Raw genomic sequence first — 55,448 nt, 5'->3', positions numbered from 1 at the left:
ACCCGACCGAGCCCGGTCAACGCCCGGCCGAGGTCGATCAGCGTGAGCCCGACGCTGCGCCACGCGCCGAGTTCCCGGTGGGTCCCGACCAGTCGCTCGAACAGCTCGACCGCTTCGGCGAGCCGCCCGCCCGCCACGTGCAGCCGGGCCAAAGCCCCTTCCGCGTCGGCGACGCCCTGCTGGTCGCCGATCTCCTCCGCGACCGCGACCGAGGCCCGGAGGTGCTCCTCGGCCTCCTCCAACCGGCCCACGGTGGTGCAAACCATGCCGAGCCGTTTGAGCATGTCCGCCTCGGCGAACCGGTTCCTCCACCGGCGCGCCGCGTCGACGCCGCGGCGGTCGATCTCCAAGCGGTCTCGATAGTGCTTGTGGTGCAGGAGCAGGGGCCAGAGCGCATCGGACAGGTGCCAAGCCAGTTCCCACCAGCCGTGTTCCTCGGCGACCCGGCCACAGCTGATCAGGTTCTGCCGCTCCTCCTCCAACCACGCCAAGGCCGACTCGCGGTCCGGGAACTCCGGCACGCCCTCGGGTGGCGTCAGGAACCGGTAGATCTGCCTGCGCCGGTGTGGTGTAACCACGAGGTCCGCCGCCATCGCGCCGCTCAGGTACCACTCGACCATCCGCCGCACGGCGCACGCCCGCTCGTCGGCATCGTCCTCGGAGTTGGCCTTGTTCCGGGCGTGGAGCCGCAGAAGGTCGTGGAAGCGGTAGCGGGTCTCGCCCACGGACTCGACCAGGTTGCCGTCCACCAACTCCTCCAACAACGCATGAGTGGCGTCCTTCTCCAGCACGGACACCGCGACCGACGCACCGAACTCGCGACCCGGGTGCAGCGCGAGCCGGCGGTAGAGCGCGGCCGCGGTCGGCCGAAGCGCCCGGTAGGACAAGTCGAACGTGGTCTGCACGGACAACTCGGGCGCCGACAGCATCGACAGGCGGTTGCGCTCGTCGCTCAACTCGGTGACGACTTTCTGCACCGACCACTTGGGGCGGCTGGCCAACCGCGCGGCGGCCACCCGGACCGCGATCGGCAGGCCGCCGCACATCCCGACGAGCGCCGCAGCCCGTTCGGGGTCGTCGTCCACCCGGCGTTTCCCCACCACCTTGGCCAGCAGCCGCACCGCCGACACGTTGCCGAGCGGACCGACGTCGACCAGCCGGGCACCCTCGGCCACCAGACCGGTCAACCTGTTACGGCTGGTCACGAGGACCGCGCTGGACGGTGAGCTCGGCGACAGCGGACGTACCTGGGCGGCCGAGTACGCGTTGTCGAGCAGGACCAGCAACTTCTTGTCCGCGGTCAAGGAACGGTAAAGGGCCGCCTGTTCGGTGATCTCCACCGGCACTTCCCGGGACGGCACGCCGAGGCTGCGCAGAAACAGGCCCAGCGCGTCCTCCGGCTGCACCGGCTCGGACCCGCTGAACCCGGCGAGATCGACGTAGAGCTGCCCATCGGTGAACCGGTCCCGCGTGGTGTGCGCCCAGTGCAGCGCGAGCGCGGTTTTGCCGACCCCGCCCGGACCGCTCAGTACGGCGAACATGCGGGTTCCGTCCCGCCGGTGCTCGACCAAGGCTTCGTTCAGCTCGGCCAATTCGGCCACACGATCGGTGAAATGCACTGGCGCGCCCAATAATTGCCGCGGCACCGGGGGCGGAGTGGACGGTGCATTGTGGAACGTGACATCCCCGTGCACCACCCCTGCCTGCACCGCTCCACCGGAGACGGATCCGGACAAAATGTTGCCCGGCGACGCCCCGCCCCCTCGAACCTCATCTGATCGCGACATCCGCTACCCCCGTGGCGTGTCAATTCGACCAACAACACGACCGTACGGTGTGCATGTGCAGAAGACATTCACCTCATTAAGGGAATTCAGTGTCCGTTTGGACCAACGGTATACGTGACCGCCACCACTCTAATGCGCATATAGCGGTGATGGATTCGGAATCAGCCGAACGCGAGTGCGATCCGGCGGCCCGCCAGCAACCTCGTGCGCCGCACGTCCGCGTCGATGACGGCGTCGGCGTTGCGGTCCAGGCGGTGGTAGGACTTGGCCAGCAGCCAGTGCGCCGCCTCCGTCCCTATCGGGGTCAGCGGGCCTTGGTCGGACAGGCGGTCGCGCGCGGTGGTGACGTCACGGGTGACGAAGGCGGTGCGGACCTCGCCGCCGGCCAGCTCGTCGATCAGGAACACCATGGCGTGCTCGTCCGACGCGAACGTGTACGTGCAGATCAGGGCCAAGTAGCCGGCGTCGATCGAACGGTCGCAGATCCAGGCGCCGCCGACGGTCAGGGCGGGGCCCGCGGGGGTCACGGCGCTCGCCGCCCACTCGCGCGGACGGCCCGTGAGCACGGCGGCCAGGACGCGCAGCAGGGCGTGGTTGCGGCGGCTGGGCAGCGACACGGCGTGCTCGATCAGGCCCGCCCAGAACTCCTCGTCCGGCTGGAGGTCGGCGACCGCGCTGCTGACCGTCAGCTCCGCCTCCAGCGGGTCGAGCAGTTGCGGCAGGGCGCGGCAGCGGTGGACGACCCGCCGTTGCGCCACGGTCAGCGGCGTCCCCTGTGGACGGTGCACCACCACGATCGGCCGCCGCTTCGGGGCCTGCGTCTTCCGGCTCACCGCGCGAGGCTGGCACGTCGGGGCACGTGCCGGGACGCAACGCGCACCGGCTGCGGCGACACCACACCCGAAAGGGGACAATCGGCGGTCGTGGACTCCCTGCGCGAGGCGTTGTGGCGGGCCGCGGCGAACCGCCGGGCCCGGCTGCCGCGCACCTCCTCCCTCTCACCGGCCGAAGTGGACGACGCGGTGCAGGCGGTGTTGAGGCGCGCGTTCGACCACCTGTGGGAGCACGGCTGGCTGCCCTACGACGTGTACGAGGTCGTACGGCGCAACGAGGACGAGCGCGCGCTGTCGTTCCTGGTGGACTCACTGGCCCTCGAAGCGTCCCGCTACCCGGCGCTGCACCCGCGCTGGCAGGAGCAGTTGTCCGAGATCGAGGCGACGATCTGGTGGGACGTCCACCAGCCGCACCTCGACCAGTGGGCGAGCAGGCACATCGAGCTGCGCGACGACGCCGTGGCCGTCGCGGTGGCGGTGCTGTCGGTGCTGGTCACGTTGCCGGGGCTGCCGGTGATCGTGCCGAAGCCGGGCACGCCGCTGGCCGCGATCGACCACCACCACGTGGACCCGAAGATCCTCAACCGGGTGCGGGGGCTGCTGGCGAAGGCCGAGTCGACGGCGTTCCCGGACGAGGCCGAGGCGCTGTCGGCCAAGGCGCAGGAGCTGGTGACGCGGCACGCGCTGGAGCGGATGCCCGTCGAGGCGGCGACGACCACGTCCCGCCGGCTGTGGCTGGACAAGCGGTACTTCGACGGCAAGGCGCAGGTCGTGCACGTGGTCGCGGAGGCGAACCGCTGCCGGGCCGTGGTGTACGACCTGGGGTTCGTGGCGCTGGTCGGCGAGGAGCTCGACCTGGAGATCGTGGAGCTGCTGTCGGCGTCGTTGCTGGTCCAGGCGACGCGGGCGATGGTCGCGGCGGGTGAGAAGGCGCGCAAGGGCGACGAGGCGCGGTCGGCGGCGTTCCGCAAGTCGTTCCTGCTGGCCTACGCCCACCGGATCGGGGAACGGCTGCGTGCGGCGAACGAGGTGCCCGCCGACGACGACCGGCTGCTGCCCGTGCTGGCCGAGCGGAAGAAGGCGGTGGAGGAGTACTTCGGCGCGATGTTCTCCCGGACGGTCGCCAAGACGACCCCGGTGCGCAGCGCGGCCGGGTGGGACGCGGGCCGCTCGGCGGCCGACCGCGCCAACCTGTCGATCACCTGACCTGCGGTTTCCCGGAACTGTCGGTGCCCGTCCGTACCCTCTGCGTCATGACCACAGCGATGGACGTGCGCAGGTTGTTCAACGTCACGCAGGAGACCCGGTTCCACTTCAACCACTGGTACAGCAGGCGCAAGCACGTCGTGGCGCACGTGATGGCGCACGAGGCCGTGGCCGTGCACCGGATCACCGCCGACGAGGTCGAGGCCGCGTGCCGCGGCGCGCCGAGACCGGGCGCGACCGACGTACCGGAGATCCGCCAGTGGCGTCCGGATTTCGCCTTCGCGCACGTCGCGCACCACGTGGTGGAGGCGTTGGGTCGATTACCCGGCTGGCCGGAGTTCCGCGAGTTCTGCGAGGTCGACGAGCAGGCGCGGGGGATGTTGTGGACGCCGGCGCGTGAGGTGATCGCCGAGGTGGGGCCGCGGGGGCGGGAGGCGTTGCGCAACCGGGTGGTGTCGGACTTCGTGGGTTTCCTGCGGGACCTGTACGTGGTCGCGGTGCTGCGCGGGCACGGGCTGGACGTGCGGGTGCACCCGTTGGCGGACACCGTGTTCAAGGTGGACGCGTGGGTGGAGCGGTTGATCCTGAACCCGCGCGGCGGTCCCCAGCGGTCGGAGGAGCTGCTGGTGCACGCGATGCCGCCGTTCTTCTTCGCGGATTTGGGGGTGAGCGAGTACACGCAGGTGGGTGCGGCGGTGCTGCCCGTGCGGGCGCAACTGGACCGGGCGGCGCGGCGGCTGCGGGACGTGCTGCACCCGGCGTGAGCCATCATGGCCTGGTGCCGAACCTGGAGACGACGGAGGACGTCCGCGCCCGGATGAGCAAGCAGCGGTCGCGTGACACGGGGATCGAGGTGGCGTTGCGGCGCGAACTGCACCGGTTGGGGCTGCGCTACCGCGTGCACCAGCGGCCGGTGCGCGCGGTGCGGCGCGAGGCGGACGTGGTGTTCGGGCCGGCCAAGGTGGCGGTGTTCGTGGACGGGTGCTTCTGGCACGGCTGCCCGGAGCACGGCACGTGGCCCAAGCGCAACGGGGAGTTCTGGCGGACGAAGATCGAGACCAACCAGGCGCGTGACGCGAACACCGACCAGGTGCTGGCCGAGGCGGGGTGGCTCGCGGTGCGGGTGTGGGAGCACGAGGACCCGGCCGTCGCGGCGAGTCGGGTGCGGACCACGGTGTTGCAGCGGCGCGGTCGGCTAGCCTGAGCCTTGTGCTGTCCATGATCGACCTGTTCGCCGGCTGTGGCGGCATGACCTCCGGGTTCGCCGCGGCGGGCGGCTACCGGCCGGTCATGGCGGTCGAGTGGGACCTGCACGCGGCGGCCACGTACGCGGCGAACTTCGGCGAGGACCACATCCGCTGGTCCGACATCGCGGCCGTGCCGGACAGCGCGATCCCCGAGGTCGACGTGATCGTGGGCGGACCGCCGTGCCAGGGGTTCTCCAACCTGGGCTCGAAGGACGTCAACGACCCGCGCAACTCGCTGTGGCGCGAGTACCTGCGGTTCGTGCGGCGGGCGCGGCCGTCGGTGTTCGTGATCGAGAACGTCGACAGGTTCCTGGCCTCGACGGAGTTCGCGCTGTTGCAGGCGGAGACCGAGGGCTACGAGCTGAGCTACGGCATCCTGCTCGCGGCGGATTTCGGCGTGCCGCAACGACGTCGGCGCACGATCGTGATCGGCTCGCGGATCGGCCGCATCCCGCTGCCGGTCGCGACGCACCCGCGCGGGCGCTGGCACACGGTGGGTGACGTGCTGCGCGGGCTGCCGGAGCGGCCCGTGACGACGTCCTTGCCGAAGTCGGTGGTGGAGTTCTTCGGGCGGGAGCTGCCCGGCCCGTTCAAGAGCCCGGACCTGCACATCGGCCGCAACCCCACGCCGTTGTCGTTGGAGCGGTACCGGCACATCCCGCCGGGCGGCGGCCGGTTCGACCTGCCGCCGGAGCTGCTGCCCCGGTGCTGGCGGGAGAAGAAGACCGGCACGACGGACGTGATGGGCCGGATGCGGTGGGACGAGCCGTCGCTGACCATCCGCACCGAGTTCTACAAGCCGGAGAAGGGCCGCTACCTGCACCCGCAGTGGGAGCCGGGCGAGGACGGCCACCGGGTCGACCGGCCGATCACGCACCTGGAAGCGGCGCGCTTGCAGTCGTTCCCGGACTCGTTCGAGTGGTGCGGCTCGAAGATCGAGGTGGCGAGGCAGATCGGCAACGCCGTGCCGCCGTCGCTGGCGAGGGCCATCGCCGAGCACCTCAAGCCGTACCTGACGGGGGCCGAGCCGAGCGCCCCCGCGTGCCCTCTCTGCCGCTGACCACCCGCGGCTTCCCGAAATTGTCAGACCCCTCCGCTAGCGTCATCACCATGACGACAACCACGTACGAGAACGCGGTCCGCATCGGCTCCACGACCTACCAGGTGGTGGCGACGGCGGACCCACATCTGTCCGTTGACCTGGCCGGGGTGGACGGCTCGGGAGCGCTGGTGGCCGAGGGCACCCTCCGCCTGCCCGCCGACGCCGGCGCGAAGATCGGCAAGCTGCTCGCGCAGGTGCTGGAGGCGTTGGGCCGGCTGAGCGCCCCGTCCACCCCGCCGGCCCGCGACCGGCCGGCGAACGCCAACCAACCGTGGACGCCGGACCTGGACGAGGACCTGCGTGCCGACTGGCTGGCCGCTGCCGGCGACACCCCGACCACCGACCTGATCCGTTCGATCGCCAAACGCCTGGAACGCTCCCCCACCTCGATCAGGTCACGCCTGGTGAGGGTGGGCTGCGACCCGGACGTGCCGGGCCGGGCGCTGTCGGAGGAGGGCGCGGCGGTGCTCGGGGTTCAGGGTCGGGATCAGGGGAGGGTCAGGGGCAAACCCGATTCGGGGGGTGAGGCGGTCGAGTGATGCTCGTGGTGGACGCGCAGGGCGAGGAAAGGACCTCTCGTGGAGATCACCGGGCTCATCTCGGCGCTGGTCATCGGCGTGATCATCGGTGGCCTGGGTCGGCTGGTCGTGCCGGGCAGGCAGAAGATCTCGATGGTGATGACGCTTCTGGTCGGTATCGCGGCGGCCCTGGTGGGCACGTTCGCGGCATCGCTCATCGGCGTATCGGACACCTCGGGCATCGACTGGATCGAACTGGCCCTGCAAGTGGGCCTGGCCGGCCTGGGCGTCACCACCCTGGCCCGCAGGAGAACCCACCAACCACACTGACCGACCGGCCCTCACCCCGGCCGTTGGGTTGAGGTGGACCCGCACGGCTCCACCTCGGCTCCGCTCGATCCGGCGGGGCGGGCCGGGCTCAACTGAGCCGGCCCGCCGCCACCTCCAGCCGGCCCGACTCGGCTCCGCTGCGCTCGACTCGGCGAAGCCGGTCGGGATCCGCTGGCTCGACCACGGGTTGAGGTAGACCCGGATGGATCCCCTTCGGCATGGCTCCGCTCCATCACGCTGGGTGGGCCAGGCTGGACTGGGCCTGGGCTGAGCCCAGCCAGCGTGGTCCGCAGGGCGCGGCCGAGCCAGGTTGGGCTCGGTTCGGCTGGGCCGGGTTCGGCGCTGCTCCATCTGTTGGGGCGGCGCCGACTCGACTCGGCTTTGGCTCGGCCTCGGCCAGCTCCGGTCCGGCTGGATCGGGTTCGGCTGGCCAGGTCGGGCGAGTTGGGGCTGAGATCGCTCGGATTGGGCAGGGGCTGGCTGGGCTCAGTTTCCCGCTTCGCCTGGGCTGCGCTCGGCCGAGCGAGAGCGCTGGTTCGGCTAAGCCGGACTGGGCCCGACCCGACTGGGTTCGGCCCGAGTCGGCCCGACTCGGCCCGACTCGGCTCGGCTCGACTCGGCTCGACTCGGCTCGGCTCGGCCCAGCCCGACTGGGGTTCGGCTGGGGTTCGGCTCGGCTTGGCTTAGCAGGAGTTCGGCTCGGCCTGGCCCGACTCGGCCCGCCCCGACCCTGTTGGGCTGAGGTTCGGCCTAGCTCGGCTCGACCCGGCTCGGCCTGACTCGGTCCGGCCTGACTCGGCCCGGCTCGGCTCGGCTGGGGTTCGGCCCGGCCGGGCCCGGCTCGGGTGGACTGCACCAAACCCGGCCTGGCCCGGCTGGGGTCCGGCCTGACTCGGCTGGGCTGGGCCCGACCCGGCCCTGTTGGGCCGAGGTTTGGCCCGGCTGGACTAGGCCTGACTTGGCCCTGTTGGGCTGCTCGGCCCTGTTGGGCTGAGGTTCGGCTCGGCTGGGCTGGCTTGGGCTGGGTCTGACTGGTGTGAGCTGGGATCTTCGCGACGTGGCTGGCGGGAACCGGCTCGGCTGTGTCTTCGCTCTCCTCGGGCCTACTTCAGCTCCCCTGCCGCTCCGATTGGCGCGGCAGGCTGGGTTCGGCTCGCGGAGGTGGGCGGGGTGGGAGGAGTCCGGTTGAGGGGTTGGTGAGGGCGGATGGGGTGGGGTCGGTTGAGGGGTGGTGGTTGGTGGGGCGCATAGTGCTGGGGTGTTGGTGTTGCACGCGTTGGGCGTGAGTGGTGGGCGGGTTGGGGTTTGGGCTGAGGATTCTCGGTTGCCGGGGCGCGTTGGTGGGCGGTTGCCGCGGCGGGCGGTGAGGCACCCGTTTGCGGTTGGTGGGGAAGGGCTTCAGGAGTTGGTTGGTGGGGTGGTCGGGGAGGTTTCCGTTCGGTTGCCTTCTTCGGCTGGTGGGCCTGTCGCGTCGCCCGAGTTGGTTCGGGAGGGCGGTCGGCGTGGGGTGGTTCGGTGGCGGGAGTGGGTGGTGCCCGTCGTTTGGGTGGACGAGGTGGTGCTTGAGGGGTTGCCCGATTGTCGGGTTGGTGCGTCGGGGAAGTTCCTCGGTGATGTGTTGGGGTTCGCGGCCGAGCTGGTGCGGCGGGGGCGGGTCCTGCCGTCGGTTGACGGTGGTGGTTTCGGGCGGTGGCGCAGTGCGTCGTCCGGGGTGGACGCGTTGCGTTACGCGGCGTTGCGGGCCAGTGCGCCGCCGTCGTTCCGGGGGTCCGATGTGGGCGGTGACCTGGTCGAAGAAGTACTGGACCGGGCGGTGGACCGCGGGGTGAGGGCCGCGTTGCGGGGGCAGCGCCCCGGCAGCGAGGGCGTGGTCGGGCGGTGGTTGGGGTCGTTGGTCGGTGAGCCGCGGGTCATCGGGGACGCGGGGGCCTTGCGGTCCAAGGTGGCGGCGTGGCGGGCGAGCGGGTTGGGGCAGAGTCCTGTTCGGACGTGCTTCCGGCTCAGCACGCCCGACCAGGGCGGCATGGCGAAGGACGGGTGGCGGGTCGAGTTCCTGTTGCAGGCCGTGGACGAGCCCAGCGTGGTGGTGACGGCCGAGCAGTTGTGGCACAAGCAGGACGCGGTGCTGCGGCGGTGGGTCAGCCGGCCCGAGGACGTGCTGCTCGGCGACCTCGGGCGGGCGGGGCGGCTCTACCCGGCCCTGGACCGGGCGTTGTCCGCACGGCGGCCCGTGGAGTTGGAGCTGGACGTCGAGGGCGCGTACGACTTCCTCCAGCACGCGGCGGTGCTGGCGGAGGCGGGCTTCGGCGTGATGCTGCCCTCGTGGTGGCGGCAACCCCACCGGCTCGGGCTCCGGCTCACGGCCACCAGCCGCGGCACGGCCGGGCAGGTCGCCAAGGAGAGCGAGCTCGGGCTGAAAGTCCTGGTCGACTACCGGTGGGAACTGGCCGTCGGCGACGAGCGGCTGACCGAAGCCGAGTTGCAGTCCCTCGCCCAGGCCAAGGTGCCGTTGGTCCGGGTCCGCGGCCAGTGGGTGCACGTCGACCCGAAACGCCTCGCCGCCGGTCTCGCCTTCCTCAAGCGCGGCGGCGGGCAGATGACGGCCGCGCAGGTCCTCCTGCACTCCGGCCTGCACCCCGAGGACGCTGACCTGCCCCTCCCGCTCACCGGCGTCAGCGCCACCGGCTGGCTCGGCGACCTGCTGTCCGGCGAGGTCGAGCACCACCTAGAACCGGTCGGGCACCCGCCCGGCCTGGTCGCCGAACTGCGCCCCTACCAGCAACGCGGCCTGGCCTGGCTCGCGTTCCTCGACCGGCTGGGCCTGGGCGCGTGCCTGGCCGACGACATGGGCCTGGGCAAGACGGTCCAACTGCTCGCGCTGGAGGCGCACAACCGCGCGCACGGCAAGCGGCTGCCGACGTTGCTGGTCTGCCCCATGTCGGTGGTCGGCAACTGGCAGCGGGAGGCCGCCCGCTTCACGCCCGACCTCGACGTCCGCGTCTACCACGGCTCCGGCCGCGCCCTCGACACCGACTGCGACCTGGTCATCACCACCTACGCGGTCGTCGCCCGGGACGCCGGCAAGCTCGCCGAGGTCAGGTGGGACCGGGTCGTGCTGGACGAGGCGCAGAACGTCAAGAACAGCTCCACCCGGCAGTCCCAGGTGGTCCGCGCGCTGCCCGCACGGCACCGGGTCGCGCTGACCGGCACGCCGGTGGAGAACCGGTTGGCCGAGCTGTGGTCGATCATGGACTTCGTCAACCCCGGCGTCCTCGGCACGGTCAACACGTTCCGCGCCCGCTTCGCCGTCCCCATCGAACGCCACCACGACGAGGACGCCGCCGTCCGCCTGCGCCGCATCACCGGCCCGTTCGTGCTGCGCCGCCTCAAGACCGACCCGCGGATCATCACCGACCTGCCGGACAAGATCGAGGTCAAGCAGCTGTGCACGCTGACCCCCGAACAGGCCACGCTCTACCAGGCCGTGGTGGACGACATGCTGGCCAAGATCGCCGAAGCGGAGGGCGTCAAGCGCAAGGGCCTGGTCCTGGCCACGATGTCCCGGCTCAAGCAGGTGTGCAACCACCCGGCGCAGCTCCTCGGTGACGGTTCGCGCGTCGCCGGTCGTTCGGGCAAGCTCGCCCGGCTGGAGGAGGTGCTGGACGAGGCGCTGGCCGACGGTGACAAGGCGCTGTGCTTCACCCAGTTCACCGCCTTCGGCTCCCTGGTCGTGCCGCACCTGGCCGCCCGCTTCGACACCGAGGTCCTCTACCTGCACGGCGGCACGTCGAAGCGGCAGCGCGACGAGATGGTGCGGCGGTTCCAGGACCCGGACGGCCCGTCGATCTTCGTGCTGTCGCTGAAGGCGGGTGGCACGGGTTTGAACCTCACCGCCGCCAACCACGTCATCCACCTCGACCGCTGGTGGAACCCGGCGGTCGAGGACCAGGCCACGGACCGGGCGTTCCGCATCGGCCAGCGCCACCACGTGCAGGTGCGCAAGTTCGTCTGCGTCGGCACGCTGGAGGAGCGCATCGACCGGATGATCGAGGAGAAGCGCGGCTTGGCGCAGCTCGTGGTCGGCGCGGGCGAGGACTGGCTGACCGAGCTGTCCACCGGCGAGCTGCGCGAGCTGTTCGCCCTGTCCGGGGAGGCCGTCGGTGACTGACTGGCACGGCTACCGCCCGCCGTCGCGCCCGATCCGGGTCGAGGGCGGCCTCACGTTGCGCAGCAAGCGGGGCGACATCGCGCAGACCTGGTGGTCGCGCCGGTTCCTGGAGGTGCTGGAGTCGTTCGGCATGGCGGGCCGGCTCGCCCGCGGCCGCGCCTACGCCCGCACGGGCCAGGTGATGAGCCTGTCCCTGTCGACGAGCCTGGTGGTGGCCCTGGTGACCGGGACGCGGCCGGAGCCGTACCGGGCGCGGATCGGGGTGCGGAAGTTCAGCGACGACGACTGGCGGCGCATCGAGCACGCGTTGGCCGACCGGGCGATCTTCGCGGCCAAGCTGCTGGCCGGCGAGATGCCGCCGGAGATCGAGGACGTGTTCGCCGACCTGGGCCTGACCCTGTTCCCCGGCACGATGCGCGAGCTGCACATGGACTGCACGTGCCCGGACTGGGAGGTGCCGTGCAAGCACCTCGCCGCCACCTGCTACCTGCTCGCCGAGTCGTTCGACACCGACCCGTTCGAGATCCTGGCCTGGCGCGGGCGGTCCCGCGAGGACCTGCTGGACCGGTTGCGCGAGCTGCGCGCGCCCGTCCCGCCCGAGGAACCCGAGCCGCATCCGGAACCGAGTGAGGACTCGTTCGAGAGCTTCTGGGTACGGCCGAAGGTGGCCGAAGTCGTGCCGGACCTCCCCGAGACCGCGGCCGGCCGCCCGGACGCGCTGCTCGACCAGCTCGAACCGCTCGTCGTGGACGGCCGGTCGGTGACCGAGGCGCTGCGCCCGCTCTACCGGCGGCTGGCCGAGTAGCGCACCGCCCCGCGCCCGACCGCCACGTCGAGCGACCGAACCGCGCTCACCCACCCGCGACAGAAGGCAGGATCCGCACCTCCGCATCCGGGCCCAGCGAGGTGTCCGGGCCGGACAGGCGGCGGCACTCCTCGCCGTCCACGTAGAAGTTCACGTAACGGCGCAGGCCGGCCCGTTCGTCGCGCAACCGGCGGTCCAGCAGCGGGTAGCGCTCGGCCAGGTGGTCGAGCAGCGCGCCCAGCGTGGCGGGCTCCGGCAGGTCGACCTCCAGCTTCGCCTGGTTGCCCGCCGTCTGCCGCAGCGGCCCGGGGATCAGCACGAGCACCCGCACGTCACACCTCCGCCGCGCGCACGCACACCACGTCGGGCAGGTGCTCGGCGATCCGCTGCCAGCTCTCGCCCTCGTCCGCGCTGGCGTACACCTCACCCGAGCGCGACCCGAAGTAGACGCCGGCCGGTCGCGCCGCGTCCACGCACATCGCGTCACGCATCACGGCCGTCCAGAAGCCGTCCGGCAGGCCCTCGCGCAGCGCCTCCCACGACGCCCCGGCGTCCGCCGACCGGTACACCGCGCACCGGCCCCCAGGCGGGAAGCGCTCGCCGTCCGCGGTCAGCGGGAAGTTGTAGATCACGTCCGGGTCGTGCGGGTGGCTGACCATGGCGAAGCCGAAGTCGGCGGGCAGGCCGTCCGCGATCGACGTCCACGTGCCGCCCGCGTCGTCCGACCGGTACACGCCGTGGTGGTTCTGCAGGAACAGCCGCTCCGGCCGGGACGGGTGCCTGCTCACCTTGTGCACGCACTGGCCGAACTCCGGGTACGGGTCGGGCAGGAAGTACGCCTTGATCCCGGTGTTGCTCGCCTCCCACGACGACCCGCCGTCGAACGTCCGGTACACGCCGCCGGTGGACATGGCCACGGTCAGCTTCAGCGGGTCGACCGGGTCGGGCAGCACGGTGTGGACGGCCTGCCCGCCGAACCCCGCGCCCCACTGCTCGCGGTGCGGGTGCTTCCACAAGCCCTCCACCAGCGAGTACGTCCGGCCGCCGTCCTCCGAGCGGAACAGCGCGGACGGCTGCGTGCCCGCGTACACGACCTCCGGGTCGGGTGTCAGCGCGAGCTGCCACACCCGTTCCAGCGAGGTGTCGGCCGGGAACGCGATCGGCGCGTGGTCCGGCTCGTCCCACGTCACGCCGAGGTCGTCGCTGGTCACGACGGTCGGCCCGAAGTGGGAGCTGCTGGTGCCGACCAGCAGCCGCGGCCGGTCGCGGCGGTGGTCGATCGCGACCGCGTAGACCTCGGTCATCGGGTGGTGCGGTCCGCTGAGGCTCCACGACGCGCGGTCGGCGCTGGTCGCGAGCCACAGGCCCTTGCGGGTGCCGATGGCGAGCAAATGCATGGCGTACTCCTCGGTCTGTGACGCGCAGCACACTACGCGCGGGCACCGACACTCGCGTCCCCAGCGCGCGAGCCGGACAAGTTACCGACTGGTAGCGTGCGGCGGCGACGAAGGGAGAACCCCGGTGCTGTTCGATCCCCACACCCACGACTTCGGCCACCTGGACGCGGAGAGCCGCCGCCTGCTGCGCGCGACCGTCGACTGGTTCGAGGAGCGCGGCAAGCGCCGCCTGATCGCCGACGACCAGGCGAAGGTCTGGTACACCGAGTTCCTGGACTTCGTCGCGCGCGAGAAGCTGTTCGCGACCTTCTGCACGCCCGCCGCCGAGGCCGACGGGAACCCGGACAAGCGCTGGGACGCCGCCCGCAACGCCGCGCTGAGCGAGGTGCTTGGCTTCTACGGCCTGCAGTACTGGTACGCCTGGCAGGTCACCGTGCTCGGCCTCGGCCCGATCTGGATGAGCGACAACGCGGTGGCCCGCAAGAAGGCCGCCGAGCTGCTCGACCGGGGCGCGGTCTTCGCGTTCGGGCTGTCGGAGAAGGAGCACGGCGCGGACGTCTACTCCACCGACATGGTGCTGACGCCCACCGCCACCGGCTTCACCGCGTCCGGCGGCAAGTACTACATCGGCAACGGCAACGTGGCGGGGATGGTGTCGGTCTTCGGCCGCCGCGCGGACGTCGAGGGCCCGGACGGGTACGTGTTCTTCGCCGTCGACTCGCAGCACGAGAAGTTCGAGCTGGTCAAGAACGTGGTCGACTCGCAGATGTTCGTCAGCGAGTTCCGCCTGCACGACTACCCCGTCACCCCGGACGACGTCCTGCACACCGGCCCCGAGGCGTTCAGCGCCGCCCTCAACACGGTCAACGTGGGCAAGTTCAACCTGTGCACGGCCTCGATCGGCATCAACGAGCACGCGTTCTACGAGGCCATCACCCACGCGCACAACCGGATCCTCTACGGCAAGCGGGTGACCGACTTCCCGCACGTCCGGCAGAACTTCGTCGACGCCTACGCCCGGCTGGTCGCCATGAAGCTGTTCGCCGACCGCTCGGTGGACTACTTCCGCAGCGCCTCCCCCGAGGACCGCCGCTACCTGCTGTTCAACCCGATCACCAAGATGAAGGTCACCAGCGAGGGCGAGCGGGTGATCGACCTGCTCTGGGACGTGATCGCGGCCAAGGGCTTCGAGAAGGACACCTACTTCTCCATGGCCGCCCGCGACATCCGCGCGCTGCCCAAGCTGGAGGGCACGGTCCACGTCAACCTGGCGCTGGTGCTCAAGTTCATGCCCAACTACCTGTTCCGGCCCGCCGAGTACGCCGAAGTCCCGACCAGGCACGACCCGGCCGACGACGAGTTCTTCTGGCACCAGGGCCCGGCCCGCGGGTTGGGCGCGATCCGGTTCCCCGACTGGGAGACCGCCTACCGCGACCACGCGCACGTGCCGAACGTCGCCCGCTTCCACGAGCAGGCCCGAGCGCTGCGCACCTTGCTGACCACGGCCGCGCCCGACGACGAGCAGCAAAAGGACCTGGACTTCCTGCTCAACCTCGGTCACCTGTTCACGCTGGTCGTCTACGGCCGGCTCGTGCTGGAGCAGGCCCGGATCACCGACCTGGACGGCGACGTGCTGGACCAGGTGTTCGACGTCCTGGTGCGCGACTTCTCCGCCTACGCGGTCGCGCTGCACGGCAAGGCGTCGTCCACCGAGGCCCAGCAGGCGTGGGCGGTCGAGCAGGTGCGCAAGCCCGTGGTCGACCGGGATCGCTTCGAGCGGGTCTGGGGCCGGGTGGCGGCGCTGTCGGGGGCCTACGAAATGCGCCCGTGAGCCCTGCTCGCGCCGCCTTCCACGCAGATGCCGTCTTGACTGGTGGGTCCGGGTGCGTGTTTCGTGCGCGCATGACCGCGTCCAAGGCACTGCGGGCCCTGCGGGAGGCGATCGTCCTCGAGCACCTCGAGTCGGAGAACGAGCACGAGTTCGACACCGCCGTCGGCACGTTCGACCACCCGCGGTGCGAGATCGTGGCGACCGGGCAGGTGTTCGACGGGCGGGCCGAGGTCGCCGGGTACTACGCGCGCGTCCGCGACGCGTTCCCGGACCAGCGCAGCACGCTCGTGGAGCTGCACCACGCCGACGACGCGGTGATCGTGGAGCTGGAGCTGCGGGGCACCCACCTGGGCAGCCTGCGCGGCGAGCAGCCCACCGGGCTGGCCTACCGCGTGCGCACGACGGCGTTCTTCGTCTTCGACGACGCCCGGCTGGTCGGCAAGCGGGTCTACGGCGGCCAGGTCGGCCAGCCGGCCGCGCTGAGGGCCTGACGGGGGCCGGGCAGGGCCCGGGAGAGACGATTCGGGCCGCCACACCCCGCTGCTGCGAGGCGTGGCGGCCCGAAAAGATCCAGGTCCTGGTGGTGACCCGGATTAGGTCAGAGCGGTCGAACCGTCTGCGCCTGCGGGCCCTTCTGGCCCTGGCCGATCTCGAACTCCACCCGCTGGTTCTCTTCCAGGGTGCGGTAGCCGTTGCTCTGGATCTCCGAGTAGTGCACGAACACGTCGGCGCCACCGTTGTCCGGGGAGATGAAGCCGAAGCCCTTCTCCGCGTTGAACCACTTGACGGTGCCCTGAACTGCCATCTTGCTACTTCTCCTCTAACAGGTGCCGGATCGCGCTTGCGACCACCGGGTCAGCTAGGGCCCCGGCCCTTCCTGGCGAGGAAAGTTCGGCGCCCGCAACTCCGTTCCGCGAGCGTGGTGGAACACGAACACAGAAAGGTACGACCGAAGACAGTCAACCACGACTCCCCGCCGGCAGTCGAGCGGAAGAATGCGGCGAGTCGCACTGCTACGGTGGGCGAGGCCGCGATCACAGGGGGTCCCCGATGCCGGAACCGATGTTGGTCTCCATCGCCGCTTCGCTCGCCTCGCGGGCCGTCGCCGGCCTGTACGAGCTGGTCCGGGCGAAGTTCGCCGACGATCCCGCGGCCACCGCGGCGCTCACCGCCGCCCAGGGCACCGAGGAGGGCTCACCTCAGGTCGCCGCGCTGAGCGAGGCGCTGCACCGGGCCGTCGAGTCCGATCCCGCCTTCGGGTCCGAGCTGCGGGCCCACCACGCCGTGACGCAGAGGGGCCGGGTGACCAACCACCTGTCCGGCACCGTGCACGGCAACGTCGTGCAGGCGGGCGACATCCAGGGCGGCATCACCTTCAAGTAGTCCCGACGGGTGAAGATGGTGGTGTGTACGAGCTCCACCTGGCCCAAGCCCGGCTGCTGTTCTTCTTCCTCGGCCTGGTGCTGACCTTCGTCTTCATCCGGATCAGCGTGCGCCTGATCAGGGCCAAGGTCCGCTGGTGGCCGGGCAACATCACCCCTGGTGGGACGCACATCCACCACGTCGTGTTCGGCGCGGTGTTCATGCTGCTCGGCGGCGTGATCGGGCTGGCCGCGCCCGACGAGGAGCACGGGGTGCGGGTTGCCGCAGCCGCGTTGCTCGGCGTCGGCGCGGCCCTGGTGCTCGACGAGTTCGCGTTGCTGCTGCACCTGCGGGACGTGTACTGGACCAAGGACGGCCGACTGTCGGTCGACGCGGTGTTCCTGGCCATCGGGATGACCGGCCTGCTGCTGCTCGGGGCCCGGCCGCTGGGCTACGAGGAGTTCTACGGCGAGGGCCTGGCCCTGCGGGTGCTGATCATCCTGGTCAACCTCGGGTTCGCCATCGTGGCGCTGCTCAAGGGCAAGGTGTGGACCGGGCTGCTCGGGCTGCTGGTGCCCGTGCTGCCCGAGATCGGCGCGGTGCGGCTGGCCCGTCCGGGCTCGCCGTGGGCCCGCTGGCGGTACGCCGAGGGCTCGCGCAAGATGCGCCGGGCGTACCGCCGGGAGGCCCGCATCCGCCAGCCGCTCATCCGGGTGAAGATCCGGGTGCAGGAGTTCATCTCCGGGCGGCACGACGAAGAGGGTTAGTTTTCCGGCTCGGCGAAGTCGTGGGTCAGCCAGCGCACCGGGCGGCCGGTGAACAGGACGAACGTGCCGGACGGGTCGGTGGTCTCCGACTCGGCGAACGCTCGCGCGTCGGCCTCCGGCAGGTACCGGCCGGTCACGGCCCGCACCTCGGCGGTGGACGGCGCGCGGTCCGCCCGTTCGACCACGCACTCGGCGGTGACGTACTTGTACGGGTAGGTCGGCTGCTGCACGTTCAGGCTGAACGCGCCCGCGCGTTCCAGCAGCCGGGTCTTGCGGGCCGTGCGGCCCCGCGTGCCGGTGAAGAACGTGATCCGGCCGTCGCGGTAGGCGTAGAACACCGGCACGGTCAGCGGCGGGCGGTCGTCGGCGGCGGCCACGCTGAGCACGGCCACGTGCGGGCCGGCGAGGAACTCGTCACGGTCGGCTTCGGTCATGACGCGGCTCATCGGGGCTCACACCTCGTATTCGTCACGCAGCCGCAGCCACGCCATGGTCGGGGTCTGCGGCCAGCCCTCCGGGGAGTCCTCCCACTGCTCCTGGCGCCCGTACGGGGTCAGGTCGAGCAGGTTGAAGTCCATCCGCAGCCGATCGACGCCGCGGCCGGTGGTGAAGTAGGTGCGGAACACCTCGTCGCCGTCGCGCAGGAACACGCTCAGGCCGAAGCCGCCGCCCAGGCCCAGCTCGTCGTAGAACGCCTGGCCGGACGAGTACCACGGCACGGTCCAGCCCATCCGCTCGCGCACGGGGGCGATCTCGGGCTGCGGCGCGCGTGACATCAGGACCAGCGTGGTGTCGCGGGCGTTGAGGTGGACCTGGTCGGCGAGGTTATCGGTGAACGAGCAGCAGCCGGAGCACAGGTGGTCGTCACCGGGCGCGAGCATGTGGTGGTAGGCGACGAGCTGCCGGCGGCCGGCGAACAGGTCCGTGAGGCCGACCACCGAGCCGTCGGGCGCGGTGAACTCGTGGTCGGTGCTCAGCCGCACCATGGGCAGCCTGCGGCGTTCGGCGGCCAGCGCGTCCAGCGCGTGGGTGAGCTCCTTCTCCTTGACGAGCAGGGCATCGCGAGCGGTCTGCCACTCCTGCGGCGTGACGACGGGCGGTCGAGCCATGGCGCACCTCCGAGTTCCTTGAGGGAACTCACCGTAGCGCAGAAGGTTCCCTGAGGGAACCCACAAGCGGTAGACTCGGTGACGTGCAGCGAACCCGGTTCGGCGACATGGCCTGCTCGATCGCGCGCACCATGGACGTCGTCGGCGAGCCGTGGTCGCCGCTGGTCCTGCGCAACGTCTACGTGGGCATCTCCCGCTTCGACCAGCTCCAGGAGAGCCTCGGCATCTCCCGCAAGGTGCTCGCCGAACGGCTGAAGTGGCTGGTGGAGCAGGGCGTGCTGGAGCGGCGCGAGTACTCGGCCAAGCCTCCGCGCCACGACTACGCGCTCACGCCGAAGGGCCTCGAACTGGTCGAGGTGCTGATGGTGATGGTGCGGTGGGGCGACCGCTGGACGGCGGGCGAGGCCGGCCCTCCGGTGCTCTACCGCCACCACGCGTGCGGCCGGGTCGCGCACGTGGAGCTGCACTGCTCGGAGTGCGGCGAGCCGATGGGCCCTGGCGACGTCGACGTGCTGCCCGGCCCCGGCAGCGCCGCCTAGTTGACCAGGATGCCCAGCTCGGCGCAGTCGTCGGCGATGTCGCCCGCGCACAGCTCCGCCGGCTTGACCACGCTCTCGGCCACCAGCGCGCGCACGTTCTCCCGGGTGATCAGGTCCGCGCCCAGCAGCACCGACTTCACGTCCCGCTTCGCCACCAGGTCGCGGGTGTTGCCGGTGGCCAGGTCGTCGGCGCCGCTGAGGTCGCCGCGGGCCACCGCGATGGCCAGCCGCGCCGCCGCCTCGGCCTCGTCCCGGATCGGCTTGTAGACCGTCATGCACTGCTCGCCGCGCAGGATCGAGCGCAGGCCCTCCACCGTGGCGTCCTGACCGGTCACCGGCACGCGCCCGGCCAGGCCCTTGGCCTTGAGCACCTCGATGGCCGCGCTGGCCAGCCCGTCGTTGGCCGCGACCACGCCGTCCACCGAACCGCCGTTGGCCGACAGCATCTGCTCGAACGCGGCCTTGCCGATCAGCGGATCCCACTTGTCGATGGCCTTGCTGTCCACCAGCCGCAACGCGCCCGTGTCGTACTTGGGGCCGAGCTTGCGGCGCTGGCCGTCGAAGAACAGGGTCGCGTTGTTGTCCGTCGGCGCGCCCTGCAACTCCATGATCCGCGCGCCCGGCTTGTCGCCCAGGCACTTCAGCAGGCCCTCGGCCTGCAACTCGCCGACGTTGAGGTTGTCGAACGAGACGTAGTAGTCGGCCTGGCCGCCGAGGCTGATCCGGTCGTAGTTGATGACCGGGATGTTCGCGGCCCTGGCCTTGCGCTCGACCGCCGCGCCGCCCTCGGGGCTCAGCGGCGTCGTCATCAGCACCTTCACCCCGCGCGAGATCATCTCGTCGGCGATGCTGGCGAACTTCGCCTCGTCACCGTCCGCGTTCTCGATCAGGCCCTCGATGCCCGCGAAGTTGAGCGCTTGCAGCAGCAGCGGCCGGTCCTGCTCCTCCCACCGGTCCGACGACGAGCGGTCCGGCAGGATCACGCCGACGACCGGCCTGGCCGCACGGCTGCCGGTGGCCGGCGCGAGCGGGTCGACCGACGAGCCGCACGCGCCGACGAACAGGACGAGGAGACCGCAGGACACGGCTCTGACCAGCCTTAGCATTCGCCAACCCCTTGCGCGGGCACATCGTCGACGTCGGAAATACGGAATGTCGCGGAATTCCATCCCTCCGGGCGGCGGTTCGTCAAGACGTAGCAACCGCACAGCTCCGAATGGTCCGCGCCATTCGGTCAGTTGACCTTCCGAGAACATCGAACCCGCTGGTCGGACCGTTACAGTGGGTATATATCACGCTCCGCACCCGATTGGTCACGGAACTGGCAGGTGCGAAAGGGGACTCCCGTTCCGACGATTTCTGTGCGATGGTGTCGCGTGCCGAACCCTGGCCGGGTGTGTGAGGAGAAGCAGCGTGAGAATGATCCCCGCAGCGCTGGTGGCCGCGGCCGCCGCGGCGTTGCTCGCCTTGGGCGCCGGGTCCGCCGCCGCCGAACAGGTCACGCCGGACCACACCGTCGCCGTCGCCAGCACCAACCTGGACGACAACCGCGACATGTAGGCAGCTACGACGATCCCCGCCCACCGGCTCACCGGGGGCGGGGATCGTCGTAGTCGGGGTGCTCAGCCCAGCGCGGTGCCCAGGGCCTGCCAGTCCAGCACCGGCGCGGCCAGGTCGCGGATCGCGGCCAGCAGCCCCAGCCGGGCCCGGCGCACGTCGGCGTCCTCGGCCATCACCAGCACCTCATCGAAGAACGTGTTCACCGGCCCGGTCAGCCCGGTCGCGGCGGCGGCGAACGCGGCCAGGCCCGTGACGCCGGACGGCACCTCGGCCAGCGCCTTGTGCAACGCCACCTCGGCCGGCTCCACCAGCGCCTGCGGGTCGTACTCGCCGACGGTGTCGGCCGGCACGATCCGCCGCACCCGCTGCAACGCGGCCACCAGCGCGGCGAAGTCCTCCCGACCCGTCAGGTCGGTCAGCTCCGCCAACGTCGTGTCGGCCACCGCGGGCGCGTCGGCCAGCGGCAGCACGGCGTTGACGAACCGGTGGTCGTGCCCGGCGTCGAGCAACTGCTGCTCGTACCGCCGCACGGCGAACTCGCGCGCGGTGTCCAGCGCTTCCGCCGACACCTGCAGCTCTTGGGCGGCCAGCGCCAGCGCCTTGGTCAGCGTGATGTCCTTCAGCTCCGGGAACGCCCGCAGCACGCTCACCGCGCCCAGAGCCGCCCGCCGCAGCCCGAACGGGTCGGAGCTGCCGGTCGGGTTGGCCCCGATGCCGAACAGCCCGGCCAGCAGGTCGAACCGGTCGGCCAGCGACAGCAGCGCACCGGGCGTGGACGACGGCAGCGCGTCGCCGGCCGAACGCGGCAGCTCCATCTCGTACAGCGCCCGGGCCACGGCCGGGGTCTCCCCCGCCCGCTCGGCGTACTCGCGGGCCATCACACCCGCCAGGCTGGACAGCTCGATCACCATCTGCGAGCCCAGGTCGAACTTGGCCAGCTCGCCCGCCCGCGCCAGGGTCTCGTCGGCCGCGCCGACCTGTTCGGCGAGCCGACGCGCGAGCGCCGCGATCCGGCCCGCCCGGTCGGCCATCGAGCCCAGCTTGTCGGCGAACGTCAGCTTGTCCAGCCCGGCCTTCATGTCCTCCAGCGGCGTGCGCAGGTCGGCGCGCCAGAAGAACGCCGCGTCCTCGTACCGGGCGCGCAGCACGGCCTCGTTGCCCGCGCGGACCAGGTCGGCGTCCACCTCGCCGTTGGCCACGGCCACGAAGTGCGGCAGCAGCGAGCCGTCCTGCGCGCGCACCGGCAGGTAGCGCTGGTGCTTGCGCATCACGGTGGTGAGGATCTGCGACGGCAGCTCCAGGTAGCGCTCCTCGAACGAGCCGAGGATCGGCGTCGGCCGCTCGACCAGGTTCGTGACCTCGTCCAGCACGCCCTCGAAGTCCACGACCCCGCCCACGGACGCGGCCAGCTCCTCCGCACGCGCCACGATGGCGTCACGGCGGGTCCGCGCCGAGGCGTCGATGCCGTGCCCGGCCAGGAAGTCCAGGTAGCCGTCCGCCGAGAGCACGTCGACCACGGGCGTGGCCGCGGTGCGGTGCACGCGGGTCTTCGGCTCGGCGGCCAGGGAGGACACCGCGACCGGCACCGGCGTCGTGCCCAGCAGCGCCAGCAACCAGCGGATCGGGCGGGTGAACGACAGCTTCGGGTCGTTCCACTTCATGTTCTTCTCGGCCCGCAGCTCGGACACGACCTCGCCGAGCAGCCCGCTGAGCACCTCGACCGCGCCGCGACCGGGGTCGGTGCGGACCAGGGCGACGTGCTCCACGCCGTTCTCGGTGACGCGGCCGAGCGCGCCCACGTCCACGCCCTGGCCGCGGGCGAAGCCCTGCACGGCCTTGGTCGGGTTGCCGTCGGCGTCGAACGCGGCCGACACCCGGGGACCGCGCACGGTCTTCTCCGCGTCCGGCTCGCGCGGCGCGACGTCGGGCACCAGCACCACGATCCGGCGCGGGGTGCCGTGCACCTCGACCGCGCCGTGCGCCAGCCTGGTCGCGCCCAGCTTGTCCGCCAGTGCCTTGCCGACCGCCTCCACCGTGCGGGTCACCTCGGCGGGCGGCAGCTCCTCCGTGCCGATCTCGAACAGCAGCGTGCTGGGCTCGCCCACCTCGGCGAACGCGTCCGGCAGCGCGGCGGGGGCGGGCACCTCGGCCACGCCGAGCGGGTGGCCCAGCTCCTCGCGGCGGGCCGCCCACAGCTGCGCGACCTCGCGGGCCAGGCCGCGCATCCGGCCGAACGCGCGGGCCCGCTCGGTGGTGCTGATCGCGCCACGCGCGTCGAGCACGTTGAACGCGTGCGAGCACTTGAGCACGTAGTTGTGCGCCGGCACGGGCAGGCGCGCGTCGAGCATCCGACGCGCCTCGGCCGCGTACTCCTCGAACAGCCGCTTGTTCGCCTCCACGTCGGCGTCGTCGAGGTAGTAGCGGCTCATCTCGTACTCGGCCTGGCCGAACGCCTCGCCGTAGGAGATGCCGGGCGCGTAGGCGATGTCCTTGAAGTGGCCGACGCCCTGCAGGGCCATCATGATGCGCTCGATGCCGTACGTGATCTCGACCGACACGGGGTCGAGGGACATGCCGCCCGCTTGCTGGAAGTAGGTGAACTGGGTGATCTCCAACCCGTCCAGCCACACCTCCCAGCCCAGACCCCACGCGCCGAGCGCGGGCGAGGCCCAGTTGTCCTCCACGAACCGCACGTCGTGCGCCCGGACGTCGATGCCCAGCGCTTCGAGGCTGCCCAGGTACAGCTCCTGGGGGTTACCCGGGTCCGGCTTGAGGATCACCTGGAACTGGGTGTGGGTCTGCAACCGGTTCGGGTTCTCGCCGTACCGCGCGTCGTCGGGCCGCACGCTGGGCTCGACGTAGGAGACGCGCCACGGCTCCGGACCCAGCACCCGCAGCACGGTGGCCGGGTTCAACGTGCCGGCGCCGACCTCGGTGTTGTACGGCTGCACGACGACGCAGCCCCGTTCGGTCCAGTACCTGGTGAGCGCGAGCAGCGCATCCTGCATGGTCAGCACGGCAGCAGTCTACGAACGGAACACCGCGGACCTCACAATCGGGTAACCGTCCTGGTCAGACGGCCCTGCGCCCGGTATCACCACGTCCGGCGGAGCCGCTGTGCGACGCTGGTGGCAACCCGGGCGGCCCGTCATGCGTCCAGTGGGACGTACCCGGGTACATGGGAGGAGTGGGAGTGGACAACCGGCCGCCGAGGCCAGGCGAACCCGATGGGTTCCGCAGGCGACCCGTTCCCCCTCGGAGTCCTTCCGCAGGTCAGCCGCCGCGTGCCCCGCAGCCGCCGCGCCGCGCCGAGCCCGGGGGCCGGGTCGAGCCGCCTCGGCGCGGTCTCCCGCCGACGGGCGAGCGCCGCGTGCCCGAACGGCCCGCCGGCGACCGCCGCGTGCCCGAGCGCCCGACCGGCGAGCGCCGCGCCCCCGGTGAGCGGCCGCCGCGCCCGGTGGCCGACCCGTCGTCCGGCGAGCGGCCCCGCCCGAACGCCCCGCGCGCCGGTGAACGCGCCAGGGCGGGCGGTGAGCCGGGCCGCGCCCGGGCCGCCGACGACCGCCGTGCCGCCCCCCGGCGCACCGCACCCGCGCCGCGTCCCACCGGCCAACGACCCCGCCCGAACACCGGGCCGCCGCGCCGCCGCCCGCCCGACCGCCCCACCTCGGGCGGCGCGATGTTCGGCCGGTCGCTGCTCGCGCTGTTCTCCGCGGCCGTGCTGGTGGGCACCGGCTACGCGTGGGCGAACCTCAGCACGCTGCTCAGCGAGATCTCCACCACCGACGTGATCAGCGACGCGGGCGGCGGCGAGAAGCCCGCGGACGGCTCGGTCGACATCCTCATGGTCGGCATGGACAGCCGCACCGACTCCAAGGGCAACCCGCTGCCCCAGGAGATCCTCAACGAGCTGCACGCGGGCAACGAGAACGACGGCGGCCTGAACACCGACACGCTGATCCTGATGCACGTGCCCAACGACGGCGGCAAGGCCGTCGCGGTGTCGTTCCCGCGCGACTCCTACGTGCAGATCGCCGGCGGCTACGGCCGACACAAGATCAACTCAGCCTACGGCTACGGCAAGAACGAGGCCCGCGCCAAGCTGGAGCGCGACGGCGTCACGGACCCGGCGCAGCTGGAGGTCCAGTCCCGCCAGGGCGCCGCGAAGAACCTCATCACCACCATCGAGGACCTGACCGGCGTCACCATCGACCACTACGCCGAGATCAACCTGGTCGGGTTCTACGAGATCACCAAGGCCGTCGGCGGCGTGGACGTGTGCCTGAACCAGGCCACCCGCGACGACATGTCCGGCGCGAACTTCGCCGCCGGCCCGCAGAAGATCCAGGGCCGCGAGGCGCTGGCGTTCGTCCGGCAGCGGTACGGGCTGCTGCGCGGCGACCTCGACCGCATCGTGCGCCAGCAGGTGTTCATGGCGGGCCTGGCCAAGCAGATCCTGTCTGCGGGCACGCTGTCGGACCCCGGCAAGCTCAGCGCCCTGATCAACGCCCTGACCAAGTCGATCGTGCTCGACAAGGACTGGGACGTGCTGCGGTTCGCCACCCAGATGAAGGACCTGACCGGCGGCAACCTCAAGTTCGAGACCATCCCGACCGGCAACCCGGAGCTGGAGACGCCCGAGGACGGCACCGCGATCGAGATCAACGAGCGCGAGGTGAAGAGGTTCTTCAAGACCCTCGGCACCGACCCGACCTCGACCGGCACCAGCGCCCCCGCCGTCGACAACGCCTCGGTGACCGTCGAGGTCCGCAACGCCTCCGGCTCGCCGGGCCTGGCCGGCCGGGTGCTGCAAGCGCTCGTGGCCGAGCGGTTCGTCGACGGCGGCGCGGACAACGCCGCACCCATGGACACCTCGGTGGTCCGCTACGGCGTGGGCGGCGAGGCGGGCGCGGAGGCCGTCTCGGACGCGCTGGGCGGGCTGGAGCTGGAGGAGGACGCCAACATCCCGGCCGGTCACGTCCGCGTGTTCGTGGGCGCGGACTACGACGGGCCCGGCACCCAGACCCTGGCCGGCAAGCCGCTGGTCGGCCTGGACGGCGCGCGTCGGCAGCCGCCGTCGGACACGACCACGACCGAGCCGCCCATCACGGCGGACGGGGTGCGCTGCGTCAACTGATCGTCGACTCGGGGGGTGGCGGTGGGGAGCTTCGTCCGGCGGATCCGCTGGAAGCGGGTGCTGGTCGCGCTCGGCCTGCTGGCCGTGGTCGCGGCCACGCCGTGGGTGTGGGTGCAGACCAGCAGCGCCGCCTACCGGCACGAGGCGGCCGACGTGCCGGACGCGCCCGTGGCGCTGGTCCTCGGCGCGGGCCTGACCAGGGCGGGCACGCCGACGCCGTTCCTGGCGGGCCGGCTGGACGTGGCCGCGGACCTGTACCGGCGCGGCAAGGTGCACGTGCTGCTGGTCAGCGGTGACAACAGCACCGTCGAGTACGACGAGCCCAGCGCGATGCGCGCTTACCTCATCGAGCACGGCGTGCCCGCGGAGGTCGTGGTGGCCGACTACGCGGGCCTGGACACGTGGGACTCGTGCACGCGGGCGAAGCGGATCTTCGGCGTCGAGCGGGCGACCGTGGTGACCCAGCGGTTCCACCTGCCCCGCGCGGTGGCGCTGTGCCGTTCGGCGGGCATCGAGGCGTTCGGCGTGGGCCACGACACGTCCGAGTGGGCGACGACGACCGCCTACGGCCACTTCCGCGAGGTGTTCGCGGCCGGCAAGGCGATGTGGGACGGGCTCGTGGCCAAGCCCGACCCCCGGTTCCTCGGACCGGGGGAGAGCGGCGTCACCAGCGTGTTGAGGCGTTGAAACGCTACTTTCAGTACTACTCCGTTAGCCCGATCGGGCGGTAAATCGGACAACTCGCGTAAGCGATCGTGCTGTCGCGCTTTCCATCTGCGTGGGGTCTGTCGGGGCCCCGGCGGACTGGAGGATCGACGGTGCAGATCGACACAGCGGCGTACCAGCGCGTGCTCGGTGATGAGCTCCGCAGCCTTCGCAAGCAGCGCGGATGGACCCGCAAGGAGCTCAACCGCCGGCTGCAGAGCGACATCTCGCTGCAAACGCTGGCCACGTACGAACTGGGCACCCGCCAGTGCTCGGTGGTCCGGTTGGTGGAGATCTGCGTCGCGCTGGGCGTGCCCGCGCACCAGGTTCTCGCGCGGGTGCACGAACGCGTGTTCGGAGACACGCCGGCCGGGCACCTCTCGGTCGACCTCGCCACGGTCGTCGCCGACACGCGACCGCAACTGATGCCGCTGCGCCGCTGGGCGCAGGGCAGGCTCGCGCACCTGGTGCCGGGCCAGCCGCCCGAGGTGCACCTCGACCTGCCCGCGCTGGAGTACATGGCCCAGTTGTGCCAGCTCAGCACGGTCGACCTGATCCGGACCCTGCGGGAGCTGGACCACCAAGGGCCCCGGTAGCATCGGGGGATCTCCCTCCCCTGACAGATCCGGGAAGTCGGTTGCCGAACACACCAGGTGCAGACCCAGCCCGCCTGCCGCTGCGGACCGCGGCGGCCGTGCGACTGGGCAACATGAGTTCCAAGCTGTCGCAGAAGATGGGCCTGGGCGCGGGCGGCATGATCGGCGGCCGGGTCGCGCTGAAGCTCGACCCGCAGGCGCTGGCGCACTTGACGTCCGGCCGCTCGGTCGCGCTGGTGACCGGCACCAACGGCAAGACCACCAGCACGATGATGCTCAGCCGGGCCGTGTCGGCCCTGGGCGAGGTCGCCACCAACCACGGTGGCGCGAACATGCCCGACGGGCACGTGACCGCGCTGTCCAAGCAGCCCGACGCGCCGTACGCGGTGCTGGAGGTCGACGAGGGGTACTTCCCCGAGGTCGTGCGGGCCGCGTCACCGGCGGTGGCCGTGCTGCTCAACCTCAGCCGCGACCAGCTCGACCGGGTCGGCGAGGTGCGCACCATCGAGAAGTCGCTGCGCACGGCGCTGGCGTCGGTGACCGGGGTCGTCGTGGCCAACTGCGACGACATCATGGTCACGTCGGCGGCCCGTGACTCGGCGAACGTGGTGTGGGTGGCCACCGGGACGGGCTGGCACAACGACGCCGCCTCGTGCCCGCGCTGCGGCGACCCGATCCGCTGGGAGGGCGAGCACTGGCACTGCACCGGGTGCGACCTGGCCCGGCCGCGGCCGCAGTGGGTGACCGGCGACGGCTACCTGGTGACGCCCAACGGCGTGAAGGTGGAGCTGTCGCTGCGGCTGCCCGGCAAGTTCAACCAGGCCAACGCCGTGATGGCGACGGCAGCGGCGGTCGCCCTGGGCGTGCCGGTGGAGGAGGCCGTGCAGCGGTTGCGCGCGGTGTCCAACGTGGCCGGTCGGTACCGGACGATCCAGCGGTCCGGGCACCGGGCGCGGCTGCTGCTGTCGAAGAACCCGGCCGGGTGGAGCGAGACGCTGACCGTGGTGCGCGAGGCGGACCACCCCGCGGTGCTCGTGATCAACGCGCACGAGGCCGACGGGCGTGACCTGTCGTGGCTGTGGGACGTGCCGTTCGAGCGGTTGCGCGGGCGCCAGGTGATCGCGTCCGGCGAGCGGGCGACGGACCTGGCCGTGCGGCTGACCTACGCCGAGGTGGAGCACACGATCGTGCCGGACCCGCTGCTGGCGATCGACGCCATGCCGCCGGGGCCGGTCGAGGTGATCGCCAACTACACCGCATTCCGCGACCTGAACGCGAGGGCCGCCCAGTGAGCACCAGCAAGGTCCAGATCGCGCTCGTGCTGCCCGACCTGCTGGGCACGTACGGCGACTTCGGCAACGCGGTCGTGCTGGAGAAGCGGATGACGTGGCGGGGCATCTCCGCCGAGATCGTCAACATCCGGTTCGGCGAGCCGGTGCCGGAGTCGTGCGACATCTACGTGGTCGGCGGCGGTGAGGACACGGCGCAGACGCTGGCCGTGCGGCACCTGCGCGAGCACCCGGGCATGCAGCGGGCGGCGGCGCGTGGCGCGGTGATCCTCGGGGTGTGCGCGGGGATCCAGATCTTCGGCGAGTCGTTCACCCGCGCCGACCAGGTGACGCACCCCGGCCTCGGGCTGATCGACTCCACGTCCCACGCGGGTGGCAGCCGGGCCATCGGCGAGGTCATCGCGACGCCGGCCGACGGGCTGTTCGAGGGCCTGCTGACCGGGTTCGAGAACCACCAGGGCCGCACCGTGCTGGGTCCGTCCGCGCGTCCGCTGGCGCACGTGAAGGTGGGCACGGGCAACGACGGCTCGGTGGAGGGCGCGGTCCAGGGCCGGATCCTGTGCACCTACCTGCACGGTCCCGTGCTGCCGCGCAACCCGCAGATCGCCGACCTGCTGATCGAGTGGGCCACGGGCACCAAGCCGGGCCCGCTCGACCTGCCCGACGTGACCCGCCTGCGCACCGAACGCGCCAAGGCCGCCGGCGTCCCCCTGTCCTGACGGTAGAACTCACCGGTCCTGAACGTAGGACTCTCGCGTTCCGAACGTAGGACTCTCGCGAGAGTCCTACGTTCACGCCGCGAGTGTCCTACGTTCGGAACACCCGAGTTGAACGTTCGGGTCAGGCGGGGACGCGGGTGCGGCGGGCGCGGGTCAGGGTGTAGTCCTCGGCGCGGACGGTCTTGGTGCGCATCCAGTAGCGCCACGTGAAGCCCGGCCACACCGTGCGGTTGACGCCCTGCGCGTCGAGGTACCAGCTCTTGCAGCCGCCCTCGGTCCACACACCCTTGGTCAGCTTGCGCTGCAACTGCCGGTTGAACCGCGCCTGCACCTCCGGCCGCACGTCCAGCTCGTCGGCCTGGTGGCGGTCGAGCAGCTCCAGGCACTGGCGGACGTACCGGATCTGCGACTCGATCATGAACACCACCGAGTTGTGCCCCAGGCCGGTGTTCGGGCCGAGCAGGAAGAACAGGTTCGGGAAGCCCGAGACCGTGATGCCGTAGTAGGTCTCGATGCCCTTCTCGCGCCACTGCTTGGCCAGGTCGACGCCGCCCTTGCCGGTGATGTCGAGGTAGTCGAACGAGTCGACCACGTGGAACCCCGTGCCGTAGATGATCACGTCGACCTCGTGCTCGACGCCCGCCGCGTCCACGATGCCGTTCGCCCGCACCTCGGCGATGCCGTCGGTCACCAGCTCCACGTTCGGCTTGCTCAACGCCGGGTAGTAGTCGTTGCTGATCAGCACCCGCTTGCAGCCCATCGTGTAGTCGGGCGTCAGCTTCGCCCGCAACGCCTCGTCGGGCACCTGGCTGCGCATGTGCCGCTTGGCGATGTTCTGCGCGAACTCCATGATCTTCGGGTTCACGGCGAAGCCGAGCGCGCTCGACTCCCGCGTCCAGTACACGAAGTCGCGGTACAGCCGCTGGGTGAACGGCAGCGCCCGGAACAGCTTCTGCTCCCAGGTCCTGATGGACCGGTCCATCTTGGGCATGATCCACGGCGGCGTGCGCTGGAACACCGTCAACCGGCCGACCTCGTCGGCGATCCGCGGCACGAACTGGATCGCGGACGCGCCCGTGCCGACGACGGCGACCCGCTTGCCGCGCAGGTCGTAGTCGTGGTCCCACTCGGCCGAGTGGAACACCTTGCCGGCGAAGCCCTCGATGCCGGGCAGGGCCGGGATGTTGGGGATGTGCAACGCGCCGACGCCCGCGACCACCGCCTTGGCGGTGTAGCTGTCACCGTTCTCGGTGGCGACGTGCCAGACCTTGGCGTCCTCGTCCCACCGCGCCCCGGCGACCTTGGTGTTGAACCGGATGTGCTCGCGCAACCGGTACTTCTCGGCCACCCGCTTGAGGTAGTCCCAGATCTCCGGCTGCCGGGCGAACATGCGCGACCAGCGGGGGTTCAGCTCGAACGAGAACGAGTACATGTGGGACGGGACGTCGCACGCGCAGCCGGGGTAGGAGTTGTCCCGCCACGTGCCGCCGAGGTCGCTCGCCTTCTCCAGCACGACGAAGTCGCGCTTGCCGGCGCGCTTGAGCTCGATCGCCATGCCCAGGCCGGCGAAGCCCGTGCCGATGACCAGGACTTCGACCTCTCGGTGCATGCCCGTCTCCTCCACGTCCGCCTACATACCGCTCAGTAGGTTACTCGAAGTAAGTTACCTCCGGTAGTCTCGGTTCGTGACCACCACCGAGCCGCGTCGCCGCCGGATGCCCAAGGCGCAGCGCAAGGCGCAGATGCTCGACATCGCCGAGGGCGTCTTCGCCGAACGCGGCTACCTGGCGGCGTCGATGGACGAGATCGCCGAACGGGTCGGGGTGTCCAAACCGATGCTCTACGAGTACTTCGGCTCCAAGGAGGGCCTGCTCATCGGCTGCATCCACCGGGCGCGCACGGAACTGCTCGACCGCACGCAGCGGGCCATCGCGGGCGCGGACGGACCCGAGGAGGTCCTGCGGCGCGGCCTGATGGCGTTCTTCGAGTTCATCGCCGAGCACAAGCAGTCGTGGGCGTTGCTGCGGCAGGAGGCGGCGATCACCGTGCCGTCGGCCGTGGAGGAGGTCGAGGGCATCCGGCGGCAGCAGACCGACCTGATCGCCGCGGTGATCGGCAGCTTCGACTCCGACGTGGACGCGGTGGAGGCCGAGGCGTTCGCCGAGATCGTGGTCGGCTCGACCGAACGGCTCGCGCTGTGGTGCGAGCGCAGGCCCGAGGTGGGGCCCGCGCTCGCGACGGCCTACGTCATGGACGTCGTGTGGCGGGGCGTGGCGAGCCGGCTCACGACGTGAACGGCGCGGTCAGGCGCGGCGACGGCGGCTGAACAGCAGCAGCACCGCCCCGGCGAGCAGCGCGACCAGACCGCCCACCCCGATCCACAACGGTGCCGCGCCCGTGCTGGCCAACCCGCGCTGCGCGTTCGCCGACATCACCCGAGGCCCCGCGCTGGAGGTGGTCGCACGGGCCGCGCTGGTCGTGGTGGCCGCGGTCGACGTCGTCACGGCGGACGTGGTGGTCGACGCGGTCGTGGTGCCCGCGACGCCGGTCGTGGTGGTCGTCGTGGCCGTCGCGGACGTCCCGGAGACGCCGGTCGTCGTGGTCACGCTCGTGGACCAGCCACCGGTGGACGTCGTCACGGGCGCCGTGGTCGTCGTCGTGGCCTTGGTGGTAGTGGGGGCGTTGGTGGTCGTCGTGTGGCACGGGGGCTCGCCGCGGAACTTGCACACGTCGCCGCGCACGTCCTCACCCCAGCCGTCCGGCACGTGCCACGGCGTGTCGGCCGACGCCACCCCGGGCGCGACCACCAAACCCAGCGCCAGGCACACCACAACGATCACTCGACGGCTCATCAGGACCTCTCAGACCAAAAGGGGTTACTCCGAATGGCCTATCGATACTCCATGGCGATCCGTTACGGGTCATGCACGGTCCGTACAGGTTTTTCGAGTACACGATCGAGTGGCGCACGGGAACGTCGTGGCCCCATGTCCGGCCTCCACTGGGTAGAAGAGTGCCGTGTCCACACTCCCGATCACGGCGAACTACCGGCGCAACGGCGACGACTGGGCGGTCACCGTGCGCGCCGCAGGCAAGGAACTCGACGCGACCGCACCGGGCTTGATCGCCGCCAGGCTCGCGGCCGACCAGTTGGTGGAGGAGATCGCGGTCGGGCGCTCCGCGCGAGCCGTCGTGCACCTGCTCGACGGCGACGCGCTCGCGTTCTCCGTGGCGTACCTGCACACGCGCGCGGGCCTCGCGCCACCACCGACGGGGTGAACCCGAAGCCGCACGGCGCGCGGTACGTGATCGAAGTCCGCATCGGGGCGCACCCGGCCTAGGATGTCCGGCCAAAGGCGACAGGAGCGCGAAATGGCCACACCGGTGTACAGCGGGGCCGCTCGGACCCCGCAACGGGGCAGACCGAGAGACGCCAGCCGGGACGACGCGTTGCGCCAGGCGGCGCTGGAGGTGATGGCCGAAGTCGGGTACCGCGCGCTGACGATGGACGCCGTCGCGGCGCGCGCCCGTGCGGGCAAGGCGACGATCTACCGGCGGTGGGAGTCCAAGCTCGACCTGGTGATCGACACCTGCACGCAGCTGGCGCAGCAGAACCTGGCCGAGCCGGACACCGGTTCGCTCGCGGGCGACCTGCGCGACTTCCTCTCCGCGTTCGCCGCGTTCCTGTCCGGCCCGATCGGCAAGGCCGCGCAGGCGCTGGTCGGCGAGCTGCCGCACGAGCCGGAACTCGCCGCCGCGTTCCGCGGCACGTTCCTGACCGCGCAGCGCGACGTGCTGCGCCACATCCTCGACCGCGCCGAGGAGCGCGGCGAACTGCGCCCGGACGCGCCGCGCGGCATGGCGGTCGAGATCGCGGGCGCGGCCCTGATCTACCGGCTGATGCTCACCGGTGACCCGCTCGACCTGACGTTCGTCGACCGCGTGGTGGAACAGGTGCTGATGCCCCTCGTCGCCAAGGGGCAGTAGGCCACTCTCAGCGGAACAGCTTGCGCAGCAAGGCGAACCCGACGAGCACGGCGACCGCGATCAGCGAGTACCGGATCTTGGGTTCGTCGAGCTTCGCGCGCACGCTCTCCTTGCCGGACTCGACGAAGCGCTGGGGGTTAGCCCTGTTCCCCAGCTCGTCGAGGGTCACGGCCAGCGCGTTGCGAGCCTGCTCGATCTCGCGCTGGATGGTGTCGGGATCGCGGGCCACATCTCCTCCTAGCTGCTGCTCCTTGGTCACAACCGTAGTTGAGGCGAGGGAACCGCGTTGACCTGACCGGCCGACGAGTGCTTTCATAACGGCGTTTCCATTCAAGTGGAGGAGCGTCATGGCGGCCATCCGGTTGTCCCCCGCGTCCCGTCGGCTCGCGGGCGTGCTGTTGCTGAGCGTCGTCGGCGTCGAGTTCGGCGGTCGGTTCCTGACCACCGTGGCGCAGGGCGAGGTGGAGCTGACCGAGTTCCAGCAGTCGTTCTTCCGAGCCGGTCACGCGCACGCCGGCGTGCTGCTGATCCTCGGGCTGGTGTGCCTGCTCTACGCCGACGCGGCGGACGTGCGCGGGCCGTGGGGCTGGGTGACGCGGCTCGGCGTGCCGGTCGCGGCGATCCTCATGCCCGCGGGGTTCTTCTTCTCCGCCATGGGTGACGGCGTGACGCGGGCGAACGGCCTGATCGTGCTGCTGTACCTGGGCGGGCTCAGCCTGGCGGCGGGCGTGGTGTCCCTCGGGATCGGGCTGCTCAAGCCTGCCGATAAGCTTGCGCCGACGGGCTCGTAGCCCAATTGGCAGAGGCACACGGTTTAGGTCCGTGCCAGTGAGAGTTCGAGTCTCTCCGAGCCCACGTCACCGGCGGCCCCCGGCGTTCACCGTCGGGGGTTGCGCGGTGTAGCGCAGGACTTCCAGCATCGACTGCGGGTCCACCGAGGCCGGGTCCGGCTCCTCGCAGGCGGCCAGCTCCGCGCGGATCGCGGCGACGTCCAGGCCCGTGCCGATGAGCACGAGCTCCGTGCGCCGCAGCCCCGGCCACGCCGACCGTTCGAACCGCAGGAACGCGCCGACGGTGTGCAGGCCGAACCGCTGCCGGTGGCCGGGCACGTCGAACCGCACGAAGCCCTTGATCCGGTACAGGCCCTTGGGCCGTGCGTCGAGGAAAGCCATGAAGCGCAACGGGTTCATCGCGCCGCCGGTGAACTCCACGCTGTCGTAGCGCACGTGGTCGTGCTCTTCGTCCAGCAGGTCCTCGAAGGACAGTTGGCCGGACCGCTCGCGCGGGCGCGGGTCGAACAGCAGGGCCGGGTCCACGCGGCCGAACGACGACCGCACCACGGGCACGCCCGGCTTGAGCCGCTCGATCTCGGCCGCGAGCGCGTCCGGGTCCGTGACGCGGTCGACCTTGTTCAGCACCACGAGGTCGGCCACGCGCAGGTGCCTTGGCCAGGTCGTCGGGGAACTCGGCGGCGTCGACCAGCAGCACCAGGCCGCCGTAGGTCAGGCGGGGGTTCTCGGTGGCGAGCACCATCCGCGCCATGGCCTGCGGTTCGGCCAAGCCGCTCGCCTCGATCACGATGACGTCGACCAGCGAGTCCAGCTTGGCCAGCATCGCGTCGAGCTCGCTCACGTCGACCGCGCAGCACAGGCACCCGTTGCTCAGCGAGACGGTGGAGTCGACCTGCCCGGCCACGCTCATCGCGTCGATGCCGATCGCGCCGAAGTCGTTGACCACGACCCCGATCCGCGTGCCGCGGCTGCCGTTGAGCAGGTGGTTGAGCAACGTCGTCTTGCCGGCCCCGAGGAACCCCGCGACCACGACCACCGGGATCCGCTTCACGCCTGCCGATCCTACGTCCCCCGCGAGAGTCCTACGTTCGCACCTCGAGAGTCCAACGTTCGCGACCCCCGAGTTCAACGCTCACGGAGGGGCGGCGGGGGTTCTGAACGTTGAATTCGGGGGTCCTGAACGTAGGACACACGCGTTCTGGACGTAGGACACACGCGGCGTGGAGGTAGGACTCACGGGGTGGTCAGGGTGATGAACTGGTCCATGGCGGCGTTGACGGCGGGCAGGTCGTTGGTGGCGATCAGGTCCAGCAGGAGGCCGCGGGCGACGGCCAGGCCGAGGCGGGCGCGGGCCTCGGCGACGGCCGGCGGGTGGCCGAGGGAGCGCTGGACGGCGGCGATCGGTTCCAGCCAGTCGGTGACGATGCCGTCCAGCAGCGGCGTGGTGCCGGGACGGCCCTGGGCGGCCTGGGCGTAGAGCTCGAAGAACAGGCGTTCGTGGGCGCGCAGGGACGGGTTGGTCAGCGTGCGCCAGAACGCGCGGGCGGCCTCGGCCGGGTCGTCGGTCGGCAGTGACGCCAGCACGGCCCGCTGCCTCGCCTCGACCGCGCGCACGACCTCGACCAGCAGGCCCTCCATCGAGCCGAAGTGGTAGATGAGCATCCGGTGGCTGGTGCCCACGGCCTCGGCGAGACCGCGCAGGCTCACGTCGGCCAGGCCGTGCTCGGCGAGGTGCTCGACCACGGCGGCGAGCAGGCGTTGCCGCGCACCCCCTTGTTCCGTCATGTACCAGATGGTACATGTACCGCATGGTACAGAGAGTGGACGTGCGCGTCCGCAGCGAAGCACCGCCGGAACGGGTCTACCGGCTGGCCGCCGACAGCTCGACGTGGCCCGAGTGGTCGCCCGTGCTGCGGTACGAGCGCGAACGCGCGGGTGACGCGCATGGCGTCGGCGAAGTGCGGGTATTCCACAACAAAGGCCGCAAGGAGCCGACGAGGGAGGAGGTCGTCGAACTGACGCCGAACCGGCGGGTGGGCTACGTCCTGCTCTCGGGTCTCGCCATTCGCGACTACCGGGCGTTCATCGACCTCTCGCCGGACGGCGACGGGACGGCGATCCGCTGGCACTCGTCGTTCGAGCCCAAGGCACGCGGGACGGGGTGGCTCTACCGCCGGGTGCTCCAAGCCGTGATCTCGCGGTACGCCAAGGCACTGGCCGCACGCGCCGCGGTGGAGGACTGAGGTTTTCCACACCCCGGTGTGCGGCGGACTTCATGGTGACGGCACCGGCGCGTTCGTAACTTGGGATCATGGACGTCGTCTCGTGGATCACCGACCTGATGGAAACCCTCGGCGCGCCCGGCGCCGGGATCGCGATCGCGCTGGAGAACCTGTTCCCTCCCCTGCCGAGCGAGCTGTTCCTGCCGATGGCGGGCTTCACCGCGAGCCAGGGCAAGATGAACCTGTTCGCCGCGATCCTGTGGACCACCACCGGGTCGGTCGCCGGCGCGCTGGCGCTGTACTACCTGGGCGCGGCGCTGGGCCGTGACCGGATCAGGGCCATCGCCCAGCGCATGCCGCTGGTGAACGTGTCCGACGTGGACCGCACCGAGGAGTGGTTCGCCCGCCACGGCAAGGCGACGGTGTTCTTCGGGCGCATGGTGCCGATCTTCCGCAGCCTCATCTCCATCCCCGCGGGCGTCGAGCGCATGCCGTTGCCGAGCTTCCTGCTGCTGACGGCGGCGGGCAGCCTGATCTGGAACACCGCGCTCATCCTCGCCGGGTACGTGCTCGGCGCGAACTACCACCTCGTCGACCAGTACATGGGCATCGTGTCGAAGGTCGTGCTCGGCCTGGTCGTGCTGGCCGTGGGGTGGTTCGTCGTGTCACGGCTGGCCCAGCGCCGCAAGTCCGATCAGGCCCGCAGGTAGCGCAGGATCGCCAGCACCCGCCTGCTGTAGCCGTCCACGTCGGACAGACCGAGCTTGTCGAAGATCGAGTTGATGTGCTTCTCCACCGCGCTGCGCGACACGTGCAGCCGGGACGCGATCGCGTTGTTCGTGTGCCCCTCGGCCATGTGCGCCAGCACCTGCCGCTCCCGCTCGGTCAGCACGTCCAGCGGGTGGGTGGTGCGGGCCAGCAGCCGCCGCACCACCTCCGGGTCGAACGCCACGTCGCCCGCGCCGACCCGGCGCAACGCGTCCAGGAACTCCTCCACCTGCACCACGCGGTCCTTGAGCAGGTAGCCGACGCCGTCGGCGTGCTCGGTGAGCAGGTCGACGGCGTAGCGCTGCTCGACGTACTGCGACAGCACCAGCACGCCCACGCCGGGGAACCGCCGGCGGATCTCCAACGCGGCCTTCAGTCCCTCGTCGGAGTTCGTCGGCGGCATCCGCACGTCGGTCACCACGACGTCCGGCACGTGCGCCGCCACGGCGCTGACCAGCGCTTCCGCGTCACCGACGGCGGCCAGCACCTCGTGGCCCTCCTCGACCAGCAGCCGCACCAAGCCCTCGCGCAGCAACGTCGAGTCCTCGGCCAGGATCACCCGCACGGAACCTCCGCGGTGATCACCGTGGGGCCGCCCGCCGGGCTGGTCACGCCGAACGTGCCGTCCAGCGCGAGCACCCGCCGCGACAGCCCGGCCAGCCCACCGCCCGCCGGGTCCGCTCCCCCGACGCCGTCGTCGGCGACCCGCACGCGCACCGCGCCCGCCTCCTGGGTGATGTCCACGCCGATCATGGTCGCACCCGAGTGCTTGGCCGCGTTCGTCACCGCCTCGCACACCACGAAGTACACGGCCGTCTCCACCTGCGGCGCGGCGGTCAGGGGCGCGCACCGGATCCGCACCGGGATCGCCGACCGGTCCGCGACCGCCTCCAACGCCTCGACCAGGCCCAACGAGTCCAGCGCCGCCGGGTAGACCCGCCACGCCACCTCGCGCAGGTCCTCCAGCACGTGCCGGGACTCCTCGTGCGCCTGGGCCAGCAGGGCGTCGGCGTGGTCGGGGTTGCGGCGGGCGCGGCCGAGCAGCATGCCCAGCGCGACCAGCCGCTGCTGCACGCCGTCGTGCAGGTCGCGTTCGATGCGCCGCCGCTCGGCGTCCACGGCGGCCACGATGCCCGCCCGGCTCGCGGCCAGCTCGTCGATGCGCAGGCGCAGCAGCTCGGCCTCGCTGGGTCCGAGCCAGCGCCGGGCCACCTTCGCCTCCAGCGCGACCACGCCGATGATGCCCTGGACCTCGATGTAGAGCAGGACCAGCCCGATCAAGCCCGTCCACAGGAAGTCGGTCCAGTTGTCGGACCGGTCCAGCCCGCTGGTGGGACCGCCCGCGACCAGCCGGTACGCCACGACCACGCCCATGGCCAGCCCGTAGAACAGCCAGGCCAGCACGAAACCGCCGAACAGGCCGACCGGCGCGCGCACGGCCAGGTAGCGCACCGCCTGCTCGCGGCTGGGCTCGGCGCTGTCGATCCCGAGGAACGCGCGCAGCCGCCGCCGTTCCCACCCGGCCGCGGCGACAGCCGCCTTCCGGGTGAACACCACCACCAAGAGATCCACCAGCGCGGATCCGAAGCCGAGCAACAGCCCGGCAACGACGCGCAACCCCCTGTGCACCTGATCGAGGCTAGTCGACCCGATCGTGCTATTGGCCATCGCACACCCGCTGCCCAGGATCGGTAGCGTGGCGACAATCGGGGTCATCGGTGCAGGTCAGGCGGGTCTGGTGTTGTCGGCGGCGCTCTTGCGGGCCGGATGGCAGGTCACCCTCTACTCCGACCGGACGGCGGACGAGCACCTCGACGACCGCGGCCGGCCGACCGCCTGCCTGTTCGGCGACCAGGTCGAGTACGAGGCTGAGCTGGGCCTGGACTTCTGGCCCGAGGCGTCCCGGATGGGGCGCATCCACCTCGACCTGTTCACGGACGGCCGCGCGCTCGCGTTCTCCGTCGACGCGCCGCTGCGCAAGCCCGCGCTGGCCGTGGACCAGCGGCTGAAGTTCTCCGCCGGGATGCGCGAGGTGGAGAAGCGGGGCGCGGAGCTGGTGATCGGCGAGGTCGACGTGGACGACCTGGACGAGCTGGCCGCCGCGCACGACCTGGTGGTCGTCACGGCCGGGCACAAGTCGCTGACCGGCCTGTTCGAGCGCGACCCGGCGCGGTCGGTGCACTCCGAGCCGCAGCGCAGCCTGTTCATGGTCAACATCCACGGCTACGACCTGGCCGCTCGGCCCGAGCACCGGGAGGGCGTGTTCTCGTACCTGCCGGGCACGCTGGAGGTGTTCTGGGTGCCGTTCTTCGACAAGGACGTGGGCGAGTCGCGCAGCATCGTGGTGGAGGCCGCGCCGGGTGGCCGCGCCGACCGGTTCCGGGGCGTGACCTCGGCCGACGAGGGCCTCGACGTGCTCAAGGAGGTCGTGGACGAGCTGTTCCCGCACGAGTCGGCGTTCCTGCGGCCCGCGCGCCCGACCAGCCCGGTGACCTGGATCAAGGGCCAGGTCGTGCCGGTGGTGCGCAAGCCGGTGGCCGTGCTGCCGTCCGGGCGGCACGTGCTCGGCCTCGGCGACGCCGTCGTGCTCAACGACCCGCTGGCGGGCCAGGGCGCGAACAACGCCACCCGGATGGCCCGGTTCTTCGCCGAGGAACTCGCCGCGCACGACGGCCCGTTCACCGCGTCGTGGCTGACCGGGCGGTTCGACGAGTGGTGGGAGCACGGCCGCTACACCAGCGACTTCTCCAACGGGCTGCTCGCGCCGCTGTCGAACGAGCAGAAGACCGTGATGCTGGCCGCGTCACGCCGGGAGGACATCGGCGAGCAGCTGTGGGAGGGCTTCAACGACCCGTCGTCGCTGTTCCCGTGGTTCTTCGACGCGGCGGCCACCCGCGAGTTCCTGGCCCGGCGCGACGTGGGCAGGTTGGACGTGCTGCGGTACAAGCTGGGCGTCGGCGCGAACCTGCTCGGGCAGAAGGCGTCGCGGCTGTTCAGGCGGCCGGTCGGAGGGTCAGCGACGCCTTGATCTCCTTCGCCGCGGCACGGCCCGCCCGGGTGGCGCCGACGGTGCTGGCCGACGGCCCGTAGCCGACGAGGTGCACGCGCGGGTCGGCGACGACCCTCGTGCCGTCGAGCCGGATGCCGCCGCCGGGGCCGCGCAGGCGCAGCGGGGCGAGGTGGTCCAGGGCGGCGCGGAACCCGGTCGCCCACAGGATCACGTCGACCCGCTCGTGCGTGCCGTCGGGCCAGGCCACGCCGTCCGGCGTGATGCGGTCGAACATCGGCCGACGGGCCAGCACACCGGTCGCCAGGCCCGCGCGGACGGCCGGGGTGAGGTTCAGGCCGGTGACGCTGACCACGCTGCGCGGCGGCAGGCCCCGGCGGACCCGGTCCTCCACCTTCGCCACCACGGCCCGGCCCAGTTCCGGCGTGAACGGCTCGTCGAAGAACTCCGGCTCACGGCGCGTCACCCAGGTCGTGCGCGCGGCGTGCCGGTCGACCTCCAGCAACTGCTGCACGGCCGACGTGCCGCCGCCGACCACGACCACGCGCTGCCCGGCGAACTCCTCGGGCCCCCGGTACTGCGAGGAGTGCAGCTGACGGCCCTCGAACAGCTCCTGGCCGGGGTAGCGGGGCCAGAACGGGCGGGTCCACGTGCCGGTGGCGTTGACCAGGGCGCGGGCCTCCCAGACGCCCTGGTCGGTCTCCACGCGCAGCAGGCCGTCGTGGTCGCGCACGGCGTGCACGCGCACCGGCCGCCGCACGTCGATGCCGTTGCGGCGCTCGAAGTCGGCGAAGTAGGCGGGCAGCACCTCGTTGGCGGGCGCGGTCGGGTCCGGTTCGGTGAACGGCATGCCGGGCAAATCGTGGATGCCGTGCACGGTCGCCATCCGCAGCGTCGGCCAGCGGTGCCGCCACGCGCCGCCGGGCCCCTCGTCGGCGTCGAGCACGACGTGGTCGAGGTTCGCGCGCTTGAGGAAGTAGGCCGCGGACAGCCCCGCTTGACCCGCACCGACGACCACGACGTCCATGCCATGACCAACACCGGGGCCCGGTCGGGCACTTCCCGGTGTCGGGACCGTCACACCAGGAAGGCATTCGGGGTCTTCGACGTTGGTGGAAGGCATGAGCCGACTTCGCGACGTGCCGCTGTCCGCACTCGACCTCGCCACGGTCACCACGGCGAGCGACGCGCGCACGGCGTTGAGGCACACGCGCGAGCTGGCCCAGCACGTCGAACGGCTCGGCTTCACCCGGTTCTGGCTGGCCGAGCACCACAACATGCCCGGCATCGCCAGCTCCTCCCCCGCGATCCTCATCGGCCACGTCGCCGACGCCACCACCACGCTGCGCGTCGGCTCCGGCGGCGTGATGCTGCCCAACCACCCGCCGCTGGTGGTGGCCGAGCAGTTCGGCACGCTGACCGCCCTGCACCCCGGCCGCATCGACCTCGGCATCGGCCGCGCGCCCGGCACGGACCAGCGCACCGCGCAGGCGTTGCGCCGGACCACCGGCCCGCTCTCGGTGGACGACTTCCCCCAGCAGCTCAGCGAGCTGACCGGCTACTTCAACGGCACCGAGCAGCTCAACGCGATGCCCGCCGAGGGCAACAAGCCGGACGTGTTCCTGCTCGGGTCGAGCGGGTACAGCGCCCAGGTCGCGGGCCTGCTCGGGCTGCCGTTCGCGTTCGCCCACCACTTCAGCGCGGAGAACACGCTGCCCGCGCTGGCGCTGTACCGCGAGCGGTTCCGCCCCTCCGAGCGGCTGGAGAAGCCGTACGCGCTGGTCTGCGCCTCGGTGATCGTGGCGGACACCGACGAGCAGGCGCGGTGGATCGCCGGTCCGGGCGCGCTGGCGTTCGTCAAGCTGCGCAGCGGGCGGCCCGGTCCGCTGGCCACGTCCCAGGAGGCCGCCGACTACCCGTACACCGACGTCGAGCGGCTGATCTTCGAGGACCGGATCGCGTCGCAGGTCATCGGGTCGCCCAAGACCGTCGAGGCCGAGCTGGAGCGGCTGCTGGAGGACACGCGGGCCGACGAGCTGATGGTCACGACGATGGTCGCCGAGCAGTCGGACCGGCTGCGCTCTTACGAGCTGCTGGCCGAACTCGCGGGACGTTCGCCCATCCAGGGTGCGTCCGAACGGGTGAAGACCGAAGTATAGGTGTAGCGGTTCGGCCACGGGCCGCGATGATCGTAGTGGAGCGCGCACGCCCCCCGACGCGCTCCCCAACTTCCGGGCGACCCGCTCGCCCGGTGCTCGGCCGCCGCCGACCCGCGTGGGCGCCCGTCAGGTGTGGCGCCGCCCACGCGGGCAGCCGTGCGTCATCACGGCTTGGCCACAGGCAGGCACCAGGTGCGAATCAAGGCCCTGGTTCGGCCACCGGGCACCCCTCGACACCGTCATGGTGGTGGCAGTCGCAGTCAAGCCCACCGCCGGGGCGGGAAGGGGAGGTTCGTGAAGTTCGCCAGACTGGCCGCCGGCGTGTGCCTCGGCCTGGCAATGGCGGGATGTGCGGACCCCTCCGACATTTCCACGCCCCCCGGGCCGTCCGCGGTGGCCGAGCAGCGCGGCGACTCGCCGTCGTCCTCGGGCTCCACCGCCTTCGGCACGCAGCGCGTGTGGGGCAACGGCATGGCCGTCACCGTGCAGCCGCCCACGTCGCTCAAGCCGAGCGACACGTCGTTCCCGCAGTCGCCGCGCACCGCCGTGTTCACCCTGACCGTGGTCAACGGCACCAAGACCGCCTACCGGACCAGCCAACTGTCCCTGCGGGCGTTCGTCGACGGCGCGCCGGTGGCCGAGGTGCGCGACTCCGTGCAGGGGATCAACGGCGTCGGCGCGGGGGTCACCGAGGTGGCACCCGGTGCGGAGACCGTGCTGACGGTGGCGTTCGCGGTGCCCGCCGAGCCCGTGCGGCTGCGGTTGGTGGTCGAGCCGAACGGGGCCGACCAGGAGCCGAGCGCGACGTACGAGGGCGTGGCCTGACCTTGTAGCGTCTGGGGCCATGACCGAGCAGAAGCGCCTGTCCCCGGGCGACAAGGCCCCGGCGTTCACGCTGCCCGACAGCGAGGGCAAGCCCGTCTCGCTTTCCGACTACCTCGGCCGCTCCGTGGTCGTCTACTTCTACCCGGCCGCGGGCACGCCGGGCTGCACCAAGCAGGCGTGCGACTTCCGCGACAGCCTCGGCGACCTCGCGTCGTCGGGCTACGACGTGGTCGGCATCTCGCCGGACAAGCCCGAGAAGCTGGCCAAGTTCGCCGCCGCGGAGGGGCTGAACTTCCCGCTGCTGTCCGACGTCGACCGCAAGGTGCTGGCCGAGTGGGGCGCGTTCGGGGAGAAGCAGAACTACGGCAAGACCGTCATGGGCGTGATCCGCTCGACGTTCCTGGTCGACCCCGAGGGCAACGTCAAGAAGGCGATGTACAACGTCCGCGCGACCGGCCACGTGGCCAAGCTGCTGCGCGAACTGCCCGCCTGATCACCCGTACGACCGATTGCCGGGCGTCCTCCCCTGCCCGACCCTGTCGGCGGGGAGCACGGGGAGGGCACCATCGCCATTCTGGAGGCGGCGGCCGGCAAGCTCGGCGAAGCCGTGGCGCAGCACGCCGCGAAAGCCTGGCTGGCCCGGAGGCGAAAGTCGCGTGACCGCGCGGCGTCGTTGGCCTCGCTGGCCGCGGAGGAGCTGTCGTCGGTGCGCCAGCGCGCCCGACTCGATCACCTGATCGCGGGAATCGGCCACCAGGTGGGTGACCAGCTCGAGCCGTTGCTGGCCGCCAAGTTCGCGTCGCTGCCGGAGCACGAGTCGCGGGCGGCGCTGGACGCCGTGGTCGACGCGCTGGGTGAGCTGGACCTGTCCGACGAGGCGTTGCTGGCGGCCGACGCCGACCCCGAGCTGCTGGCCCGCCGGGTGCGCGCGACGCTCGTCCGCGACGCCGGGCTGTCCGAGCAGGCGACCCGCCTCTACGAGATCGCCTTGGACCAGGCGTGCCGGTACCTCGTCCAGGTGATCCGGCACCTCCCCGAGTTCCAGCCGCGCGCGTTGGCCGAGGTGCTGGGCCGGGCCTCCCAGCAGACGGCGTTGCTGGAGGACGTGCTGGCCCGGCTGCCGCGCACCAGCCTGCACGCCCCGGCGGGCGCCGAGACCGACGAGGAGTTCCGCGACGAGTACCTGCGCTACGTCGGCAACACCCTGGACCGGCTGGAGCTGCTGGGCCTGACCATGCGGCACCGGCCGAAGCTCGCGTTGAGCGTGGCCTACCTGAGCCTGAGCGTGACCGACCAGGACCGCCGCGGCTCTCGGTTCGAGTTCGACCGCTGGTTCGGCGCGGACGTCGACCACGTGCCGGGCTCGCTGCGGGTGGAGGCGGCCATCGGCAACGCCGACCGGACGTTGGTGCGCGGTGAGGCGGGGTCGGGCAAGACGACGTTGCTGGACTGGCTGGCCGTGACGGCGGCACGAGAGGCGTTCACCGACCGGTTGGCGTCGTGGAACGGCCTGGTGCCGCTGGTCGTGCGGCTGCGCCGGTACGCGGACTCGCCCCTGCCCCGGCCCGAGCAGTTCCTGGACCACGCGGCGGGGTGGCTGGTCGGCTTGATGCCCCGCGGCTGGGTGCACCGGGTGCTGCGGGCCGGTCAGGGGTTGGTGCTGGTCGACGGGGTGGACGAGGTGCCGGCCGGGAAGCGGCGGCTGGTGCGCGACTGGCTGCGGGAGCTGGTGCCGGCGTTCCCGCGGGCCCGCGTGGTGGTGACGTCGCGGCCGGCGGCCGCCGACCAGCGGTGGCTGCACGACGAGGGCTTCGGCTCGGTGTTGTTGGAGCAGATGAGCCCGGCCGACGTACGGGTGTTCCTGCAACGCTGGCACGAGGCGGCCCGTGACGCCGAGTCGCTGCCGTGCGCGCCGGAGGACCTGCCGGTCGCGGAACGGCGGCTGCTGCGGCAGTTGGACAACCGGCCGCACCTGCGGGCGCTGGCGGCTTCGCCGTTGTTGTGCGCGATGTTGTGCGCTCTGAACCTGGGGCGGACCTCCGAGCTGCCGCAGAGCCGGATGGAGCTGTACCAGGCGGCGTTGACCATGCTGCTGGACCTGCGTGACGCGGAACGCGAGATCGCGGGCATGTTGAGCGGTACCGAGAAGACCGTGCTGCTGCGGGATCTGGCGTGGCGGCTGATCCAGGCCGGTCGGAGTGAACTGCCACTCGATCGAGCGATTTCTTTCGTGTCGCTGAAGCTGACCTCGATGCCCACCGTGGACTCTCCCGCGGAGGTGGTCCTGACCCACCTGCTGGAGCGCAGCGGGGTGCTGCGGGAGCCGGTGTCCGGGCGGGTCGACTTCGTGCACCGGACGTTCCAGGAGTACTTGGCGGCGAGTGAGGCCACCGAGCAGGAGCACATCGAGACGCTGGCCCGCAACGCGCACCTGGACACGTGGCGCGAGACCGTGGTGATGGCGTGCGGCCACGGCAAGCGCTCACAGACCCGTGACCTGCTGACCGCCATCCTGGACCGTGCCGACGCCGAGCCCCGGCACGCCCGGCGGTTGCGCCTGCTGGCCGCCGCGTGCCTCGAGACCGTCACGGATGTGGACGCCCCGGTGCACTCCCGGATCGACCACGTCATCCGCGACCACCTCGTGCCGCCGCGCAGCGTGCGGGAGACCCGTTCCCTGGCCTCCATCGGCCACCGCGTGCTGCGCTACCTGCCGGAGACGTTGGACGGGCTGTCGGAGGCCGCCGCCGCAGCGACCACCCGTGCCGTCGCGCTGACCGGTGGCGCGGACGCCATCCCCCGCCTCGCGCACTACGCGCGGGACGCCCGGAAGGACGTGCAGAACGAGATCATCAACGCTTGGGAGTACTTCGACCCCGAACGCTACGCGCGCGAGGTGCTCGCCGACGCCCCGCTTGACGATGGCCGCATCAGCGTGCGGTCGCTCCGGTTGTTACCGCTCCTTGGCTCGCTGCGGAACCTGACCGAGACCGAGCTCTGGCTGCTGGACCGACCGTGCGCCGATCTCGACCACCTCAGAGGGATCCCGCACCTCTCGTTCTTGTACCAGGTGTGCATCGGTGAGATCGACTTGGCTCCGCTCTCGGAGCACCCCGCTCTCCGGCACCTCTACCTCCGCGGGGCTTCCGGCTACCGGGACCTGGCTCTGCTCGAACGCCTACCGGACCTGGTCGCGCTCTCGTTGGACGGTTCGATCGACCTGGACGCCCTACCGGCGATGCGCAAGGTGGAATACCTGGACATCAGCGTCCCCCATGGCGGAGCAGACCTGGCACTTCTGCGTCGGCTACCCGCCCTGCACGCCCTCTGCGTGCAATCGGACACCCCCGAGGTCGTCGACGACATCGACGTCCACCTGCCCGACTTGGTGCACCTGGAGCTGGAGGGAGCGGCGGCGCGGAACCTGCGCGCCGCCTCGCGGCTCGAGCACTTGCAGGTCCTGACCCTGTACACCGAAGGTTCCGAACTGCTCGACCTGCGTCCCCTCCGGGGGATGGACCTCCGCCTCCGCCTCCTGCGGGGAGACGAGTACATCGGCTTGGACGTGCTCGGGCCCGGCGTGAGGATCGAGTACTACTGAGCCAGTTGCCGCAGGTGCGGGAGGAGCAGTCGCAGGGCGCGGCCGCGGTGGGAGAGGGCGTCCTTCTCGGCCGGGGTCAGTTCGGCGGAGGTGACGTCGTGGCCTTCCGGGCGGAAGATCGGGTCGTAGCCGAAGCCGTTCTCGCCGGCGGGCTCGCGGGTGATCGTGCCGCGCCACTCGCCGCGCACGACGGTTTCCGCGTCCGGGCCCGCCACGAACGCGGCCGTGCACACGAACGCCGCACCACGGCGCTCGTCCGGGACGTCGCGCAACTGGCCGAGCACCAGGTCCAGGTTGGCCTGGTCGTCACCGTGGCGGCCGGACCAGCGGGCCGACAGCACGCCCGGCATCCCGTTCAGGGCGTCGATGGCGATGCCGGAGTCGTCCGCGACCGACGGCAGGCCGGTGGCGTTGAACGCGTCACGGGCCTTCGCCAGGGCGTTGCCCTCGAACGTCGGGTCGGTCTCCGGGGCCTCCGGGAACTCCGGCACGTCGTCCAGCCCGACGACCTCGATCCCCTCCAGCCCCTCGGCCAGCAGGATCCGGCGCAGTTCGCCGAGCTTCTTCTTGTTCCGCGACGCGAGCAGCAGCTTCACAGCAAGACCTTCACTTCTTCTTCGCCTTCGGCTCGGGCAGGACGCCGGGGTACGGCAGGGCGAGCGCCTCGGCCTGGATGCGGTTGAGCTCGGCGCAGCCGGCCAGGGCCAGGTCGAGCATCTTGTCCAACGTCGACCGGGCGAACGTCGCGCCCTCGCCGGTGCCCTGCACCTCGATCAACGTGCCGGCGTCCGTGGCGACGACGTTCATGTCGACCTCGGCCCGCGAGTCCTCTTCGTACGGCAGGTCGAGGCGCACGCGCCCGTCCACCACGCCGACCGACACCGCCGACACCGCGCACGACAGCGGCTGGGGGTCGGCCAGGCGGCCGGCAGCACCCAACCAGGTGACGGCGTCGGCCAGGGCGACGTACGCGCCGGTGATGGCGGCGGTGCGGGTGCCGCCGTCGGCCTGGATCACGTCGCAGTCGATCACGATCGTGTTCTCGCCCAGCGCGGCCAGGTCGATGCACGCGCGCAGTGAGCGCCCGATCAGGCGGCTGATCTCGTGCGTGCGTCCCCCGATCCGGCCCTTCACCGACTCACGGTCGCTGCGCGTGTGCGTCGCGGACGGCAGCATCGCGTATTCGGCGGTCACCCAGCCGAGGCCCGAGCCGGACCGCCACCGGGGCACGCCCTCGGTCACGCTGGCCGCGCACAACACCCGCGTGTTGCCGAACTCGATCAGCACCGACCCGGCGGGCCACTGCTGGAAGCCGCGGGTGATCCGGATGTCGCGCAGTACGTCGTCGTTCCTGCCATCGGTCCTCAGCACGGCACTACCCTATGTCGCTGAACCCGGGGGCGACCCACCGGCGTAGGGAGAGGCATGGCACTCGCGAACGACCTGGTGACGATCTTCGGTCTCCCCGCGCACCCGCTGCTGGTCCACGCGGTGGTGGTGCTGCTCCCGTTGGCCGCGGCGGGTGCGGCGGCGATGGCCGTGGTGCCGCGGTGGCGGCAGCGGTACGCGTGGCCCCTGCTGGGCGTGACGCTGCTGGGGGTGGGCTCGGTGCCGTTGGCGCAGGCGGCTGGCGACCAGCTGTACCTGCACTTCGAGCAGCTCGGCAACCCGTTGATCAAGCGTCACGCCGACCTGGGCAACGACCTGCTGCCGTTCGCGCTGGGGTTCGGGGTGGTGGTCGTGGCGCTGCTGGTCGCGGGCCGACTGGCGGACCGCGAACGTGCCGCGGCCGCCGAGGACCCGGCCGTGCCGAAGACGTGGCGTCGGATCGCCGCGGTCGTCGCCGTCCTGGTGATCGCCGCAGGTGCCGCCGCCACCGTGCAGACCGTCCGCATCGGCCACAGCGGCTCCACCGCCGTCTGGAACGGCGTGGGCACCTCCTAACCCCCGCGTGTCCTACCTCCAGAACGCGAGTGTCCTACGTCCAGAACGCGAGAGTCCTACGTTCAGAACCCCCGAATTCAACGCTCACGACAGCCGGGGGCGTTCTGAGTGTTCAACTCGGGGGTCCTGAACGTAGGACACGCGCGTTCTGAACGTAGGACACGCGCGTTCTGAACGTAGGACTCACGGGTTAGGGAGGATTAGGGGGGTGGGAGGGGTGGCTTTCAGGGTGCGGGTGACGGTGCACAGTTGGTCGATCGCGCGGCGGACGGCGGTTTCCAGGGCGGCGCGTTCGGCGTCGTCCAAGGCGGAGATGTCGTAGTCCAGGGTCACGGGGACGCTGGACAGCGAGTGGCCGTCCGGCGCGCGCACGTCGTCCGCACGGGCCACCAGGTCGCCGTCCACGCGGCGGGTGATCAGGGTTTCCGCCGTCACGGCCGCGCAGCCCGCCGCCGCCGCGAGCAGCAGTTCGACGGGCGTGAACGCGCCCTCGGCCCCCTTGCGACCGACGCGCACGGACGCGCCCCGGTCGTTCGTGGCCACGAAGTCGTGCTGACCGACCCGACGCACCTCGACGTTCGACACGTGATCGACGTTAGTCGATCCGGTCCGCCGTGGCTGCCGCGATCTTGCGGACGTAGCCGATGTCACCGCAGTCGTCGTCCAACCGGCTCTGCCGGATCTCGACGAACAACCGGCCCAGCTCCTCGCGCCGCTCGTCGGACACCTCCTGCCGCGCGTCGTTGAGGATCGTGCGCTCCTCCTCGTCCACGTGGTGGTTGAGCGCCTCGACCAGCTCCTCCAGCTTGCTCTCCCACTCCTCGGAGCTGGTGTCCTGGACCTCCATGAGGGCCAGCAACGCCTGGTGCCCCTCGGCGTGCTCCTCCGCGCCGTGGTCGACCTCGTCGTTGTCGACCTCCTTGTACCGCTTGAGGGCCGGGTACACCTCGGACTCCTCGGCCTCGGCGTGCGCGACGAGCAGCGCCGCCAGTTCGCTCAACGCCATCGCGCGGTCGGACTCGCGGTCGCGCAACGTGCGGAACAGCTCCTCGAACCTGCGGTGGTCGGCCAGGATCAGCTCGACGACATCAGTTGCCATGGCCGCCGATTACCCGGACCTTCGACCCGTCAACCGCGTACGTGTCGCCCTGGCTGACCACCTCCACGGGTCCGGTGAACTGGCTGCGCGCCTCCGCCAGCACGGCGTCGCGGTCGGTCCACGGCGCGACGTGCGTGAGCAGCAGCCGGCCGACGCCCGCCTCCGCCGCCACCCGCCCCGCCTGCACGCCCGACAGGTGCGTGCCGGGCGGCCGGTCGTCGGAGTGCGTCCACGTCGCCTCGGACAGCAGCACGTCCACGTCACGCGCCAGGTCGCGCAACGCCTCGCACGGCCCGGTGTCACCGGTGTAGGCCAACGTCGCGGTCTTGGTGGCGATGCGGAACCCGTACGCCTCGGTCGGGTGGTCGACCCGGACCGCGGTGATCTCGAACGGCCCGATGCGCGTCACCTCGCCGTCGGTGAGGGTGTGGAACTCGAACACGTCGCTCAGGTCGGTGGTGAGCAGTTCGTCGGCGGTCTCGGCGTACGCGCGGGCGAACCGGTCGGCGGTCTCGGTCGGCCCGTGCACGGGCAGCCGGTGCTCGCGGGTGTCGTGCGGCGGGTGCGTGTGGTAGCGGCGGATGACGGCGAGGGTGGTGAAGTCGGCGCAGTGGTCCGGGTGCAGGTGGGAGAACAGCAGGGCGTCCAACGAGAACGCGTTGTGACGCGCCTGCAACGCCGCCAGCACGCCGCTGCCCAGTTCGATCGCGAGTCGGCAGCCCTCCGCCTCGACGAGGTAGCCGGAGGCGGGTCCGTGCGGTCCCGGCAGGCTGCCCGAGCAGCCGAGGATGGTCAACAGCACCCGTGGAGCGTGCCAGGTCAGCCGTGGGCTTGGAAGGACGCCTTTTCCAACCCGGGCAGGAATCGGCGGGCGAGCCTGGTGAACGGCTCCACCGGGCCGGTGCAGCTGAACCGCTGGTCGGGGTCGCCGGAGCGGAACAGGTCGTGCTCGGTGAGCACCCGCACGACGTCCTTCACGGTCTCCTCGGCGCTGGAGACGAGCATCACGCCGTCGCCCATCACGATCTGCAGGACGCCGGTCAGCAACGGGTAGTGCGTGCAGCCCAGCACGAGCGTGTCGACCTCGGCCCGCTGCAACGGTTCCAGGTACGCCTGCGCCAGGCCCAGCACCTGGCGGCCGGAGGTGATGCCGCGTTCCACGAAGTCCACGAACCTCGGGCACGGGACCGCCGTGACCTCGATGTCGCGGGCGGCGGCGAACGCGTCCTGGTAGGCACCGGAGCCGACCGTGCCCACCGTGCCGATGACGCCGACCCGGCCCGTGCGGGTGGTGGCGACCGCACGGCGCACGGCCGGCAGCACGACCTCGATCACCGGGATGTCGTAGCGCTCGCGCGCGTCGCGCAGGCAGGCCGCGGACGCCGTGTTGCACGCGATGACCAGCAGCTTCGCCCCGTCGGCGACCTGCCGGTCCATCACCTCCAGCGCGAACTTCCGCGCCTGCGCGATCGGCAGCGGCCCGTACGGGCAGTTGGCCGTGTCACCGACGTAGCGGATCCGCTCGCCCGGCAGCTGGTCCATGATCGCCCGGGCGACGGTCAGCCCGCCGACGCCGGAGTCGAAGATCGCGATGGGCGAATCGGCCGTGACGGTCACGCGTTCAGCGTAGCCGCGGCGCCCTTCCTGGCATCCCGGGCGACGCCCCACGCGGCCAGCACGCCGCCGAGCGCGCCGAACAGGTGCCCCTCCCACGAGATGCCGGGCTGACCGGGCAGCACGCCCCACAGCGCCGCGCCGTAGATCGCGAAGACGACCACGGCCAGCACGATCTGCAGCGGGCTGCGCGCGAAGATGCCGCGCACCAGCAGGAACACCAGGAAGCCGAACACCAGGCCGGACGCGCCGATGTGGCTGCCGTAGGAGCCGAAGAGCCACACGCCCAGGCCGCTGGTCAGCCAGATGACGGCGGTGATCTGGAAGAACTGCTTGATGCCGCCGGAGGTGGCCAGGAAGCCCAGCACGAGCAGCGGCACGGCGTTGCCGGTCAGGTGGGCCCAGTCGCCGTGCAGCAGCGGGTACCACGCGATGTTGTCCCACTGGCTGAAGTCGCGCGGGATCACGCCGTCGTCGTCGAGGGCCCCGCCCAGGACGGTGTCGACCGCCTCGACGACGTAGAGCAGGCCGACGAAGCCGAGCACGACCACGGCCGACAGCACGGGCCTGGGCGGCACGACGCGCTTGGCCAACGGCTTGGCCGGTTTCGGCGCGGCGAGCACCGGCTCGGGCGTCGGCGGTGTGAAGGGGCCGGTGGGGTCCACGTCACCCAGGCTACGCGGGGATCCGGGGTCGGGCGGCGAGTTCCGCGTCTTCGCCGTGGGCGGCCCGGGCGTGACCGTAGGCTGTGCCGGTGTCGATCGAAGTGGCGGTGCGGGCCGAAGCGGAACTGGGTGAGGCCCCCACGTGGGACCACGCCAGCGGAACGTTGCTCTGGGTGGACGTCCTCGGCAGCGAGGTGCACCGGTACAGCCCGTCCCGCGACGACGACGCCGTCCTCGACGTGCCGCAGCACGTGGGCGCGGCCAAGCCGCGCACCAGGGGTGGCCTGGTGCTCAACCTGCGCGACGGCGTGGCGCTGATCGACCGGGACGGCGCCAAGACGTGGCTCGTCTACTGGGCGCGTGACGGCGTGCGGGGCAACGACGCCGCGGTCGACCCGGCGGGTCGGCTGTGGGCGGGCACGATGCGCTACGACGAGGACCCGGGCGGCTGGCTGGCCCGCGTCGAGCCCAGCGGTGACGCGAAGGTCGTGCTGGACGAGGTGGGCGTGAGCAACGGCATCGGCTGGAGCCCCGACGCGAGCCTCATGTACTACGTCGACTCGGCGCAGCGGCGGATCGACGTGCTCGACTACGACCGCGAGAGCGGTGAGGCGACCAACCGCCGTCCGCTGGCGGAGGTGCCGCGCGGGCTGCCCGACGGCCTCACCGTGGACTCGTCCGGTGCGGTGTGGGTCGCGCTGTGGGGTGGCGCGGCGCTGCACCGGTACACGCCGGACGGCCGGCTGGACCGCGAGGTCGAGCTGCCGGTGGGCCAGCCGACTGCGTGCTGCTTCGGCGGCGCGGACTTCACCGACCTCTACGTGACGACCGCGCGGGTCGGGTTGGGCGAGGGGGCGTCGAGCGAGCTGGCCGGGTCGGTCCTGGTGCTGCCGGGCGTCGGCGAGGGCCTGCCCTCCACCGCGTTCGCGGGCTAGATCGCGTAGGTCGCGCCGGGGGTGGCCAGGGTGACCGGCCCGTCGAACGCCTCCTCGGCGTCACGCAGCACGCCCTCGCGGTCCGACCACGGCAGGACGTGGGTCAGGACCAGGCGGCCGACGCCGGCGGCCCGCGCCACCTCGCCCGCCTCCCGGCCGCTCATGTGCAGGTAGTTGGCCCGGCCGGCCTGGGTGCGCCACGCCGAGTCGGCCAGCAGCAGGTCCGCGCCCGCGGCCAGCCGCACCAGCTCGGGGCACGGCACCGTGTCGCCGGAGAACGCCAGCGACGCGCCGCCGTAGGAGATGCGGAACCCGTAGGCCTCGCAGATGTGCCGCATGGCGGCGACTTCCACGTCCACCGGCCCCACGGCGTACCGGCCGGGCGCCAGCGGCACGAAGTCGAACGTCTCGGTCAGGTCCGTGGTGGCCAGCTCGGCGCGGCCGGCGGCGTGCGCGTTGGCGAGCCGGGACGGCGCGTGCGCGGGCGCGAACACCCGCAACCGGTGTTCGGTGACGTCGTAGGGCGGCTCCGGGTGCTCGCGCCGGTAGACGGCGAGCGAGCCGAAGTCCGCGCAGTGGTCGAGGTGCAGGTGCGACAGCAGCACGGCGTCGAGGTCGAACGGGTCGCACAGCCGCATGAGCGGGCCGAACACGCCACTGCCCAGCTCCAGCGCGATCCGCACGCCGCCCGCCTCGACGAGGTACCCGGAGGTGGGCAGATCAGGGCCCGGCGCACTGCCCGAACACCCGAGCACCGTCAATTGCATGGGTGAAACGATAGCAGCCCGACCGATGCCGAAAAATGCGGCGACAGGGCACCCGCCGGTTCATTAATTCGACCGCCGCCAAGGTTCACTCGAATGCATCAACCGAGGTGAACGACCTGTCGGAGGATACGGGTTGCCGAAGGAGAATCGGTAACGCGACAATTTCCGCCATTACCGTCCCGGATGTTGTGCAATTACCCGGCACGACCGGCGACAGGTATTCGCGCGAACCACCGCGCGGCCGATCGAAAGGTTTCGGGCCGAGCGGACGCGACCAAACGGGTGCACCGGTCGTTGCCGCAGATCACCGTGCCATTTGAGACTCGCAACATTCACGAAACTCGTTGTCCGCGACCGCTCCGCGCCAGATAGTGACGACAACTCACGCCGTGATCCTCAAGGAGGAGGGAATGGTCTTGAGAACCCTGCTGGCCGCGGTGCTGCTGGTGGCCGCGCCGCTGTTGTCCTCGAACGCTGCGGGCGCCGCACCCGCGCCGCAAGCCGGCCCGGTCGCGCTCGCGTGCAACGGGTACGTCGCGTTGACCTACGACGACGGCCCGAACGCGCAGTTCACCCGTCCCCTGATCAGCGCGCTGCGCTCGGCGGGCGCGCGGGCCACGTTCTTCGACCTCGGCTCACGCGTGCAGCAGCAGCCGCAGCTGACCCGCGAGGCCGCGCAGGCCGGCATGTGGATCGGCAACCACTCGTGGTCGCACCCGTACCTGACCAACCTCAGCGCCGCCGCCGTGGCCAAGGAACTCGCCGACACCCAGAACGCGATCCGCAACGCCAGCGGCCAAACGCCGACGCTGTTCCGGCCGCCCTACGGCTCGACCAACGCCACCGTGCAGACCGAGGCGCGCAAGCTCGGCCTGACCCAGGTCATCTGGTCGGTCGACACGCAGGACTGGAACGGCGCGTCGACCGACGCCATCGTGCGCGCGGCGACCGGCGCGAACGCCGGCGGCATCGTGCTCATGCACGCGAGCTACCAGAACACGGTCAACGCGGTGCCGCGCATCGTGCAGGGCCTGGCGGCCAAGAACCTGTGCCCCGGCCGCATCGACAACACCGGACGGGTGGTGGCCCCGTGAAGGTCCTCGGCGCGATCGTGACCTCCCTGGCCGCCGCGGCGGCCTTCGTGCTGGCGCTCGTGGCCGCACCGCAGGCGTCCGCGGCGACGTTGACCGAGGTCACCGGCTTCGGCACGAACCCGACCAACCTGCGCATGCACCTGTACGTGCCCGACCGCGTGCAGGCCAGGCCCGGCGTGCTGCTGGCCGTGCACTACTGCACGGGCACCGGCCCGGCGTTCTACTCGGGCACGGAGTTCGCCCGGCTGGCCGACCAGTACGGCTTCATCGTCATCTACCCGTCGGCCACCCGCAGCGGTCAGTGCTTCGACGTGTCGAGCCCGCAGGCGCTGCGGCGTGACGGCGGCAGCGACCCGGTCGGCCTGATGTCGATGGTCCGGTACGTGCTCCAGCGCTACAACGGCGACACGAGCCGCGTGTTCGTCACCGGCGTCTCGTCCGGCGCGATGACCACGAACGTCATGCTGGCCGACTACCCGGACGTGTTCGCCGCGGGCGCGGCGTTCGCGGGCGTGCCCGCCGGCTGCTTCGCCACCACCGACGGCTCCGGCTGGAACAGCGCCTGCGCCAACGGCCAGGTGCTGCGCACGCCGCAGGAGTGGGGCAACATCGCCCGCGGCATGTACCCCGGCTACAGCGGCCCGCGCCCGCGCGTGCAGATCTGGCACGGCACCGCGGACGACACGCTGCGGTACCCGAACTTCGGCGAGACGATCGACCAGTGGACCAACGTCCACGGCCTGTCGACCACGCCGACGTCCACCGACAGCCCGCAGTCCGGCTGGACGCGCACCCGTTACGGCGACAAGGTCGAGGCCATCTCCCTCCAGGGCACCGGCCACAACGTGCTGAGCACGGGCATGGCGTTGCGCGCGATCCAGTTCTTCGGGCTGGACAAGCCCGGTGACACCACGACCACGACCACTTCGACGACCACCAGCACCACGACCACGACCACGACCA

At 71.5% G+C, this 55,448-nt stretch carries 58 protein-coding genes, 1 tRNA gene and 1 pseudogene (2 of these 60 only partly in view); 35 read left to right on the top strand and 25 right to left on the bottom strand.

What is annotated here, in order from left to right; translation table 11 throughout:
• Both LZG04_RS01320 and LZG04_RS01315 read right to left on the bottom strand, forming a co-directional pair.
• On the bottom strand, positions 1-1,709 hold the 5' portion of the coding sequence (locus LZG04_RS01320; protein ID WP_233812392.1) for a tetratricopeptide repeat protein. Its footprint begins 373 nt before the window's first position; 1,709 of the gene's 2,082 nt are visible here — the first part of the coding sequence; its start codon is at positions 1,707-1,709; its stop codon lies off the left edge, out of view.
• Between the two features lie 239 nt (positions 1,710-1,948).
• Entirely contained in the window at positions 1,949-2,620 is a 672-nt protein-coding gene (locus tag LZG04_RS01315; protein ID WP_233812391.1) for a hypothetical protein, read from the bottom strand.
• 90 nt (positions 2,621-2,710) lie between these two features.
• Between LZG04_RS01315 and LZG04_RS01310 the strand changes: the two genes are divergently transcribed.
• From LZG04_RS01310 to LZG04_RS01275, 8 genes are all read left to right on the top strand, one after another.
• A complete protein-coding gene (locus LZG04_RS01310) occupies positions 2,711-3,826 on the top strand; it encodes a DUF2786 domain-containing protein (protein WP_233812390.1) in 1,116 nt (371 codons plus the stop codon).
• 47 nt (positions 3,827-3,873) lie between these two features.
• Positions 3,874-4,590, top strand: a complete 717-nt coding sequence (locus LZG04_RS01305) for a hypothetical protein (protein ID WP_233812389.1) — start codon at positions 3,874-3,876, stop codon at positions 4,588-4,590.
• A 14-nt stretch (positions 4,591-4,604) separates the two neighbouring features.
• The gene (locus LZG04_RS01300) at positions 4,605-5,030 is read left to right on the top strand and encodes a very short patch repair endonuclease (RefSeq protein ID WP_308198905.1); all 426 of its coding nucleotides are present in this window, start codon (positions 4,605-4,607) and stop codon (positions 5,028-5,030) included.
• A gap of 14 nt (positions 5,031-5,044) precedes the next feature.
• Positions 5,045-6,133 (top strand): DNA cytosine methyltransferase, encoded by a 1,089-nt coding sequence (locus LZG04_RS01295; RefSeq protein WP_233812586.1) that lies wholly within the window; start codon positions 5,045-5,047, stop codon positions 6,131-6,133.
• A gap of 50 nt (positions 6,134-6,183) precedes the next feature.
• A complete protein-coding gene (locus LZG04_RS01290; RefSeq protein ID WP_233812388.1) occupies positions 6,184-6,714 on the top strand; it encodes a hypothetical protein in 531 nt (176 codons plus the stop codon).
• A 39-nt stretch (positions 6,715-6,753) separates the two neighbouring features.
• The gene (locus LZG04_RS01285) at positions 6,754-7,023 is read left to right on the top strand and encodes a GlsB/YeaQ/YmgE family stress response membrane protein (RefSeq protein ID WP_233812387.1); all 270 of its coding nucleotides are present in this window, start codon (positions 6,754-6,756) and stop codon (positions 7,021-7,023) included.
• A gap of 1,531 nt (positions 7,024-8,554) precedes the next feature.
• Positions 8,555-11,191, top strand: a complete 2,637-nt coding sequence (locus LZG04_RS01280; RefSeq protein WP_374202777.1) for a DEAD/DEAH box helicase — start codon at positions 8,555-8,557, stop codon at positions 11,189-11,191.
• On the top strand, positions 11,184-11,996 hold the full coding sequence (locus LZG04_RS01275) for an SWIM zinc finger family protein (protein WP_233812385.1): 813 nt from the start codon (positions 11,184-11,186) through the stop codon (positions 11,994-11,996). Before LZG04_RS01280 ends, LZG04_RS01275 begins: the two co-directional genes overlap by 8 nt.
• Before the next feature lie 46 nt (positions 11,997-12,042).
• On the opposite strand, the gene LZG04_RS01270 is transcribed toward LZG04_RS01275, so the two are convergent.
• Both LZG04_RS01270 and LZG04_RS01265 read right to left on the bottom strand, forming a co-directional pair.
• Positions 12,043-12,327, bottom strand: a complete 285-nt coding sequence (locus LZG04_RS01270; protein ID WP_233812384.1) for a MoaD/ThiS family protein — start codon at positions 12,325-12,327, stop codon at positions 12,043-12,045.
• 1 nt (position 12,328) lies between these two features.
• Complete coding sequence (locus LZG04_RS01265; RefSeq protein ID WP_233812383.1) at positions 12,329-13,393, bottom strand: exo-alpha-sialidase; 1,065 nt, start codon at positions 13,391-13,393, stop codon at positions 12,329-12,331.
• 124 nt (positions 13,394-13,517) lie between these two features.
• Between LZG04_RS01265 and LZG04_RS01260 the strand changes: the two genes are divergently transcribed.
• Complete coding sequence (locus tag LZG04_RS01260; RefSeq protein ID WP_233812382.1) at positions 13,518-15,224, top strand: acyl-CoA dehydrogenase; 1,707 nt, start codon at positions 13,518-13,520, stop codon at positions 15,222-15,224.
• 71 nt (positions 15,225-15,295) lie between these two features.
• Positions 15,296-15,715 (top strand): ester cyclase, encoded by a 420-nt coding sequence (locus LZG04_RS01255; protein ID WP_233812381.1) that lies wholly within the window; start codon positions 15,296-15,298, stop codon positions 15,713-15,715.
• Between the two features lie 107 nt (positions 15,716-15,822).
• Here LZG04_RS01255 and LZG04_RS01250 read toward each other — a convergent pair whose 3' ends face one another.
• Positions 15,823-16,029 carry a cold-shock protein gene (locus LZG04_RS01250; protein WP_053717138.1) on the bottom strand — a complete coding sequence of 69 codons (207 nt, stop codon included), beginning with the start codon at positions 16,027-16,029 and terminating at the stop codon, positions 15,823-15,825.
• 245 nt (positions 16,030-16,274) lie between these two features.
• Between LZG04_RS01250 and LZG04_RS01245 the strand changes: the two genes are divergently transcribed.
• Together LZG04_RS01245 and LZG04_RS01240 are read left to right on the top strand one after the other, a co-directional pair.
• Positions 16,275-16,607: a hypothetical protein gene (locus LZG04_RS01245; protein ID WP_233812380.1), complete on the top strand. Its 333-nt coding sequence runs from the start codon at positions 16,275-16,277 to the stop codon at positions 16,605-16,607.
• Between the two features lie 23 nt (positions 16,608-16,630).
• The gene (locus tag LZG04_RS01240) at positions 16,631-17,353 is read left to right on the top strand and encodes a hypothetical protein (RefSeq protein ID WP_233812379.1); all 723 of its coding nucleotides are present in this window, start codon (positions 16,631-16,633) and stop codon (positions 17,351-17,353) included.
• On the opposite strand, the gene LZG04_RS01235 is transcribed toward LZG04_RS01240, so the two are convergent.
• Both LZG04_RS01235 and LZG04_RS01230 read right to left on the bottom strand, forming a co-directional pair.
• On the bottom strand, positions 17,350-17,787 hold the full coding sequence (locus LZG04_RS01235; RefSeq protein ID WP_233812378.1) for a pyridoxamine 5'-phosphate oxidase family protein: 438 nt from the start codon (positions 17,785-17,787) through the stop codon (positions 17,350-17,352). The genes LZG04_RS01240 and LZG04_RS01235 overlap by 4 nt on opposite strands.
• 18 nt (positions 17,788-17,805) lie before the next feature.
• Complete coding sequence (locus LZG04_RS01230; protein WP_233812377.1) at positions 17,806-18,462, bottom strand: DUF899 domain-containing protein; 657 nt, start codon at positions 18,460-18,462, stop codon at positions 17,806-17,808.
• A gap of 83 nt (positions 18,463-18,545) precedes the next feature.
• Between LZG04_RS01230 and LZG04_RS01225 the strand changes: the two genes are divergently transcribed.
• On the top strand, positions 18,546-19,001 hold the full coding sequence (locus tag LZG04_RS01225) for a helix-turn-helix domain-containing protein (protein WP_233812376.1): 456 nt from the start codon (positions 18,546-18,548) through the stop codon (positions 18,999-19,001).
• Here the strand turns inward: LZG04_RS01225 and LZG04_RS01220 are convergent.
• Positions 18,998-20,107, bottom strand: a complete 1,110-nt coding sequence (locus LZG04_RS01220) for a substrate-binding domain-containing protein (protein WP_267934460.1) — start codon at positions 20,105-20,107, stop codon at positions 18,998-19,000. The two genes, LZG04_RS01225 and LZG04_RS01220, sit on opposite strands and share 4 nt — an antisense overlap.
• A 313-nt stretch (positions 20,108-20,420) precedes the next feature.
• Between LZG04_RS01220 and LZG04_RS01215 the strand changes: the two genes are divergently transcribed.
• Positions 20,421-20,561 carry a hypothetical protein gene (locus tag LZG04_RS01215; RefSeq protein ID WP_233812374.1) on the top strand — a complete coding sequence of 47 codons (141 nt, stop codon included), beginning with the start codon at positions 20,421-20,423 and terminating at the stop codon, positions 20,559-20,561.
• A gap of 62 nt (positions 20,562-20,623) precedes the next feature.
• Here LZG04_RS01215 and LZG04_RS01210 read toward each other — a convergent pair whose 3' ends face one another.
• Positions 20,624-23,569 carry a glycine--tRNA ligase gene (locus LZG04_RS01210; protein ID WP_233812585.1) on the bottom strand — a complete coding sequence of 982 codons (2,946 nt, stop codon included), beginning with the start codon at positions 23,567-23,569 and terminating at the stop codon, positions 20,624-20,626.
• Positions 23,570-23,931: 362 nt separating this feature from the next.
• Here LZG04_RS01210 and LZG04_RS01205 point away from each other — a divergent pair, with 362 nt between their 5' ends.
• From LZG04_RS01205 to LZG04_RS01185, 5 genes are all read left to right on the top strand, one after another.
• Positions 23,932-25,698, top strand: coding sequence for an LCP family protein (locus tag LZG04_RS01205; RefSeq protein WP_233812373.1), 1,767 nt, complete (start codon positions 23,932-23,934; stop codon positions 25,696-25,698).
• A 21-nt stretch (positions 25,699-25,719) separates the two neighbouring features.
• Positions 25,720-26,385, top strand: coding sequence for a vancomycin high temperature exclusion protein (locus LZG04_RS01200; RefSeq protein WP_233812372.1), 666 nt, complete (start codon positions 25,720-25,722; stop codon positions 26,383-26,385).
• A 131-nt stretch (positions 26,386-26,516) separates the two neighbouring features.
• On the top strand, positions 26,517-26,999 hold the full coding sequence (locus LZG04_RS01195; protein WP_233812371.1) for a helix-turn-helix domain-containing protein: 483 nt from the start codon (positions 26,517-26,519) through the stop codon (positions 26,997-26,999).
• Positions 27,000-27,112: 113 nt separating this feature from the next.
• Positions 27,113-28,291 (top strand): MurT ligase domain-containing protein, encoded by a 1,179-nt coding sequence (locus LZG04_RS01190; protein ID WP_233812370.1) that lies wholly within the window; start codon positions 27,113-27,115, stop codon positions 28,289-28,291.
• Positions 28,288-29,007, top strand: a complete 720-nt coding sequence (locus LZG04_RS01185) for a type 1 glutamine amidotransferase (RefSeq protein ID WP_233812369.1) — start codon at positions 28,288-28,290, stop codon at positions 29,005-29,007. Before LZG04_RS01190 ends, LZG04_RS01185 begins: the two co-directional genes overlap by 4 nt.
• A gap of 121 nt (positions 29,008-29,128) precedes the next feature.
• On the opposite strand, the gene LZG04_RS01180 is transcribed toward LZG04_RS01185, so the two are convergent.
• Positions 29,129-30,616 (bottom strand): NAD(P)/FAD-dependent oxidoreductase, encoded by a 1,488-nt coding sequence (locus LZG04_RS01180; protein WP_233812368.1) that lies wholly within the window; start codon positions 30,614-30,616, stop codon positions 29,129-29,131.
• Between the two features lie 76 nt (positions 30,617-30,692).
• On the opposite strand from LZG04_RS01180, the gene LZG04_RS01175 reads away from it, so the two are divergent.
• The gene (locus LZG04_RS01175) at positions 30,693-31,301 is read left to right on the top strand and encodes a TetR/AcrR family transcriptional regulator (protein WP_233812367.1); all 609 of its coding nucleotides are present in this window, start codon (positions 30,693-30,695) and stop codon (positions 31,299-31,301) included.
• A 9-nt stretch (positions 31,302-31,310) separates the two neighbouring features.
• Here LZG04_RS01175 and LZG04_RS01170 read toward each other — a convergent pair whose 3' ends face one another.
• Entirely contained in the window at positions 31,311-31,847 is a 537-nt protein-coding gene (locus tag LZG04_RS01170; RefSeq protein ID WP_233812366.1) for an LPXTG cell wall anchor domain-containing protein, read from the bottom strand.
• Positions 31,848-32,025: 178 nt separating this feature from the next.
• Between LZG04_RS01170 and LZG04_RS01165 the strand changes: the two genes are divergently transcribed.
• Together LZG04_RS01165 and LZG04_RS01160 are read left to right on the top strand one after the other, a co-directional pair.
• Positions 32,026-32,286, top strand: coding sequence for a hypothetical protein (locus LZG04_RS01165; protein ID WP_233812365.1), 261 nt, complete (start codon positions 32,026-32,028; stop codon positions 32,284-32,286).
• 93 nt (positions 32,287-32,379) lie between these two features.
• Positions 32,380-32,994, top strand: a complete 615-nt coding sequence (locus tag LZG04_RS01160) for a TetR/AcrR family transcriptional regulator (protein WP_233812364.1) — start codon at positions 32,380-32,382, stop codon at positions 32,992-32,994.
• 7 nt (positions 32,995-33,001) lie between these two features.
• Here LZG04_RS01160 and LZG04_RS01155 read toward each other — a convergent pair whose 3' ends face one another.
• Positions 33,002-33,223, bottom strand: coding sequence for a DUF3618 domain-containing protein (locus LZG04_RS01155; protein ID WP_233812363.1), 222 nt, complete (start codon positions 33,221-33,223; stop codon positions 33,002-33,004).
• A 118-nt stretch (positions 33,224-33,341) separates the two neighbouring features.
• Here LZG04_RS01155 and LZG04_RS01150 point away from each other — a divergent pair, with 118 nt between their 5' ends.
• A complete protein-coding gene (locus LZG04_RS01150) occupies positions 33,342-33,785 on the top strand; it encodes a hypothetical protein (protein ID WP_233812362.1) in 444 nt (147 codons plus the stop codon).
• Positions 33,776-33,849, top strand: a tRNA-Leu gene (locus tag LZG04_RS01145). The genes LZG04_RS01150 and LZG04_RS01145 overlap by 10 nt, the downstream gene beginning before the upstream one ends.
• A 2-nt stretch (positions 33,850-33,851) precedes the next feature.
• Here the strand turns inward: LZG04_RS01145 and LZG04_RS01140 are convergent.
• Positions 33,852-34,836, bottom strand: a pseudogene (locus tag LZG04_RS01140) (GTP-binding protein).
• Between the two features lie 182 nt (positions 34,837-35,018).
• Entirely contained in the window at positions 35,019-35,570 is a 552-nt protein-coding gene (locus LZG04_RS01135) for a TetR/AcrR family transcriptional regulator (RefSeq protein ID WP_233812361.1), read from the bottom strand.
• Positions 35,571-35,593: 23 nt separating this feature from the next.
• On the opposite strand from LZG04_RS01135, the gene LZG04_RS01130 reads away from it, so the two are divergent.
• Together LZG04_RS01130 and LZG04_RS01125 are read left to right on the top strand one after the other, a co-directional pair.
• The gene (locus LZG04_RS01130; RefSeq protein ID WP_233812360.1) at positions 35,594-36,028 is read left to right on the top strand and encodes an SRPBCC family protein; all 435 of its coding nucleotides are present in this window, start codon (positions 35,594-35,596) and stop codon (positions 36,026-36,028) included.
• A gap of 68 nt (positions 36,029-36,096) precedes the next feature.
• Positions 36,097-36,717 (top strand): DedA family protein, encoded by a 621-nt coding sequence (locus LZG04_RS01125; RefSeq protein WP_233812359.1) that lies wholly within the window; start codon positions 36,097-36,099, stop codon positions 36,715-36,717.
• On the opposite strand, the gene LZG04_RS01120 is transcribed toward LZG04_RS01125, so the two are convergent.
• A complete protein-coding gene (locus LZG04_RS01120) occupies positions 36,702-37,340 on the bottom strand; it encodes a response regulator transcription factor (protein ID WP_233812358.1) in 639 nt (212 codons plus the stop codon). The two genes, LZG04_RS01125 and LZG04_RS01120, sit on opposite strands and share 16 nt — an antisense overlap.
• A complete protein-coding gene (locus tag LZG04_RS01115; RefSeq protein WP_233812357.1) occupies positions 37,331-38,404 on the bottom strand; it encodes a histidine kinase in 1,074 nt (357 codons plus the stop codon). The genes LZG04_RS01120 and LZG04_RS01115 overlap by 10 nt, the downstream gene beginning before the upstream one ends.
• Before the next feature lie 67 nt (positions 38,405-38,471).
• Here LZG04_RS01115 and LZG04_RS01110 point away from each other — a divergent pair, with 67 nt between their 5' ends.
• The gene (locus LZG04_RS01110) at positions 38,472-39,803 is read left to right on the top strand and encodes a styrene monooxygenase/indole monooxygenase family protein (RefSeq protein ID WP_233812356.1); all 1,332 of its coding nucleotides are present in this window, start codon (positions 38,472-38,474) and stop codon (positions 39,801-39,803) included.
• Here LZG04_RS01110 and LZG04_RS01105 read toward each other — a convergent pair.
• Positions 39,769-40,809 (bottom strand): FAD-dependent oxidoreductase, encoded by a 1,041-nt coding sequence (locus tag LZG04_RS01105; RefSeq protein WP_233812355.1) that lies wholly within the window; start codon positions 40,807-40,809, stop codon positions 39,769-39,771. The genes LZG04_RS01110 and LZG04_RS01105 overlap by 35 nt on opposite strands.
• Positions 40,810-40,903: 94 nt before the next feature.
• On the opposite strand from LZG04_RS01105, the gene LZG04_RS01100 reads away from it, so the two are divergent.
• From LZG04_RS01100 to LZG04_RS01085, 4 genes are all read left to right on the top strand, one after another.
• Complete coding sequence (locus tag LZG04_RS01100; RefSeq protein ID WP_233812354.1) at positions 40,904-41,941, top strand: LLM class flavin-dependent oxidoreductase; 1,038 nt, start codon at positions 40,904-40,906, stop codon at positions 41,939-41,941.
• Positions 41,942-42,235: 294 nt separating this feature from the next.
• Entirely contained in the window at positions 42,236-42,766 is a 531-nt protein-coding gene (locus tag LZG04_RS01095) for a hypothetical protein (protein ID WP_233812353.1), read from the top strand.
• 19 nt (positions 42,767-42,785) lie between these two features.
• Positions 42,786-43,259 (top strand): thioredoxin-dependent thiol peroxidase, encoded by a 474-nt coding sequence (gene bcp, locus LZG04_RS01090; protein WP_233812352.1) that lies wholly within the window; start codon positions 42,786-42,788, stop codon positions 43,257-43,259.
• Positions 43,260-43,274: 15 nt separating this feature from the next.
• Complete coding sequence (locus tag LZG04_RS01085) at positions 43,275-46,367, top strand: NACHT domain-containing NTPase (RefSeq protein WP_374202780.1); 3,093 nt, start codon at positions 43,275-43,277, stop codon at positions 46,365-46,367.
• On the opposite strand, the gene rdgB is transcribed toward LZG04_RS01085, so the two are convergent.
• Positions 46,361-46,963 carry an RdgB/HAM1 family non-canonical purine NTP pyrophosphatase gene (rdgB, locus tag LZG04_RS01080; RefSeq protein WP_233812350.1) on the bottom strand — a complete coding sequence of 201 codons (603 nt, stop codon included), beginning with the start codon at positions 46,961-46,963 and terminating at the stop codon, positions 46,361-46,363. The two genes, LZG04_RS01085 and rdgB, sit on opposite strands and share 7 nt — an antisense overlap.
• Before the next feature lie 10 nt (positions 46,964-46,973).
• Positions 46,974-47,738 (bottom strand): ribonuclease PH, encoded by a 765-nt coding sequence (gene rph, locus LZG04_RS01075; RefSeq protein ID WP_233812349.1) that lies wholly within the window; start codon positions 47,736-47,738, stop codon positions 46,974-46,976.
• A 54-nt stretch (positions 47,739-47,792) separates the two neighbouring features.
• Between rph and LZG04_RS01070 the strand changes: the two genes are divergently transcribed.
• On the top strand, positions 47,793-48,311 hold the full coding sequence (locus tag LZG04_RS01070; RefSeq protein WP_233812348.1) for a DUF2231 domain-containing protein: 519 nt from the start codon (positions 47,793-47,795) through the stop codon (positions 48,309-48,311).
• A gap of 183 nt (positions 48,312-48,494) precedes the next feature.
• On the opposite strand, the gene LZG04_RS01065 is transcribed toward LZG04_RS01070, so the two are convergent.
• The 5 genes from LZG04_RS01065 to LZG04_RS01045 are packed head-to-tail and all read right to left on the bottom strand — an operon-like array spanning position 48,495 to position 51,689.
• The gene (locus LZG04_RS01065) at positions 48,495-48,896 is read right to left on the bottom strand and encodes an OsmC family protein (protein WP_233812347.1); all 402 of its coding nucleotides are present in this window, start codon (positions 48,894-48,896) and stop codon (positions 48,495-48,497) included.
• Positions 48,897-48,906: 10 nt separating this feature from the next.
• Positions 48,907-49,410 (bottom strand): hemerythrin domain-containing protein, encoded by a 504-nt coding sequence (locus LZG04_RS01060; protein WP_233812346.1) that lies wholly within the window; start codon positions 49,408-49,410, stop codon positions 48,907-48,909.
• On the bottom strand, positions 49,400-50,212 hold the full coding sequence (locus tag LZG04_RS01055; RefSeq protein ID WP_233812345.1) for an MBL fold metallo-hydrolase: 813 nt from the start codon (positions 50,210-50,212) through the stop codon (positions 49,400-49,402). The genes LZG04_RS01060 and LZG04_RS01055 overlap by 11 nt, the downstream gene beginning before the upstream one ends.
• Before the next feature lie 17 nt (positions 50,213-50,229).
• Entirely contained in the window at positions 50,230-51,027 is a 798-nt protein-coding gene (murI, locus tag LZG04_RS01050) for a glutamate racemase (RefSeq protein ID WP_233812344.1), read from the bottom strand.
• Positions 51,024-51,689, bottom strand: coding sequence for a rhomboid family intramembrane serine protease (locus LZG04_RS01045; RefSeq protein ID WP_233812343.1), 666 nt, complete (start codon positions 51,687-51,689; stop codon positions 51,024-51,026). Before LZG04_RS01045 ends, murI begins: the two co-directional genes overlap by 4 nt.
• A gap of 89 nt (positions 51,690-51,778) precedes the next feature.
• Between LZG04_RS01045 and LZG04_RS01040 the strand changes: the two genes are divergently transcribed.
• Positions 51,779-52,624 carry an SMP-30/gluconolactonase/LRE family protein gene (locus LZG04_RS01040; RefSeq protein WP_308198902.1) on the top strand — a complete coding sequence of 282 codons (846 nt, stop codon included), beginning with the start codon at positions 51,779-51,781 and terminating at the stop codon, positions 52,622-52,624.
• On the opposite strand, the gene LZG04_RS01035 is transcribed toward LZG04_RS01040, so the two are convergent.
• Entirely contained in the window at positions 52,621-53,391 is a 771-nt protein-coding gene (locus tag LZG04_RS01035; protein WP_233812341.1) for an MBL fold metallo-hydrolase, read from the bottom strand. The two genes, LZG04_RS01040 and LZG04_RS01035, sit on opposite strands and share 4 nt — an antisense overlap.
• Before the next feature lie 410 nt (positions 53,392-53,801).
• On the opposite strand from LZG04_RS01035, the gene LZG04_RS01030 reads away from it, so the two are divergent.
• Positions 53,802-54,485: a polysaccharide deacetylase family protein gene (locus tag LZG04_RS01030; RefSeq protein WP_233812340.1), complete on the top strand. Its 684-nt coding sequence runs from the start codon at positions 53,802-53,804 to the stop codon at positions 54,483-54,485.
• A protein-coding gene (locus LZG04_RS01025) for a PHB depolymerase family esterase (protein WP_233812339.1) crosses the window boundary here: on the top strand, positions 54,482-55,448 show its 5' portion. It continues 371 nt past the right edge of the window; 967 of the gene's 1,338 nt are visible here — the first part of the coding sequence; it begins with the start codon at positions 54,482-54,484; the stop codon falls past the right edge of the window. The genes LZG04_RS01030 and LZG04_RS01025 overlap by 4 nt, the downstream gene beginning before the upstream one ends.

It is taken from the genome of Saccharothrix sp. S26, assembly GCF_021390395.1.
Taxonomy (GTDB): Bacteria; Actinomycetota; Actinomycetes; order Mycobacteriales; family Pseudonocardiaceae; genus Actinosynnema.
The sequence above is the reverse complement of the archived record's forward strand: the minus strand, read 5'-3'. Positions and strand labels throughout refer to the sequence as shown.

Excerpts from the sequence above, each read along its gene's own strand:
- LZG04_RS01150 (WP_233812362.1), top strand. The coding sequence starts at position 33,342 with ATGGCGGCCATCCGGTTGTCCCCCGCGTCCCGTCGGCTCGCGGGCGTG.
- LZG04_RS01135 (WP_233812361.1), bottom strand. The coding sequence starts at position 35,570 with ATGACGGAACAAGGGGGTGCGCGGCAACGCCTGCTCGCCGCCGTGGTC.
- LZG04_RS01035 (WP_233812341.1), bottom strand. The coding sequence starts at position 53,391 with ATGCAATTGACGGTGCTCGGGTGTTCGGGCAGTGCGCCGGGCCCTGAT.
- LZG04_RS01060 (WP_233812346.1), bottom strand. The coding sequence starts at position 49,410 with ATGGCAACTGATGTCGTCGAGCTGATCCTGGCCGACCACCGCAGGTTC.
- LZG04_RS01290 (WP_233812388.1), top strand. The coding sequence starts at position 6,184 with ATGACGACAACCACGTACGAGAACGCGGTCCGCATCGGCTCCACGACC.
- LZG04_RS01305 (WP_233812389.1), top strand. The coding sequence starts at position 3,874 with ATGACCACAGCGATGGACGTGCGCAGGTTGTTCAACGTCACGCAGGAG.
- bcp (WP_233812352.1), top strand. The coding sequence starts at position 42,786 with ATGACCGAGCAGAAGCGCCTGTCCCCGGGCGACAAGGCCCCGGCGTTC.
- LZG04_RS01070 (WP_233812348.1), top strand. The coding sequence starts at position 47,793 with ATGGCACTCGCGAACGACCTGGTGACGATCTTCGGTCTCCCCGCGCAC.
- LZG04_RS01220 (WP_267934460.1), bottom strand. The coding sequence starts at position 20,107 with ATGCTAAGGCTGGTCAGAGCCGTGTCCTGCGGTCTCCTCGTCCTGTTC.
- LZG04_RS01160 (WP_233812364.1), top strand. The coding sequence starts at position 32,380 with ATGGCCACACCGGTGTACAGCGGGGCCGCTCGGACCCCGCAACGGGGC.
- LZG04_RS01215 (WP_233812374.1), top strand. The coding sequence starts at position 20,421 with ATGATCCCCGCAGCGCTGGTGGCCGCGGCCGCCGCGGCGTTGCTCGCC.
- LZG04_RS01255 (WP_233812381.1), top strand. The coding sequence starts at position 15,296 with ATGACCGCGTCCAAGGCACTGCGGGCCCTGCGGGAGGCGATCGTCCTC.
- LZG04_RS01210 (WP_233812585.1), bottom strand. The coding sequence starts at position 23,569 with ATGCAGGATGCGCTGCTCGCGCTCACCAGGTACTGGACCGAACGGGGC.
- LZG04_RS01245 (WP_233812380.1), top strand. The coding sequence starts at position 16,275 with ATGCCGGAACCGATGTTGGTCTCCATCGCCGCTTCGCTCGCCTCGCGG.
- LZG04_RS01230 (WP_233812377.1), bottom strand. The coding sequence starts at position 18,462 with ATGGCTCGACCGCCCGTCGTCACGCCGCAGGAGTGGCAGACCGCTCGC.
- LZG04_RS01125 (WP_233812359.1), top strand. The coding sequence starts at position 36,097 with ATGGACGTCGTCTCGTGGATCACCGACCTGATGGAAACCCTCGGCGCG.
- LZG04_RS01180 (WP_233812368.1), bottom strand. The coding sequence starts at position 30,616 with ATGCACCGAGAGGTCGAAGTCCTGGTCATCGGCACGGGCTTCGCCGGC.
- LZG04_RS01105 (WP_233812355.1), bottom strand. The coding sequence starts at position 40,809 with ATGGACGTCGTGGTCGTCGGTGCGGGTCAAGCGGGGCTGTCCGCGGCC.
- LZG04_RS01265 (WP_233812383.1), bottom strand. The coding sequence starts at position 13,393 with ATGCATTTGCTCGCCATCGGCACCCGCAAGGGCCTGTGGCTCGCGACC.
- LZG04_RS01295 (WP_233812586.1), top strand. The coding sequence starts at position 5,045 with ATGATCGACCTGTTCGCCGGCTGTGGCGGCATGACCTCCGGGTTCGCC.
- LZG04_RS01130 (WP_233812360.1), top strand. The coding sequence starts at position 35,594 with ATGGTACAGAGAGTGGACGTGCGCGTCCGCAGCGAAGCACCGCCGGAA.
- LZG04_RS01250 (WP_053717138.1), bottom strand. The coding sequence starts at position 16,029 with ATGGCAGTTCAGGGCACCGTCAAGTGGTTCAACGCGGAGAAGGGCTTC.
- LZG04_RS01235 (WP_233812378.1), bottom strand. The coding sequence starts at position 17,787 with ATGACCGAAGCCGACCGTGACGAGTTCCTCGCCGGCCCGCACGTGGCC.
- LZG04_RS01190 (WP_233812370.1), top strand. The coding sequence starts at position 27,113 with ATGAGTTCCAAGCTGTCGCAGAAGATGGGCCTGGGCGCGGGCGGCATG.
- LZG04_RS01100 (WP_233812354.1), top strand. The coding sequence starts at position 40,904 with ATGAGCCGACTTCGCGACGTGCCGCTGTCCGCACTCGACCTCGCCACG.
- LZG04_RS01030 (WP_233812340.1), top strand. The coding sequence starts at position 53,802 with ATGGTCTTGAGAACCCTGCTGGCCGCGGTGCTGCTGGTGGCCGCGCCG.